The sequence below is a fragment of the Lysobacterales bacterium genome (assembly GCA_016703225.1).
Classification (GTDB): Bacteria; Pseudomonadota; Gammaproteobacteria; order Xanthomonadales; family Ahniellaceae; genus JADKHK01.
The window spans coordinates 1-57,671 of record JADJCM010000008.1; the positions used below are offsets into that span (position 1 = coordinate 1).

Genomic DNA, 57,671 nt, shown 5'->3' on the forward strand with positions numbered 1-57,671 from the left:
CGCAAGTCCTCCTGGACATGCCGCCTGATCTCACGACGGATTTGATCACCTGCTTCGATGACGCCCACGCGCCGTTACTGCGTGCCGCCGAGTTGGCCAATCCGTTTTATGACAAGTCCTGGGGTGGGCGGTGTGATGCCGATGGCGCACCTCGTCCGACCTGACGCAGACGCAACAGGGCCTCCATCGACGGCCGCACCTCCCGTGACGTGGCATGCCTTCGGTTGCGACGTGCCTGCTGGCTTCTGAGCGACCTCATGGGTCCAGCCGCAAACGACCAGTCGGACAGTGGGCGTCCGAGCCGCGACGCCCATCGGAGCGGCGGTGACGCCGATGCCGGACGGGACCGGATCGGCATCGGGCCGCGGGAACACCTGGCCACAAACCGCAAGCGCACGCCACATCCGCACAGTGGTTCTGGAGAACTCGACCTGTCTATTGACCCTATTACACTATGTGTAATAGTATACAAATACACATCTACACATGGACGCGAACGCTGACGCTATGGAGGTCGAATTCTCAGACCCTGCGCTGCAACGGTTGGAATCGGACCCGGCGTTCACGGCCGGATTCGACGCGCAATCGTCAAGGTCTATCGCAAGCGGATGCAGTTGATTCGCGCTGCGGTCGATGAACGCACGTTCTACGCGATGACCTCGTTGCACTACAAGAAATTGCAGGGCGATCGCGACGGACAGCGGTCCATGCGTCTCAATGATCAGTGGCGACTGATTCTGACATTGAAGACAGACGAAACAGGCAAGGTCGTCGTGATCATCGCGATCGAGGATTACCACTGAATGCGCCAGGAGATGAACATGTACAAGGCCGCAGAGACGTTTGCAGGCGACCCTGAGGATGAACTGGAAGCCCGCCATTATGGACCCAGTCCGAGTTGGCCCGAAATCATAGATGTCCGGTTCAGTTGGTGAACGAGATCATCGCTGGCAAGAAGGCGGTGACGCCGGAAACGCCGTGCAGTTGGGTGATGCACTGGGCACCGGCCCCACGCAGCCAAGAAAACGCAGGCGGAAATCCAGCCGACCATGCAGCAGCTCGCGTGGTTGTTTCGGGCACGACAACTCGCGTCGCAATTGGTGGTCAGGCCCTACCAGGCCACGGCAATGCGGCAGGCGTTGCCGCGCCTGTCGGCATTGCGATCGGCCCCCGAGGAGACCCGCCACGTAGCGAGCATCATGGCCGAGTGCGGCATTCGCTTCGTCGTCATTGAGCCGATCCCGGGCAGCAAGATTGACGGTGCGTGCTTCTGGCTGCCCAACGATCAGCCGGTCATCGCGTTGTCGTTGCGACTCGACCGCATCGACAACTTCTGGTTCGTATTGCGGCACGAGATTGAGCACGTCTTGCAGCAGCACGGCCGCGATCGCGCCTTCATCCTGGACCAGGACATGGACGCCGCAGCATCGGAGCAGATGTTGGATGAAGAACTCGTGGCCAACCGCGCGGCGGCCGAATTCTGCGTGCCCGAGAGCGAGATCTCGGATTTCATGGCACGCGTCGGTTGCCGTTCCCGAACACCAGGAAGGGTGTTGTTCGCAAATCGCATCCACGTCCATCCCGGGCTCGCTGCAGGCCAGCTGCAGCGGCGGCTCGGGCGGTATGACCTCTATCGCAAGCACCTGGTGAAAGTGCGTTCCTTCGTCACTGCGTCCGCTCTGGCCGATGGCTGGGGCCATGTTCATTCGAATTAGGAGTCCGCAATGTCTGCCTATTCAGATTCTGTCCGTGACTACGTTGAGCGGTACCAGGCCGAAACCGGCTCGACCGGGCCCATCGATCCGCACGCGATCGCGGCTTGGGCGCTTCATCGCGGACTTCACAAACCCAACGCCAAGACGCTCATCGACCTCATCGCCAAGGACATCGCGCAGGTCTTTCGCGAGGAGTATCGCGTCGATCGATTCGGCCGGCGCTATCGTGCGATGCACGCGGCGACCACCAAAGTGGGCAATCGCACGCTCGCGTTGTGGGGCGACATGGACGATCCGAACACGCCGCATCAGCACTTCGCGACGTCGTTCGCCCAGCGGCGCAACCAGGTCGTCGGAGACTGCGTGCAGTTGAAAACGGATGTGGATGTCTACAACGACCGGCGGCGGCCTGCGCAGCCGATTCAGATGCCGTTGGACTTTACGCTCGACGTCGAAGAGCTCCTCGGGCACCGGGCGAAGGCGGCTTAGCGTTGCGTTTGGACTGCCCTCAGGGCTGTTGATATCAGGACGCGAAAATTCTGGCGCTCCGGACTCAGCACGAAGATTGAGACATTTCGCAGGACGATTTCCGGGAATTGCACGGTCGCAGGAGCTGAGACCACGACCCATCATGCTGTACCGCAGCGGCCGTGCGAATTCTCGCCGGCTGCCAACTCGGTAAATCCCATCTTCCCCAAGGAGTGCCCGTATGGCAGCGAAGTTTGTCTTGAAGCGTTCGGTCGATGGTCAGTTCGTTTTCCGGCTTCAGGCCGCCAACGGCGAGACCATTTTGCGTAGCGAAACCTATGCGCAGAAAGCAGGTGCCCAAGGCGGAATCGATTCGGTGCGCGTCAATGCGCCCCTCGATCATCGCTATGAGCGGAAGTCAGCATCCCACGGGCAATGGATGTTCAATCTGAAGTCCAGCAACGGACAGGTCATCGGAACGAGCGAGACCTATACCTCGCAAGCGGCCCGTGAGGGCGGCATTCAATCGGTCAAGCTCAACGCACCGACCGCGCCGGTGGACGACCAGACTTGATCTAGAGGGACGGCCGGGAATCGTCAGAAAAACAGCCGTTCACCCGTAACCTCCTGACCTGAAGCGTATTTTTGCTCCGAGTTGTCGCGCACCTCTGCACCCTCATGACGGACACCCGTTATGCGGCTGCCTGAAGCGGAATCTTTCGGGCAATCGCCGCCCCATACTCCATTCGCGTGTGCTTTCTCGCCAGGTCCATCGTGTACGTGCCGTGTCTGTTGATATGCATTCGTCGGTACGGTGAGGTCGCCCTGAGCATCTCTGGCGTGATGTGCTCCCCTTCCTCGATCAGTTCAGCCACGATGCGCGTCATCTGGTCGACGTTGTAGAGAATGACCAGGTTCGCTACGAGCTGGCTGTACTTCATGATCTTCTGAAGCTCATGCTGCATGTTCTCGGTGATCGCCGACTCACCGCCGAAAAAGCACCATTTGACGAAGCCGTTGTACTGCTCGCTCTTGTTCGTTTCCGTGTGAATCGTCTTGCGCAGCGCGGGGTCGTCGATCACGTCGAGCAGGAACAGTGTGCGGATCACCTTTCCGAGCTCATAGACGGCTTCGTACAGCTTGTTCTTCTGGCTATAGGTGCCGAGCCGTCGAAGAATCGTTGACGGGCTGATGAGGCCGAGTTTCAGAGAGACGGCCACTCGCAGAATGTCGTTGTAGTGCTTCTTGATGAGGTCCCAATTGATGACGCTTTGTTTGGCCGGGCCCTGCTTCTCGAACAGCTGGCCGATGTTCTTGTACTTCGTCTTCTTGTCCGGTGCGTACAGCACGAGCTTGCCGATGTGACGGATCCGGGGCATCAACTGGACACCGATGATGTAGCTCAGCGCGAACGCGGGCACGGTTTGCGCCTGTGTGTCGCCATGCAGTCGCGTCGGCTGAATATCCGACTCGTTCTCGTACAGCACGTCGAAGATGTAGATTGATTCGTGGCTGCTGCAAGTGATGAATCGCGACAGCAACGCGATGTACTTGTTCGAGACGTGGTAGTACCCGATGCCACCGAACCCGCCATAACGAATGTGGTACTCGGACGTGATGTTCTGTTCGCCCAAGGTCCACTTCGTGCCGTCAGCGGACGCGGCTTTGCCGTCGCCCCAATACGTCGGCAGCGCAAATTTCTCGAAGGCGTTAATGGTCTCTTTGATTGCGCGGTTCAACGCCTGCTCATCCACCCACTTGATGTTCAACCAGGCGATCTGCTTCCTGCTGAAGTTGCGCAACGACCGTGACGTCTGCGTGGGACCGAGGTTGCATCCGTAGCACAGCAGCAGCGCCACCACCCGTTCAAAATGATCCTTGACCTGGCTGTGGGTGCCCGACAGTGGCCTGAACTTGTGGTGCAGCTTCAACCACCGCATGGTGTCGATCAAGACGTCCACGATCGTCACTGGAACCAGTCGTTCGCTGATGAGCTGGTCCAGGCGTTCGACCTCAGCTGGTGTTGGCGGCGCAACATATCTCGTCAACACGAGTCGGTCGTCGACCAGTCTGGCGCTCGCGTTTTCGGGGAACCGTTCATCGACGTCGAGCGAGCGCTTTGTCAGTTTCTCCTTCAAGACGCGGACCGTCTCCTCGCCATCGGCCGAGATGCCTGTCGCTTCCGCGTAGGCGTCTTTCTCGGCCGCAAACGTGACGTCGTCCGCGAGTTCCAGTCGGAAATCGCCATGCCGAGCGCTGTCTGGCACGCACAAGTCACCGCTCTTCAATTCCCGCTTGACCGCGCACAGCACTGCCAGCTCGAGAAATCGGCGATGCACCTGCACGCCGTCGCTCTTTGTCTGCACGACGACGTGTTTGCGCCAGAGTTTGTCGAGCCACACAAGGTCGCGCTCGATCGATAGATCGGATCGCCCCAGATCGATGAATTCGGAGCGCTGGTGGCGTTGCTCGAGCACGAGATCGACGAGCTTGGCCAGCGTCGTGTCCTCGCTGGTCGATTTCAACTGCATAATTTCGAGACAGTTGAGCAGGATCGGTCGCTGTGGCGCGTACAACGGCCGCATGAACGGTACAAAGTTTCTGCCGGCGTAGGCCAGGTGGGCCTGACACCGTTCTTTCCAAGTTTCCGGATCGTTCTCGATGGAGTCGCCCATGGCATCGAGGCGCTGATCGGCGGTGCCATCGATCGTGTATGCGTCCAACATGTCGTAAAAATGCTGCGCGAGTTCGTCGTACTGCTCGCTCTGTTCGATCCGGTGGGCGATCAGTTTTTCATTCGCGCCGTTCTCCAGATTTTGGACTAATTTTCCGAATACGTCCGCCGCATCGTCGAGCGCTTTGGCTCGCTGCGCGACGATGAAAATAGCGGCGAGCGCATATTTCTGCGTATGCGCTCTCAACTCGCTGGCATCGAGCGACTGGGCGTAGCTTCGGAAGAATCGCATTTTCGACTGCGGCATTTTGATCTTGGGCAGCAGATCCGCAATGTCTTTCAGCTCTGCAAGATGATGCAGGTAGGCGCGAACGGCCTTGTTCGTTGGACGGCGCGGATCGCGTTTCAGTCCTTGCCAGGCCGTCGTGTTGCCGTCGACGACGACGAGCAAGCGGTCGATGCGTGTCATGGCTTGCGCACTCATCGCGTTGGCGATCTCGCTCAGATAGCCGTCGTGGACCTCCTCTCGGATCTGGCTCGCGATGTCATCGATCGTCGAGAATCCAGGGAGTTCGTACCGATGCAGGACGAGCGTTTCGCACATGGCATCGATCAGCTCAGGCACAAGGTGCTTCGTCTGACAGAGAGCAATCGCCTGTTCGCGCAGCCATGCCCGAGCGGGCCGCGTTGACAGCTTCACGTTGAGATATCGGCGAATGTCGGCCAAGTGCTCGCGCTTAGAGCCGGACGTGTCGTACTGGTCGATCTGCTTGCGCGGAATCTTGCGCGTGTAGCCTGCGCGCCCCGCGATGTAGGCGAGGATCGTGTCGGGGATGTCCTTGATCGAGATGAAGTGTCCGAGTCGCTGAAACAGCTTCAAATGTAGCAAGACGCCCAACCGCGCAGTCGAGCGTTTGGCGACGTGTTCGACGAACTCGAGTTCTTTGCGGGTCGGCGCATACACCCGCTCCATTTCCTGAGGCGTCAGGTCGGCATTGATGCGCGGGTAGGACGTCTCATGTACGAGGGTCACCGGTCGTCAGTCCCAGGATCGTCCCGTGGTCGAGTCGCAAATCGACGCCTCGAGCGCACAGCGGTGGTTGTCGGCAATTCGATGGAGTTCGTCGAGTATTTCGGCGATACATTCGTCCAGCCATTCATCGTCCTGGCCTGCCGCCTCGAGCCAGAACGCATAACGGCTGCGATCTTCGTCCAGGCAGGTCGCTTGATAGCGCGCCAGACACACCTCTTCGATATGGCGGCGCGCCCCTTTCAGACCGGCGGTGCGTCCACGGTACGGGATGAGCACCATGTGCAGTTCGAAGTGCATTCGAACCGGCGCAGGTTTCGGGATCGGCGCCGATGCGGGTGATGAGATTGGCAACGTCGCAGCGATGCCCGATTCGAGCCGGCGCGCGGAAAATGCGTCATTCGCATCGATGTATCGCATCGCCGAATTCACGTCACGCCAGCCGACGTACGCCATCAGCGTCTTCACGTCCCACCCGTTTGCATTGGCCCAGCCTGCGAGTCCGCGCCGCAACGAGTGGCCGCTGAATCGGGATGCGTCTGGCATGCCACCCTGTTCGAGGATCTGGCGCAGCAGCCTGATCAGACTGTTCGGGTGCAAACCCGATTCGCCCACTTGTCCCCAACGGGTGATGCCACGGAAGACTGGCCCTTCGGTCAGACCCGAGATCTGCAGCCAGTCGCGCATCGCTTCCACCGGGCACAAGCGCGACAAGGCCGGTACCGGAAAGGTCGTCCCCTCGTTTTCCCGGTCGCCCTTCGAACTCGGCAGGTGGACCGTCATGCCGACGCCTGGCTGCTGGGTCACATACTGTACCTCGAGGCGCACTAACTCGTCGCCGCGGAACGCTCGCCAGAATCCGAGCAGCAACAGCGCGAGATCGCGCGTGAGTCGGCGCTCGTCTCCGACGTCTCCTGCCGCTCGCGCCTGGGCGCGCTGCTCGGTCAAGGCGACAACGACACAGGCCAGTTCCTCGATTTGAAGCGGCGCAGCCTGCTGTTCGCGGGCGCCGTGGACGGCACGCACGCCCCGCATCGTCCGACGGACCAGGTCGTGGCGCGTCGGATCCTGAAAGCCGTGTTCGGCATGCCACCGGCCGAGCGCGGCGAGACGCTGCCGAAGCGTATTGTTTGAGAACTTCGCGGCGTGGTCGGCGACATAACGTGCAACGGCGTCGGAACTCGCGGGCAGATGACCGCCCCATTCCTCTTCGAAATGTCGCGTGGCTGACGCGTAAGTGCGACGCGTGTTCTCGCGTGTAGCGGCCTGCAAATATCGTTCGAGATTCGATGAGGTCATCGTGACTCGCGTGGCGACAACGGGATGCCGCCAAGCGCAGGTCTTTGAACGAGCATGCGAATCCTCATGGAGGAAATTCTGCTCGCAAAGTGCGAGACCATCAAGACGAATAATTTCTATTTGAGAGAAATCCGCCTCCGCGTGTCCAGGCTGGGACGGGGAGGTTTTGGGACACATGGCCACGTATGCGCGGCCGTGCAGGCAAAAGTCGTTCACAACGGTGGCCCCTGCCGTCGCGCGGAATGAAGGCTTTCAAGTATTCCTGCGTAGAAACTGGACGCCAGTGTCGCCGCGACGCAGGTCGGCAATGGGCACCAGACGCTCGCTGCCATTTGCGCGCACCAGTGCTACCTGCGGCACGGACCCGATCAGGGACTTGATCGAGGCGCGCGCGCGATCGGTGTTCAGCCCGGCGATGAATTCCGCAAACAGGATGATCACCATCAGTACCGCACCTGCCACCGTCTCACCGCCGAACACCGCGACCAAGGTCGCGATGGTGACGAAGATCTCGGTGCCGATTTTGCGTTCTCGAACGAGGTCGAGCAGCCCCGTCTTGACCAGTGGATAGAGCCCGATCGCTACAGCAGCCCACAACACAGGCAAGGACACCCACTGACGCCAATACAGCAGCGCAATGACCCCAGTCAGCACGATCCGGATCACTTCAATCCAGCGATCGCGCGTCATCAAGAGCAACAGTGCGTCCACGGGGCCCATCCGGGGCGTGGGTGTCGCAGCAGCAGTGTTTGTCACGGTGTGCACTCCGATCAGCTCTCGCGGATTTCCTGCAGCGTTTCACTGTTGCGATGGAGCAAGCGATACAGCGCCGGCAGCACCAGCAACGTCAACAAAGTCGACGACACGATGCCGCCGATGACGACGGTCGCCAGAGGTCGTTGCACCTCGGCACCCGCTCCGACATTGAACGCCATGGGCACGAAGCCGAGCGAGGCCACGAGCGCCGTCATCAGCACCGGGCGCAGGCGGGTCAGTGCGCCGTCACGAATCGCATCGTCGAGCCATTCGCCGTCTTCGCGCAGCTTGCGGATGAACGAGATCATCACGACGCCATTCAATACCGCGACACCGGACAACGCGATGAATCCGACGCCCGCCGAGATCGAGAACGGAATGTCACGCAGCCACAAAGCCAGCACGCCGCCGGTCAGCGCGAGCGGCACGCCACTGAATACCGTGATCGCATCGCGCACCGAGCCGAAGGCCATGAACAGCAATGCGAAGATCAGGATCAGCGCGACCGGTACGACGATCTGGAGACGCTCGCTCGCAGAGATCAACTGCTCGAAGGTACCGCCGTATTCGATCCAGTAGCCCTCGGGCAGTTCGACGTTTGCGCCGAGTTGCTCGCGCAACGCGGCCACAAATCCGCCGAGATCTCGACCGCGCACGTTGGCGGTGACGACGACACGGCGCTTGCCGTTTTCGCGGCTGACCTGATTCGGGCCGGGCGCGATTTCGAGGCTGGCGACTTCACCTAGAGGCACGTATCCCGCAGCGTCGTCACCCGCATTGCCGGGACGCAGGCTGGTGCGCCGCGATTCGACGCCTGAATCAGGCAACGGAATCGGCAATTCATCGAGGCGACCAATGTCGGTACGGATGCTTTCCGGCAGACGCACGACGATGTCGAAGCGGCGATCTCCTTCGAATAGCTGACCACTGGAGGCACCGCCGAGGGCGATCGACACGGTGTCCTGGACGTCGTTGATGGTCAGACCGAACTTGGCCAGCGCCGCACGATCCGGCGTGATCGTCAGCACCGGTAGTCCTGTAACTTGTTCGAGTTTCACATCGGCCGCACCGGGCACCTGTCCGGCGACGCGCTCAACCGCGTCGCCGATTTCCATCAGTTGTTCGAGGTCATCGCCATAGACCTTGATCGCAACGTCGGCACGCACACCCGCGATCAACTCGTTCATGCGCATCTGCACCGGTTGCGTGAACTCGTAGTTGTTACCGGGAATGGTCCAGACTGCGGCCTCGAGTTCCCGGATCAGCTCAGCCTTCGGCTTGCGCGGATTGGGCCACTCGGATCGATCTTTCATCATGATAAAGGTGTCGGCGACCGAGGGCGGCATCGGATCGGTGGCGACCTCGGCGGTACCGATCTTGCCGACGATCTTGTCCACTTCCGGGAACTGTTTGATGCGCGCTTCCAGCACTGACTGCATGCCGATCGCCTGATCGAGTCCAGTGCCCGGAATACGCAGCGCATGCAGGGCAATGTCACCTTCATCGAGGCTCGGGATGAATTCCGAGCCCAGTCGCGTGGCGAGCAACGCGCTGCCGACGACCAACAGCGCCGCCGCACTGACGACCGCGATGCGCCAGGACATGGCCGTTTCGAGGAGTGGCTTGTACCAGTTCTTGGCGATGACGATCACGCGGTTGTCGTGCTCCGCGACGCGGCCGCTGACGAACAACGCGACAGCCGCTGGCACAAAGGTCAGCGACAGCAGCATCGCCGCGCTGAGCGCGATGACCACGGTGAATGCCATCGGATGGAACATCTTTCCTTCGACACCGGTGAGCGCAAAGATCGGCAGATACACCGCGGTGATGATGAACAGGCCAAACAGACTCGGCTTGATCACTTCCGTCGTGGCTTCCGCCGCGAGTTCGAAGCGTTCTTCGCGACTGAGCAGCCGGCCGTGGCGATGCTGTGCTTCGCCAAATCGGCGCAGGCAGTTCTCGACAATGATCACGGCGCCATCGACGATCAGACCGAAGTCGAGCGCCCCGAGACTCATCAGGTTTCCGGAGATCCGGTTCTCGACCATGCCGGTGATTGTCATCAGCATCGTCAACGGAATCACTGCGGCCGTAATCAGCGCCGCTCGCAGGTTACCGAGCAACAGGAACAGGATCGCGATGACCAGCAAGGCGCCTTCGAACAGGTTTTTCTGCACGGTGGCGATGGTGCGATCGACCAGGTTCGTACGGTCGTAGACGGCTTTCGCGTTGACGCCCTCAGGGAGCCCGGCGTTGACTTCCAGGAGCCGTGCAGCGGAGCGACGGGCGACGGCGCGGCTGTTCTCGCCGACGAGCATGAACACGGTGCCGAGTACGACTTCGCGGCCGTTTTCGGTCGCGGCGCCTGTTCGCAACTCTTCGCCTTCACCGACCTGGGCGACCTCGCGCAAGCGCACAGGCACGCCCTCGCGATGCGCGACGACGATGTCGTGCAGTTCCTCGACCGCGCCAATTTGTCCCGGCACGCGAATCAGGTATTGCTCACCGCTACGTTCGATATAGCCGGCGCCCGCGTTGGCATTGCTGCGCGCAACCGCGTCCATCACATCGCGCAGGCCGAGGCCAAAAGCAATCGGTCGGGCTGGATCGGGCGTGATGTGGATCTGACGGACGTGGCCGCCGATCGTGTTCACTTCGGTGACGCCTTCCAGATGCCGCAACTGGGGCCGGATCACCCAGTCCTGCAGCGTGCGCAGATCGGTCGGTGTCCACGGCGTGCCATCGGCTTTCAGCGCGCCCGGTTCGGACTCGACGGTGTACATGAAGATTTCGCCGAGACCCGTTGCGATTGGCCCGAGCGTCGGGTCGACACCCGGTGGCAACTGGCTTTTCGCCTGCTGCAGCCGTTCCGCGACTTGCTGACGTGCAAAATAGATATCGGTGCCGTCGTCGAATACGGCGGTCACTTGCGACAGCCCGTAGCGCGAAATCGAGCGCGTGTAGTCGAGCTTGGCCAGCCCGGCGAGTGCCGTTTCGATCGGATAGGTCAGGCGCTGTTCGGCTTCGAGCGGCGAATAACCTGGTGCCTCTGAGTTGATCTGTACCTGCACGTTGGTGATGTCGGGAACGGCATCGATCGGCAGGCGCGCATAGTTGTGGACGCCAAGCGCAGCCAGTGCGCTGGCAAGGACGAGGACGAGCCAGCGATGGTTGATCGCCGCCCGGATGATTCGTTCGAGCATGGTCTGATCCTCAGTGGTCGTGACTGGCGCCGGACTTTTCAATGTCGGCCTTGATCAGGAAGCTCTGCTCGACGACGTAGTCGGTCCCTGGTGCGATGCCGCCCAACACCTCGACGCGTTCGTCGTCGCGCTCACCGAGTTCGAGCATGCGTACTTCATAGGTCTGCTCGACACGTGCAAACACGACCGTGAAGTCGCGGAACCGTTGCAGCGCCGGCAACCGGACGGCCACCGGCACCTCGCGTGCGCTGACGGTGACCTTGGCGCCTACCGCCATGCCCGGGCGCCATTGGCCGTCGGGATTCGGCAGCAACGCGCGTGCGACCACGCTCTGACTGGCGCTGCTTGCGAGCGGCAGCACACGCTGCACGCTGGTGACCACTGCATCACCACCCTGGGTCGTGTCGATGCGCACTGGCAGACCAGCGCGCAGTCGCGCGGCATCGTCGCCGAACGCGTGCAGTTCAAGCCACAACACCGAGAGATCGGCAATCTCGAACAACGGTTCGTTGCCGGCGACATCGCCGACATTCGTGTGTCGGGCCAACACGACGCCTGCGATCGGTGCGCTCACCGCGTATGTCCCCAGGGTGTCGCTGTTCTCGACGATCGCCAGCGTTTGCCCGACGCGCACGTTGTCGCCGATGTTGACTTGCACCTTTTGCACCGGTCCCGGAAAGCGCGCACGCACTTCCGCGTAGCGATCGCCATTGAGCGCAACGCGACCTTTCAAGGACAGATCGTCGCGGATCACCGCAGGCCCGGCCTGTTCGATGGTCACGCCGGCGGTCTCTGCGATCGCGGCAGGAATGATGGTCCGCCCTTCGTATGATTCGTACGACCATCGGTAGTCACGCCCGCGATGACTGCTGCTGACCGCGACATCGAATGAGTGAGGCTCCACGACTGTGCCGCTGCCCGCAAGGTGATCGCCCTCGGCCACGAAGCTGAAGGCATCGCGGATCCCGCCGAGTCGGCCCAGCACGATCGATGCCTTGAGCTCACTGGGCGGCAGCGGTTTGTCGTCGAGATACGCGTAAAGCCGGAACTGCGGCGGCACCCCGGTCTCGAAGATCGTGACCTCGAGTGCAAAGTTGTCCTTGCGCAGCATGCGGCCACGGTGCGGGCCACGTTCGAATTCAGCCGCGACGGGGCATGCGCGCCCTCAGTTTCTGTGGGTTTCGGCGTCGAGTCGCCGCACGCAGCGAGGACACTGATCAGGCCGAGCGTCATCAACGTCGGCCAGCAAGTAGCGAAGAGGTTCATGGATTCAGTTCTCCGGAGACGGCCGTAGCGCGCTCGATGTCGGCGAGAAGTCGGTGATAGCGGGTGGCAGCGTCGATGACGTCGCGCTGCAGCCCGAGTAGTACGGTTCGGGCCTGTGCGACTTGCAGGAAGGAGAAGCGCGCTTCTTCGTAGCCCGCTTCCGTCGACGCCAGTGCCTTTTCAGCGATCGGGATCATGCGTTCGCGCATGGTCTCGAATTCATGGCGCGCGCGCTGCAGGCTCTGATAGCGACCGAACAGGGACTGATAGGCATCCAACGCAGTCACGCTGCGCTGTGCTTCCACGCGTTCGCCCTCGGCCTGTTGCTTGGCAATGGCGCTGCTGGAACGCGCACTCATTCCCAACGGCAATGAGAACGACAGAACCAACGCCTGGTCGTCGATCGCTTCGAGTCGCCGCACACCAAGGGTCGTTTGCAGATCCGGCCTGCGACTGGCTTCAGCGACGCGCGTCTGGGCCGCAATTTGCTGCGACTCCAGCGCGAACGCCTGCTGGTCGGGACTGTGCGGCAAGCGTTCGACCAGAGTTTCGAACGGTGCGATCGCTGGTGGCGCTTCGAGTTCGCCAGATGCGCGCTCAAAATCCGGTTGTTGTTGGCCCCAGAGCACCGACAGCGTGACGCGTGCACTGGCGAGTTCATTGCCCGCTGCTTCTCGCTCCAACTCGGCGCGGATCACGGCGAGATCCGCAAGATGCAAATCGGCTTGTGGGCTGCGACCGCGCTCGACGCGCTGGGCGACTGCCTTCCTGCTGGCCTGCGCCAGAGTCAGTGCCTGCTCAGCCAGCGCAAGTCGGGCTTGCTTGGACACCACCTCGATGAAGCGATATGCGACGTCGGCAGCGACATCGAGCCGCCGCTGTTCGACGAGATTGAGCTGTCGGGCGACCTGAGCCTCGCCGAGCGCGCGTCTCGCCGATTGTTTGCCGCCCAGTTCAAACACGCGCCCGAGACGCAATGTCGTCTCGGCGCCATGAATACCCGATACATCCCCGGTACCGGCGACGTTTTCAACTTCGGTGCCGATCGTCAACGGTGGCGCGAGCCCATCCGCCGCCGCCTGATGCCTGACGGCCGCCACGGCAGCGCCCTCGGCGCGCAGCGCAGCATTGTCTGCCAACGAGCGACGCACCGCTTCGTCCAGCGTGAGACCTTGTGCCTGAATCGCACTCGCGACAAAGCCCATCGCCCCGGCCAAGGACAGGGTCCAACCTTTCTTGAACTTCATGGATTGCTCCCATCTACCACTGAACACACGCAAGGGCCGGCCGCCGCAGCGGTCCTGGCACATTCAACGAGGTTCAGGCGATCGGAGGTCGGTAAGGCGGTGGCCAGCGCTCGGCAGGCGCGGTCAGAACGACCGTCGCGACTGCTGGTGCGGGATGAATCAGAGCGCGAAGCACAGGCAGCGAGGCGTCGATCAGAGCGATCGACAGCGACGGCATGGCATGCAGGTGGGTCAGCACAGCATCGGTCTTGTCATCGATGTCGTCGATCTGGACCAAGACTTCCGCTGCATCATCGGCGGATGCCAAATGGTGATGGCCATGATCGTGGTCAGCAATCTCGTGCTGATGCATTTCCCAACGTGGCATGCCACCGAGCAGCAGACCCAGCACCGTCAACACCCACAACACACGGAATCCGCGGTGGCGAGAGAGTGCAAGTCGGCAGTGGGCAAGCAACGAGGGCATCCCGGCAGTATGCATGAGTCGCTATGGACGGACAACGGGAAAAAGAATGCTTCGGGGTGGCGGGACGATGTCACACCGTGCATCATGGCGTCGGGATGTGTTCACGTTTCCAACCGGGGTCCAACGTGCGCGAGTTGTAGGAGCCCAGGTTCAGCGCACCAGACCGTCGCCGATTTTCGTCGTCGGCGCGATGCCAATCGCCGGAGAACCGACGATCGAAAGCGCTGGTGACTCACCTTGGCCCCACGAACGAACACCTGAGATCGAGTGTCGCCAAGGTGCCGCCGCCTTCGTCCGCTTGGATCTCGAGGACCCAGCCGAGGTGTTCGCAGATACGTCCCATCAGTTCCAATCCAACGCCTCGCCCGTGTTGTCCATCGCCCTGCCGCGCAAGCGTTGCATACAGCTTGCTGATGTCTTCGGCAGGCATCCCGTGCCCGGGATCAACGACTCGAACGACGCCGGCAGGTTCGATGGAAACAGAGACGACGCCATGATCACTGTGCTGGATCGCATTGCGCACCAGATTGGCGATAGCGATTTGCGCGATCCCGATCGGGGCCTGGATGTTGCACGGGGCGAGCGCGCCCACGCGCAAGGTCAGCGATTTAGCGGCCGTCAGCGGCGCGTGATCACCGACCACTTCATCAACGACTTCGTCCAACGCAAATAGGCCGGCACTCTCCATGATGCGTTCAGGAGACTTCGTCAACACCAGTAGGACGAATGAGTTGATCGATATCGCGCGACGCCCGTTGGATGCGCTGCAGCGGCTTGCGCGCTGCCTCCGACAAATCGGACTGACCCGCCGCGACCTCGGCCGCGCCTATGATCGCAGCGATGGGCGTACGCAGTTCGTGGCTTGCGGTCGTGATGAAGATGCGTTCGCGAGCAACGAGTCCATCGATGCGGCCGAGCAGACCGTTCACCGCGCGACCGATCGAGGCAATTTCGTCTTGTGCGAGCGCGTCGAAGGACACGCGCTTACCACCCGTGGTCGGTCGAAGTTGATCGATTTCGGCGGTGAAATTCGACAGCGGACGAAGCAGTCGCCCTGATATCCACCACCCGAGTGCCGCAAGCAGGACGGTCACGACGCCCGTCACCACCAGTAGCCACGCCGTCAACGCGCGTTCGTCGGCCTCGAGTGCCGTGATGTCGATGACCATGTAGAACCGTTGCGCGCCTGCGTCCCTGACCATGACGGCGGCCTCACGGTCCCCAAGCTCGACTTCATCGTGCAATCCGGGGGTCAATGCGGCCAGCGCGACCGGCAGTCCGGATGCGTCCACCTGAGCGCGCTCCACCGCATACGCATGCAAGTTGCTGCTGCTTGGCAGCGGCGCATTGGGATCTAGCGCGCGGTGCTTGATCAGATCGTCGATCTCGCTGTTCAGCAGTGACTGCCAGACGACGATCTCGACGCTCTCATTGGTGATGTAACCCAATCCGAGAACGCCCGTCGCGATCATCATCGCGTACGTAAACATCCCCACGGCGATTCGAGTACGTAGAGTTCGTCGCATCTCAAGTTACCTCAGTCGCAATGCGGTAGCCCATACGCGGGACCGTCTGAATCAATTTGTTCGCGAAGGGGCCGTCGACAGCCCGCCGGAGTTCGTACATGTGTGAACGCAACAAGTCCGCGTCAGGCAAAGCTTCGCCCCAGAGGGCCTGTTCGAGCCGCTCCCGCGTCACGATAGCCGGTGCCGCGCGCATCAAGACCTCCAGGAGCTTGCGGCACGCGGGGAAGAGTTTGATCGCCGACCCCGCCCGAGTTGCCTCCAGCGGGGACAGATCGAGCCGAAGATCCTGCGTCGTCAGAACCCGCTGCGGCACCACGCGACCGGTCGCACGCGCGACCAGCGCCTCCAAGCGCACTTCGAGCTCCTGGAGATCGAACGGTTTCGTCAGATAGTCGTCGACGCCGGCACGAAATCCGACGATCACGTCGGGGACCTCGTCACGCGCGGTGAGCATGATGATCGGCGTGCTCTTGCCGGCATCGATGCGCAGACGTCTTGCGACGGTCGGGCCATCGAGTCGTGGCAGCATCCAGTCGAGCACGATGGCGTCGTAGTCATGTTTGATGGCGAGTTGCAATCCGGTCAATCCGTCGGGTGCGGCGTCCAAGGTATGGCCGCGCGACTCGAAGTGGTCGAACAGATTGGCCACCAGATTGTGGTTGTCTTCAACGATCAGCAGTTTCATGGGGACGTGACGCTCCTGGCGCGCAGAACACGCCGCGCCACATGTTGCCATCGGCGATGTCGTAATTCAGTCGGTGGCGTTGACCGCGTTCAGCCTCGGCCTCACGGAAGCAGCCGCACGCCGCGAAATAACCCGCAACTCACGTGATTCCGACCCCGTTCTGACAAGCGATGCGCGATACAGGGCGCCTACAATTGAAGACATTCATTCGATGACGAGGGCAAATCGTCCTGAGGGCGATTCAGATCGACGGTCAGGATCGGCGACGGTCAAGCTGCGACGGCGGTGCGCACAGGCATTCTGGGCGGGTTGTTGTGTACTCGCATTGTCCGGGTGCGCGTCAGTCCCATCGGTGACCATCGACCTTCAAGCCAACGTCGATCGAATCGAGAACAACACGCTCGATGACGCCTCGGTCCACGCCGCGCTGGTGGCGGCCGGACTTCCTGCAATGAGCCCGAATGATGAGTGGTCTCTGGATGCGCTGGTCGTTGCCGCTTGGCAGTTCCGACCCGAACTGGCCGAAGCGCGGGCATTGCGATCGGCTGCGGCCGCGGACGTGGATGCGACGAAGTCTCGCCCATCGCCGCTCGTATCGTTGATCCCGGAGTTGGTCCTCATGCGTCGGGCAGCAGTCCCTGACGATTGCGGCGGCGATGTCGTTCATCGTCGCGAACCCGTCTCGGCGCGAAGCACAGGTCGATCGGGCATTCGCCGCAGCGCAACGTACGATCTGGCAACAGGCCAGAGTGGCTTGGCAGATCGCGAGTGAGATCCGTACCGCGTCCGGGCGGCTCACGCTCGCTGAGCACGCGTTGTCACTGGATGCGACCGAGCGTGCGCTGCGCGCCGAAAAATGGGCGATCGCCCGTCAACGCGTCGCGGTGGGCACTGCTGCGCGTACGACCTTGGCCCGACTCGAGGTCGCCGAGGCCAGCGCGTCGCAGTTGCACGACCAGCGTCTCACCCGTCGGGCGGCGGCGCTCACGCAGCTCGCCACGGCCATCGGACTTCCGACCGATGGCCTCGCAGCCATCCATCTCGCGCCGTCCGCTGACAGTCCGGCGTTCGCCCCGGATTGGCCGAGCTTGCATCGCACCGTGCTGTTTGATCGTCTCGATCTCGCCGAAGCGCTCAGCACCTACGCCGAGGCCGACGCGATCTGGCGCGAACAGGTTGCGTCGCGTTGGCCAGACCTGACCCTTGGCCCCGGGTTTGCCTTTGATCGGGGCGAACACAAATGGACACTCGCAGTATCAGGCGAGCTGCCCATCGGCGGACGCCTTGATGCGACGACGACGGCGGCGCAAGCGCGACGATCTGCCGCAGCCCAACACGTCATCGCCGTCCAAGCTCAGGCGCTGGGCCGTCTCGCCCAGATCCGCACGGATTGGGAAGGCGCGCAGATGTCGATTGCGACCACGGACACGGCAGTGGCGGCTCAGGCGCGTCTGGTTGCCGCGGTGGAAAGACGGTGGCGTGCCGGATTGACGCCGCGTGAAGACTGGATCGACGCGCAGCTCGAACTGATCGTGCAGCAGCAGTCACGGCAGGACGCAACCGCGCAACGGTTCGCCATCGTCGACGCGTTGGAAACGACGGTTCAGCGGCCGCTGTGGCCGCCGAGCAGCTCCGCGACATCGATCAAACACACAATGATTCTGAGGATTCGGATGCCACTCCAGCGCGTTAAACCACAGTGGCTGATGCTGGCGCTTCTGCTCTCGGCCTGCGGCCGTGCTCCGGCGCCCGAGCCGGCATCGCCAGCACCCAAACCCGGCGCCGAGGACGACATGACGTTGATGCTCAGCGCGGGTGACGCAGCACGCATCGGTGTCACAACTGCGGCCATGACAGTCGCCGAGTATCGATCGTCGGTCGCAGCGGTCGCGATCGTCGTCGACCCGCAGGCATTGTTTCCGCTGCTCGCCGAGCAGACCAGTGCAGCATCGGCGCGCAGCGCGAGTGCCGCGAACCTCAGTCGGGTCGAGGCATTGTTCGCAGAGGACGGCAACGCTTCCGAGCAGGAATTGGACGCAGCACGTGTGCAACGGCTGCAAGATGATGCGCGCTATACCGCTGTTCGGCGCCAGTTGCAGTCGCATTGGGGTGAGCGGTTTGTGGGCGGCGACGTGGCCGCACTCGCTGATCGACTCGCCGAGGGTCGGCTCGCGCTGATCCGGATCGAGTTTCTCGACACGGTGGCCGGTCCGGTGCACTGGCAAGGACACCCACTGCGTCTGGCGTCATCGCCGACCCCTGACGATCCAGTCGGCCTGGATCGCGCCTGACCGCGAATCCGAACCGCTCCGGTGCGGCCTGGTTAGCGCTCGTGGCCACCACCACCCGGCTTCCGGTCGATCTGCGCGGTGCGGTCGATATCCCCCAATCCGCGCAAGCGCAGAGCGGCGTCGAGTTGCCACGGTCGGCAATTGTCTACGCGGACTCGGGCTCCTGGGTCTACGTCGCGATCGACGACACGCACTATCAGCGCCGTGCGATCGCCCTCGACCGACCGACCGCGGATGGGTATTTCGTCGATCAAGGATTCCGTGTCGGCGAACGCGTGGTGACGGCCGGGGCCGGGCTGCTGCTTGCCGAACAGCTCGGTCAAGACGCCGACGACGAGGACTGACCGTGCGCTTGCTGATCGCCCCATCGATCCAGCATCGCTGGATTGTCGCGTTGCTCGCCATCATCACGATGGCCTACGGCATCGAGAACTTGATACGCACACCGCTTGACGTGTTCCCGGAGTTCGTGCCGCCGCAGGTCAGCGCAGACTGAGGCAGTCGGATGGTCGCCAGAGCAGGTGGAGCAGCGTGTCACGACGCCGATCGAGACCAGCCTGTCCGGCGCCGTCGGCATCGTGTCGATGCGCTCGGAGTCGATCGCCGGGCTCTCGGTGGTGAATCTGTTCGCGGACGATGCCGACCTGTACACCGTTCGCCAGGGGATCGCGGAGCGCTGGGAGAGGTTGTGGCGCGGGCTGCCCGCCGGTGTCGCGGCACCCAAGATGTCGCCGCTGACGTCGAGCACCATGGACGTACTGAAGTTCGGACTGCAGTCGCAGCGTCTGGACTCGTTCGCGCTGCGCGATCTCGCCGAATGGACGCTCAAGCCACGGCTGCTGGCCGTGCCTGGTGTCGCGCGGGTGACGGTCTTTGGCGGCAAGGTCCGGCAGTGGCAGGTCCAGATCGATCCAGCACGCCTGGACGCCGCCGGCATGACCCTCAATGAGATCGTCAGCGCGGTCGGCCGCGTCCTCGATGTCCGAGGCGGCGGATCCATTGAACTCGACGCCCAGCGTATTCCGATTCTTTTGGCCGAAAGCGATACACCGCAGACGACGATCGCCGCCACAGTGCTTCGGGTCGACGGCGGCGTGCCGCTGCGCCTCAGCGATGTCGCCGACGTCGTGTCGGCGGCCGCAGTGCCGATTGGCGACACGCTGATTCAAGGTGAGCCCGGCGTGCTGTTGACGGTATCCGGTCAGTACGCCAGCAACACATTGGAAGTGACGCGCGCGATTGAGGCCGTCCTCGATACGTTACGGCCGCAGCTTGCCGCGCAAGACGTGACGCTGATTGCGCCCCTGCATCGGCCGGCGAACTTCATCGAGCGCGCTCTGAGGGACCTCGGGCAGGCCTTGGCGATCGGTTCGTTGCTGATCCTGATCACGCTGTTTCTGTTCCTGCGCAACTGGCGCACTGTTGCCATTTCGTTCGTGACGATTCCGCTGTCGCTGCTGGCGGCGATCATGGTCCTCGACTACCGCGGCGAGACCTTGAACACCTTGACGCTCGGCGGCTTTGCCGTCGCGCTCGGCGTGCTCGTCGACGACGCGATCATCGGTATCGAGAATGTCGTGCGCCGTCTGCATCTGAACTCGCGCAGCAGCGCACCGCGTCCGCGGCTCCAGATCGTGCTCGATGCCACGCTCGAAATCCGTGCTCCGGTGTTCTACGCCACCCTGGTCGTGGTGCTGGTGTTTCTGCCCGTGCTGGCGTTGAGCGGCGTGCAAGGACGATTGTTGACGCCGATGGCCGCGGCCTTCGTCTGGTCGGTCCTGGCTTCTCTGGTGGTCGCGCTGACGGTGACACCGGCGCTGTGCGCCTTCCTGCTGCGAGACCCCGAAGCGGATCACGAGCCGCGCTGGTGGCAACGAATCCGCGACGGACATCATCGCGGCATGCGCTGGGTCGATGCGCATTTGCGCCTGGTCATGAGCGCACTCGTCGTCGCGTTGGGAATCGCCATCGCCCTCCTGCCGCAACTGCGTGGGGAGTTTTTCCCGATGTTTCGCGAGGGTCATTTTGTCCTTCAGGTGTCCGCGCGCCAGCCCGGCACCTCGATCTCCGAGATGCTGCGCGTTGGAAAATCCATTAGTGCGGAGGTCCTGCGTCTGCCCTATGTCGCCAGTATCGAACAGCAGATCGGTCGCGCCGAGCAGGGCGAAGACACGTGGGGCACGCATCGCTCAGAGTTTCATGTCGCGTTGAAAGCGGATGCTGATATCGATCAGGCCGATGCCCAACGTGCGCTGCGCCAGATCCTCACGCGCTATCCGGCCGTGCAGTCGGAGGTGATGACCTTTCTCGGTGATCGCATCAGCGAAACGATGACTGGCGAGACGAGCGCGGTCGTGATCAACATCATCGGCCCGGATCTCGATGCACTCGATCACATCGCAGCACAAGTCGCTAGCCAGGCCCGATCAATTCCCGGCGTCGCCGACTTGAAATCCGGGGCGTCGGCAGCGGCGGCCCAACTCGAGGTGCGAACCCTGCCGGACGCGCTGGCGTTGCACGGTGTTCAAGCCACCGATGTTGCCGAAGCCATCGCCACGGCCTTTGCCGGCATCACCGTCGGTCAGATCCATGAACTCGATCATGCGACCGACGTGGTCGTCACACTGCCGGACGCCATCCGCCATCAACCCGAGCGCATCGGTGACTTGCCGTTGACCGCACTCGATGGTCGACGGCTTCAGGTTCGGGACGTGGCATCGATCGAGGCTGGAAGCGGCCGCGCCGTCGGGCAACATGACGCCGGTCGGCGCCGTGCCGTCGTTGCGTTCAACGTCGTGGGTCAGAGGGCCGATGACGTGATCGCCCAGCTGCGGGCTCGCTTGTCCGCGCGCGTGACCTTGCCCGTTGGGGTCTTCATCGAGTTCAGCGGCGTCGCCGAGGCCGAGCGCACGGTGCACCGGGAACTCGCCGTCTACGGGTTGCTGGCGCTGGCATTGATTCTGCTCTGCCTTGGGCTGACCTTCCGACGCGCGTCGGATGTCGCGATGGTGATGCTCAATTTGCCCTTCGCACTGATTGGCGGCGTTGCGGCGATCGCCGTGACCGGCGTCGGACTGTCGATCGGCGCACTCGTCGGCCTGATCACCGTGTTCGGCATCAGCGCCCGCAACGCGATCTTGCTGTTGGCGCACTACGACCATCTGCGCACGGTCGAAGGTGAGGACTGGTCGCCTGCGGTTGTGTGGCGGGGTGCGAGCGAACGCTTGCGTCCGGTGCTCATGACCGCACTGGTCACGGCACTCGGACTCGTGCCTTTGGCGCTAGGCGCCGGCAAACCCGGACACGAGATCGAAGCACCGATGGCCATCGCCGTGCTCGGCGGTCTGCTGACATCCACCTTGCTGACGTTGCTCGTCTTGCCCGCCATCGCAAGGCGGCGTAACTATCCGATCGCGGCCAGCACTGAGTGATTCGAGCGTTCCGGTTCGTGCCTGCCGAGCCTCGCGTAGATCAGACTGACCCAACGGCAGGCGCGCTCGATTCCGCCGCCAGTCAATCAATCGCGATTGCGAGGAACACCGTGCTCAGGCTCAGCACGGTCAGACCGACGAGGAACGTCCCATCGGCCAGCCGTTCCATCCGCGCATTGCCGCGGTTGCGCATCGCGGCATAGGAAAACAGGCTGCTGACCAAAAAAACGACGCTGCACAGTGCCAGGGAGTGGGACACCCAGACCGCCAGACCGGTGAACTTTGCGAGCTTTACGATCGAGAGCGACGTGATGCAGACCCCCACCATCGTGGCGGACGAAGGAAGGATGTGCTCAGACAGCGCAGTCAGATGGGTGGTCGCGTTCTCGGCCATGGGGTCTCTCGCTGTTGGAAAGTGGTTGTCGGGGCAGCAGTCACATCCGTCGTCTTACTCCCAGCGCGCGAACAGCGCCACGGTGCACCTGACATAGGGTGACGGGGCGCCGCCGCTCCCCCATGCAACCCAAAGGTCACATGCGACGAAAGTGTTTGGCCGCGATAACAGCTTACTAACCTGGTTCCGACAGGGCTACGACGCCCTTCGCTTGACACTGATCCAAGAGACATCGCGGGGGCGCTCCCGCTTCCGCGACATCGGAACGACGTCGTCACGCGATAGGCATGCAGTCTGGGGAGGACCGCCATGAAATTTGATTCAGTGTTTTGCATTGCGCGCCGATGGTCGATTGTCGCGTGGCTGGCGGTACCGACGAGTGTGCTGGCTGATACGGCTTCCTTGCCCGCGCTGGGTCTGCCGACCACGCCGTTGCCGAGCGACTCAGAATTGGAGCAAGCGGGTGCACGAATCGGCGAGATCGAAATCGACAACCAGGACGTGTTCGATGCCCGCGATCCGAAAGAAAATCGCGGGTTGTACCGATTGTCGAACCGGCTGCACATCGAGACCAAGCCGGAGCTGATCAAGCGCCAGCTGCTGTTCAAGTCAGACGACGAGTACTCGCGACGACTGCTCGACGAGTCCGCACGGATCCTGCGCTCGCAGCGATTCTTCTACAACGCGGAAGTCGTTCCCGTTCGCTATGTCAACGGTCGTGTCGATGTGCGTGTGACGACGCGCGATGTCTGGTCTCTGAACCCCGGCGTCTCGTTCAGTCGACGCGGCGGGAAAAGCACCTACGGCGTGGAGTTGGAGGAACTGAATCTGCTGGGCCGCGGTGTGTCGGTAGGCATCCACCACAAGTCCGGCATCGATCGCGATGTCCGCCGCATCGATTTCGCCGATCGGCACCTGCTCGGCCAGCGTCTCGAACTGTTGGCAAGCTACGGAAACAACAGCGACGGCGACGAAATGCATCTTGGCCTCGAGCGCCCGTTCTACGCCCTCGATACCCGGCATGCCATGGGTGCGAGTGTTGAGTCGGTCGACCGAGTGAATTCGTTGTATGCGCTGGGCCAGGTCGATTCGCAGTTTCGCGAGCAGGCGAATTCATTTGATGCCTACGCGGGTTGGTCGAGCGGCCTGCGTGACGGCTGGGCGCGTCGCTGGCTCGTCGGCTACACACGGGATCGTCGTGAGTTCGAAGCCCTGCCGGGGAGTGTCGATGGCGACGTGTTGCCGGAGAACCGCGATCTATCCTACCCGTGGGTCGGATTTGAACTGGTCCAGGACGAATTCGCGACCCTCGAGAATCACGATCAGATCGGCCGCACTGAAGATTTCCTGCTGGGCACGCGTCTTGAAGCGCGACTTGGCTACAGCACGACTGGATTTGGTTCGGACCGCAACGCGCTCATCTATCACGCGACGTTCGATCGCGGCATCGCGCTTTCGCCACGATCCACGGTGACACTCGGCTCAGCGCTCGAAGGTCGTTGGCAGGACGGTCGTGCGCAGGGACTCTTGTTCCGAATCCAACGCCCGCTACTACTTCCAGCAAAGCGAGCGTTGGCTTCTATTCGCGAATCTCGACGCCACCTACAGTCACGCGCTCGATCTCGATCAGCAGTTGCTCCTCGGGGGCGACAACGGACTACGCGGCTATCCGTTGCGCTATCAGGGCGGAGACAAGAGCGCACGCTTCACGATCGAGCAACGCTTCTTTTCGGATTGGTATCCGTTCCGACTCTTTCGAGTGGGAGGCGCCGTATTTTTTGATGCGGGGCGCACCTTCGGCGATGACCCATTGGGCACGCCGAACTATGGACTGCTGAAAGACATCGGCATCGGCCTGCGTCTGGGCAACACGCGCTCCGGGCTCGGCAATGTTGTTCACGTCGATTTGGCGTTTCCACTCGATGGGCCGAGCGACCTGAAGGCGATGCAATTCCAGATCGAGACCCGCAAAGAATTTTGACTCACGGCCGCGTAACGGCAATCCGACATTGCGCCGACGTGCCGGTCAGTACGGTGTTTGCGCCAACCCACTTCGTCATGGACGCCGCAGCGTGCACCGATCGATCACCCTTCGAGCGCAACCATGAGCGTTACCGATGCCAAACGTCTCGCGTCTATCGACGCGCTCATTCTCCCGGCACCCGCCGCAGACCGATCTCGAGTCCGCGCTCCGTACGTAATTTTGCAGATCCTGATCGCCAGCGCCGCGCTGCTCTGGCTCGAAATGGATGGGGGCAACCGGCTTATCGCCGATCATTTGTACGCGTGGCAAGGCGGTCAATGGTGGTTGAAGGACCACTTCATCACTCGCACACTGATCCATCGCGGCGGAAAGTACCTGAGCCTGACGCTGTGGTTCGCGACCTTCGCGAGTTGGTTGTACGTGCGGAGTCGTGCGGATCTCATCGCATGGCGACGACCGCTGCTTTATTTGTTACTCGCGCCCCTGATCGCCACATTTCTCGTTTCGACCCTGAAATCGCTCACGGCGATTGATTGTCCTTGGGACATGCAGGGTTACGGCGGAACTCGCCCATACTTCGGGCTGTTCGATGCGAGGCCATTCGGTTTGCGCGACTCCGGCTGTTTTCCGTCCGGACACGCCAGCGCCGGTTATTGCTGGTTGGCATTGTACTTTTTCTTCGGCAGCGTAGCCCCGCGATGGCGACCGATCGGACTGATCATCGGTCTGGGGCTCGGCCTCACCTTCGGTATCGCGCAGCAATTGCGCGGGGCACATTTCGCATCGCACGACATCGTGACGTTGCTCGTGTGCTGGTTGACCGCAATGGCGCTGCACATCGTCTTGCGACCACGAACGAGTACGGGCCATTGATCGGCCGCGCGGCCGTGCCGAAGCGGTTTCATCGCTGGCAACCTGAGGTCAGCGTTGAATGGCTGACCTTGCTGATCTGCCTGTACCTGGCGGTGATCTTCAACGATGCGTTCTGGGAGGCCGCTCTTTCAGGGCGGTCAATGGGTGAGATCAGTACCTGGCGCCTCTTGCTGGGAACGTCTATCGCACTCTGTGCGTTGCATTTCACCGCGTTCGTTTGCTTTGCCAACCGTTGGACAGTCAAGCCTTTGCTGGGTGCCGTTGTCGTTACCAGTGCGATGGCCGCGTATTACATGGACCAGTACACCGTGTTCATGGATCCCGACATGCTGCGCAACGTGCTGCACACCGAATACAAGGAAGCGCGCGAGTTGGTGACCTTCGGTTTTGCGTCGAACGTGCTGTTGTGGTCGCTCGGCCCGCTGCTGGTGTTGTGGCGCGTGCGCATCCTGCATCGTCCTTGGCTACGCGCTGCCACGGTCAGAGTCCTCAGTGTGATCACAGCCATCGCGATAGCCGTGGGCGGGCTGGCACTTGGCTATCGCGACCTGTCCGCGCTGATGCGCAACCAGAAGGAAGTGCGCTACCTGGTTACGCCGGGCAATGTTCTGTATGGCGCAGGACGCGTGTTTTTAACCGATGCCCGCAAATCCCAGCAAGTGGTGACTCCAATCGGCGTCGATGCCCACGTGCGGGCGCGTCCTGCTTCGGCCAAACCACGATTGCTGGTGATCATTGTTGGTGAGACGGTGCGAGCCCAGAACTGGGGCCTGAACGGTTACAAACGTGAGACCACACCCCGGTTGCGGGCACTGAATGTCGTCAACTTTCGCAATGTCCAGTCCTGCGGGACGGCGACGGAAGTGTCCTTGCCGTGCATGTTCTCCGCGGTGGGCCGTCGCGACTATGACGAAGCACGAATCCACGGCGAAGAGTCGTTGCTGCACGTGCTGAACCACGCGGGTATCCGGACGCTGTGGCGCGACAATCAAACCGGTTGCAAAGGCGTTTGTTCCGGGCTGCCGTTCCAGCAATGGAACGCGGCCGAAGATCCGACGCTGTGTCCAGGACGGCCTGTGCTTCGACGAGATTTTGTTGCGGGACTTGCAGAAAGACATCGATGCGGCAGCGGGCGATCTGGCTGTTGTGCTGAATCCACTGGGCAATCACGGTCCGAGCTATTTCCTTCGCTATCCGAAAGCCTTCAGGAAGTTCACGCCCACTTGCGACACCCCAGACCTGGGTGCGTGTACCAATACACAGATCGTCAACAGTTACGACAACGCGGTGCTGTACGGGGACCACTTTGTCGCTGAGACGATTCAATTGTTGAATCGTCAGACAGCTCGCGAGAGCGCGTTGATCTACGTTTCGGATCATGGAGAGTCGCTCGGCGAACAGGGCATCTTTTTGCACGGAATCCCTTACACGATCGCCCCAGACGTGCAGACTGCGGTGCCTATGATCACGTGGCTGAGTAACGGATTCCTCAAGAGCGCAGCGCTCGACCTCAACTGCCTGCGACGGCAAAGTACTGCGCCGTTGACGCACGATCATCTGTTTCACAGCGTGCTCGGATTGCTCGACGTGGGGACAAGGACGTACGAGCCTTCGCTCGATGTGTTTGGTCGCTGCCGCGCCATCGCGAGCGATGGAGAACGCCCCGACATATCGAGCGACGTGGCGCGCTAGGCCGCACGCAATGCCGATCAAGCGCAGCAAGCGCACGGCCTGGAGAACATTTGATGCCACCTGCTGATTTCATGAATAGCGCGATCGGCTGGCTCGCCTGGACCGGGCTGCACATGTCGCCGTGGAAGGTCATCGGATTGACCGGCGCGCTGATGTTCGGTGGGCGCTGGCTGGTGCAGCTACTTGCCTCGCGCAAGCACAAGAAGCCGGTGATCCCACGGACGTTCTGGTACATGAGCCTGGTCGGTAGCGTGATGACACTGAGCTACTTCGTGTTCTCGCAAAAGCAGGATGCGGTCGGCATCATCCAAAACCTTTTCCCGGCGTTCACTGCTGCCTACAGCTTGTACCTGGACATCCAGCACCGCGGTTGGCGCAGTGATCGCGCCAGCCACTAGCTAGCGCGGTTACTCCATTCGGTCGCAGCAGTCGCACTGGACAGCCCGTGAGCGACAAGAACGCGGCTCCTAACTTCCAGCACGCTGCTGACGCGCGCTCTTCTCCATCACGGCACCAGACAGCCCATTCCACATCAGTGCCGCAACGCCAACGACCCAGCCGAGCGCGCCGGTCCAACCGGCAAGCACGTCTGAGGGATAGTGCACGCCGAGATAGACACGGGACAATCCCACAGCCACTACGAATGCCGCCCCAATGATCAACGCAAAGTAGCGCCACCGCGTCGGCCACAGCAACACGACGAGTGCGGCCACCGCGGCCATTGATCCCATGGCGTGGCCGCTCGGAAAGCTAAACGTTTTCTCGGAAGCGACCGATACCCACAGGTCTGGGCGTGCACGATGGAAAAGCAGTTTCGCCGCGACCGTCAGTACGGCCGCGCCTCCCACTGCGGCTGCCCAAAAGCCAGCGAGGCTCCAACGCCGACGTGCGAGCAGTATGACCAGCACGGCGATGTCTAGCGGCACGACACCCCAGTTCTGACCCAACTTCGAGATCAATCGCATGAGCCCGTCGAGGCGGGCTGAAGCAACGCGGTGGACGCCATTCATAATCGGGGCGTCATACGCAAATCGTTGGTACTCAATCAGGTCTTCCGCAATCGCGCCGAACCAGAGCAGTGGCAACAGTGACGCAAATGCCAGCACCAGAAGTCGACGCCAATGTTCCCGGCACCATGTCGTCCAGGAGAAGGGGATTGGCATGCGCCGACAAACCGTTGTGGCCGAGGTTGCACGCTAACCATTGAGATGTCGGATTGCGGTCGGAATCCGGGCTCCCAATCTCAGCGTCTTTTAACTGCCCGTAGTCGCAGGGACGATGACCAGGACCGTCCACAGCAGGCACGCATTGACGACCAGCAAGAACACCGCCGCCGAGCCCATGTCCTTGGCGCGGCCGGCCAGCGGATGCTGCTCCGCGCCGTAGCGCTCGATCACCGCTTCGATCGACGAATTCATCAATTCCATCGCGAGCACCAGCAGGCCGCTGCCTAACAACAGAGCCCGCTCCAACGGACTGCCACCCAGCAGCCAAGCCAGTGGAGCGGTCCCGACAAACAGGACGACTTCGAGACGGAACGATGATTCGTGCAGCCAAGCAGACTGCAACCCCTGCAACGACCAGCGCGCGGCCGCCAGCAGTCTGCGCGGTCCGCGCGGGAGATGCCCGTACTCATCTGCCATGGCAGCCACCAGCGTGCGCCCGCAGCGTGTCGACGATATGCCGTGGCGCCGGAAAGTCGCTGCATGCGCGTTGCCCGGACACGCGCAAGTCATGCGCGACCATTCTGGCCGGCGAGCGGCGCGCGTCAGTCAGCGGCATTCTCCACGGCTGCGCTGCGACCGTCCGGCGACGGCGCATCCGCGTGCAGGGAAATTGAAAGGTGTTGTTGGTGGCGTCGGTGTGCATGACTGTCTCGGGAGGACGATGCGAATTGGTTGGCGCACTCGCGCGCCAGGTTCGAACGGGCAGTGTCGGATCGCGGCTGTCGAAGGCACGTCGGAACGGTGTTGCCGACGCGTTAAAAAGGACATCCGGTTTCGGATGAGCATCAAAAGGCCGTGGAGTGCTCCTGACGCAATCGCATCGCTCTGACTGACCAGCGCAATGCCCACCGGGTGACTCGCGGGCCCGGGCAGAAACTGGCAGAGCGCGACCAGGTCCGAGTGGCTGCGTTCGCTCAGCCAGCGACGTTGGGTCACGATCTCGTCGCGGAAGTACGCCAGGTGCGCGATGGGGCCACCGAACGACGTCATGCCGAGGCGCAAGAAAGTCAAGAACACCGCCCAAAGCGTATTCCGCTGAATGAACTGCGGGGTGAATGCGGAAGGCGGCACAGGAGACGTTTGTTCGCGCTACGGACGGAAATGATAGTGCGTAGGCTAGAGACACAGGTTCGACCACGGACATGGGTTGAAATGGATAGGGACAAGGCGACGCATGGGAGCTTGGCAATGAGTTGGTCGCAACGACTTCGCCGGCCCGGCGTTTTCGCAGCGCTCGGCGCTGCGCTGCTCTTCGGCGCCGGGACGCCGCTGGCCAAAGGCCTGTTGCAGAGCGTCAACCCGTGGTTATTGGCCGCATTGTTCTACCTGGGCTCAGGGCTCGGCCTCTCGGTCTATAGGAGCATCCGGCGACTGCCCGCCGTGAAACTGGCGCGAGCGGAATGGCCGTGGCTGGCCGGGGCGATTCTCAGCGGGGGTGTGATCGGACCGGTGTTGCTGATGTTCGGCTTGACGGGCATGCCGGCGTCGGGCGCATCGCTGCTGCTGAATGCCGAAGGCGTGTTCACCGCGTTGCTCGCGTGGTTTGTTTTCCGTGAGAATTTCGATCGACGCATTTTCCTCGGCATGATCGCGATCGTCGCTGGCGCGGTCGTGCTCAGTTGGCCGGGAGAGGCCCGCTTCTCAAGCGCCTGGCCGGCGCTCGCGGTACTCGGTGCCTGCCTGGCCTGGGGCATCGACAACAATCTGACGCGCAAAGTGTCGCTGACCGATGCCACCTGGATTGCCGCGATCAAGGGAACCGTCGCAGGCAGTGTCAATCTGGTGATCGCGGTTGTGTTGGGTGCAACTTGGCCGCCGTGGGCGTCTTTCACCGGCGCACTCGTCGTCGGTTGCCTGGCCTATGGCGTGAGTCTGGCGTTGTTTGTCGTCGGTCTGCGTCATCTCGGCACGGCGCGCACCGGCGCCTACTTCTCGGTCGCGCCGTTCTTCGGCGCGTTGCTCGCGATTCCGTTGCTTGGCGAGTCAGTCAACGAGCGACTGCTGGTCGCTGGCGCCCTCATGGCCGTGGGCGTCTGGCTGCATCTGACCGAACAGCACGGCCACGTGCACACGCACGAAGTGCTGGAACACGATCACGAACACGTCCACGACGCGCATCACCAACATGAACACGATGACTCAGTGAAGCCCGGAGAGCCGCATCGCCACGGGCATCGGCACGAGCCACTGACGCACAGCCACGCACATTTTCCGGACGCGCATCACCGTCACGATCACTGAGCCCCTTTAGCGGGCGCGATAGGCCAGCAGCCGTAGCGCATTGCCAACGACCAGCAAGGTTGATCCTCGTGGAACAGCACCGCGACGCCCATGCGCATGCCGAAGATGGTCGCGGGGACGAGCAACGCGACCATGCCAAGACTGGCCCACAAGTTCTGGCGGATGATGCGTCGCGTCTGTCGGCTCAATCCGACGACGAAGGGCAAATGGTCGAGGTTGTCGGCCATCAACGCGACATCGGCGGTTTCAAGGGCCACATCCGAGCCGGCGGCTCCCATCGCAATGCCGACCGATGCGCTGGCCAGCGCCGGGGCATCGTTGACGCCGTCACCCACCATCGCGACCTCACCGGCCGCACGCAGTTTCTGAATCGCCTTGACCTTGTCTTCGGGCATCAGGTCGCCGTAGGCACGGTCGATGCCGACGCTCTTCGCGACCGAGTCTGCGACACGCTGGTTGTCGCCGGAAAGCATCACGAGTTCCGTCATACCCAGTTCGCGCAGCCGCGCGATGACCGCTCGCGCGGCAGCCCGCGGTGTGTCCATCAATCCGACCGCACCGAGATAGCGGACGCCGTGTCGCACCACAAAGACCGTGCGGCCGTCGTTTTCGAGCACACTGATGCCTTGCCCCAGCGCCTCCGGAATCGGAGGCCCACCAATCTCGGTAAACAGACTCTTCTTGCCGAGATGGACGAATGCTCCTTCGACCTGGGCGCGTAGTCCCTTGCCGGTGAGACTTTCCAGATTCGTGGCAACGGGCACGGCGACGGATGTCAGTCGCGCCGACCCATCGCGCACGACGGCCGCGGCCAGTGGGTGATCACTCAGGCGCTCGACCGCGATCGCGATGCGGAGCAATTCGTCTTCGCTCGCCCCATCCGCGGCCAGCACATCGGTCACGCGCGGCTGACCTTCCGTCAGCGTGCCGGTCTTGTCGAACGCGAGTGCATGCAAACGACCCAACAACTCCAGCGGCGCGCCACCTTTGATCAGCACACCGCCCCGCGCAGCGCGGGCAACACCGCTCAACACTGCGCTCGGCGTCGAGATCGCGAGCGCGCACGGGCTCGCCGCGACGAGCACCGCCATGGCGCGATAGAAGGTCGCGCTGAACGGCTCGTCGACGACGAAACCAGCGAAAAGCAGCAAACCGACGAGCCCGAGTACTGAAGGAACGAACACTCGTTGGAACCGATCCGTGAACAGCTGGGTCGGTGACTTTTGCGCCTCCGCCGATCGCACCAGTTCGACCACGCGAGCGAGCGTGCTCTGATCGGCGCGACGACTGACCTCAATCTCGAGCACGCGGCCACGGTTGATCGTGCCAGCGAACACACGATGCTCCGCCGTCACCGCATCCGGCCGTTGTCGTGCCGCTGCGCGATCCGGAACCGCGCGTTTGTCCACTGGAACGCTCTCGCCGGTGATCGCCGATTGGTCGATGCTGCTCTCGCCAAGGATTACAAAACCATCGACGGCCAAGCGCTCATCCGGCTTGACCACGACCACATCGCCTACCTGCAAGGTATTGGCGCCGACCTCGACCAACTCGTCGCCGCGCCGGACCAGTGCCGTTTCCGGACGCAGTTCGGACAGCGCTTCGATCGCTCGTTTGGCGCGTCCCATCGCATAGTTTTCGAGGGCGTGGCCGAGGCTGAACAGAAACAGCAGCAACGCGCCTTCGGCCCATTCGCCGAGACAAGCCGCACCGATCGCGGCGACCAACATCAGGCTGTCGATCTTCAGTTGGCGCGCGCGAAGATTTTCGATCGCTTCCCGCGTGGTGTAGTAACCGCCGGCGAGATAAGCGCCAACGAACAACGCCCAGGGCCAACGTGCGCCTTCATCGAGAGAGCGGTCGAGCAGCCAGCCCGCCAAGAGCAATCCGCCACAGAGCAGCGACAGGATGATTTCGGCGCGCCCCCCGAGCGCGCCGCCGACCCCATGGTCATGGCCGTGCGCGTGATCCTCTGAGGTGGCGGCGTGCGGGTCTTGTGTCTTTTGGGTCATGTCCGTTCTCAGTCAGGGTGAGGAGGCGCGTCCTGCGGAGGCAGAACTCGAGACGGCGGTTTAGGGACGACCGTCCGATCGGTGGGTGTAGCCGTGTGGCCGCTTCGATCCACACGCAGAGAGGCGACCGTGATCAGGTTGGCGGGCGTGACCAAGTAGTGCAGCGCCCTGTGGTCTCGCATCAGGCGCCGCATCTCGTGTTGCAGGAGGGCCATCGCCAATGTCGCGAAGGCGCAAGCCATGACCACCGCCATGACGCGTCGTGCGAAAGCTATGGGGAACGAAAAGCGTTCGACCTGTACCCGCCAGAGCAGCAACGCCGGCAAGCCGGCCTGCGTCGCCAACGTCCAAGCGAATGACCATGAGCCGAGCGCAGACGGTGTGACCAGATTGGATTGCAACGCGATGCGCATGCTCTCCGGATCAAGGTAGGCCCCGTTCGCCGAAGCGGCGTGGCTGATCACCGCCCCGGCCACCAGCAACAACGTCAACACGACCTTCGCGGTCACCCGAAGCAGCACCACGTAGAGCAAGACGACGTGCACGCAGATCAGCAGGATGAACACGGCGACGGCAACGGCTGCTCCGTTGAATCCCTCGAACGCACCGGCGTCCCGCGCCGCATGCCAGAACGCGCGGTTGCTCACGAGGGCAAAGAAGAGGCTTGCCAGGAGCGCGAGCAGCTCGACACTGACGTTCGGCCGCGCCCACAGCAGTCCAACGAGTCGCTGTTGCCGGGAAAGCGGCGGACCGCTCTTGCCCGCATCGCGCAAAAGCGAGATCCGCGGATCGCGTGCGCGCTTGCGTTTAGCCATGACGACGTGGATCGATCTTGCGGATTCTGAGCATCGAATTTCCTGAGAGCCATCGCGCGAGCGACCGTGCCGACGGTCGGTTCGGAAAAGCACGGAAGCGGCGCACCCCAGCAGAGCCGCCGCCCCGTCGTCCTCAACTCGAAACGGCAGCATCCTCGATGGCAATTCCCTGTTCGACCGCAGCGACGAAGATCCAACCCGAATTCTCGCGGCCCGTCCGACCATGGCGCCGGATCAGCGTCACCACGGCGTCGAGTTGGTCGTCTTCGCAAAACACATCGAGCTGGATCTCCTGCGTGACCCGTTCGCCCAGTTCGACCGAGTACTGCTGCTCGCGCGCGCTTGACGCGCGCAACAGACCGGCGGCATGGACGACGCTGATCCGACGTTCGCCGGCGGCTTCGAGGGCGTGGACGATGTCGCTCATGCGATGGGCATGCAGTAGCGCAGTGATGCGTTTCATGGCGATTTCTCCTGGGTACGTCGTTCAGCGCGGGTTTCCAGCCACTCATAGAGCACAGGCAACAGGATCAGCGTCAGGAAAGTCGAACTGATCAGGCCACCGACGACGACCGTCGCAAGAGGGCGCTGTGTCTCGGCGCCAACCCCGCTTGAGACCAGCATCGGCACCAGACCGAGGATCGCGACGCTTGCGGTCATCAGCACCGGTCGCAGGCGCAGCGCGGTGCCTTGCACGACCGCTTCACGCACCGACAGACCGCGTTCGCGCTGTTCGTTGAGGAACGTCACCAGCACGATGCCGTTCAACATCGCCACACCGAACACGGCGATGAAGCCGATCGCTGAGGGCACCGACAAGTACTGCCCAGTCAGAAACAGCGCGAGCAGCCCGCCGATCGTCGCGAATGGCACATTGGCCAGGATCAGTGCGGCGAACTTGATCGAGTTGAACGCGGTGTACAGCAGGACAAAGATGAAGAAGATCGTGATCGGCACGATCAGGCTCAACTTGGCCAACGCGCGTTGCTGGTTGGCAAATGCGCCACCCCATTCGACCCAGTATCCGGGCGGCAACTTCACCTGAGCCGCGATCGCGGCACCGGCTTCCTTGACGAAGCCGTCGACATCGCGGCCACGAACGTCCATCTGGATCACGGCATAGCGTTGCAGCTGTTCGCGGCGTACGAACGAATAGCCCTCCGCCACGGTCACATTGGCCACTTCCGACAACGGCACCAGTGCACCGGACGCCGCCTTCAGCGGGATGCGGCGCAGCGATTCAACCGAGGTGCGCACGTCGTCGTCGAGCCGCACGGCGATGTCGAAACGTTTGACGCCATCGAGCAACACACTGACCGGTTCCCCACCAAGTCCGTTGCGCACGATCGTCAGCACGTCCTCAGCGTTCATGCCGTGGCGCGCCAGTTCCTCACGATCGACCTCGATGCGGATCTGCGGCTTGCCGACATTGGCTTCGAGTGACAGGTCCGCCACGCCGGCGATGCCTGCCAGGATCGGCTTGATCTCCGCGCTGATCCGGTCGAGCTCGTTCAGATCCTCGCCGTAGAGTTTCAACGCCAGCGTTGCGCGCACGCCAGAGATCAACTCCTCGACGCGCATCTGGATTGGCTGGGTGTAGCCCGGCACCACGTTCGGCACCACTTTCTCCAGCGTCTCCTGCATGTCGACTTCGAGTTGCTTGATCGTGCGCCCAGACTTCCATTGCTTCTCGGGTGTCAGCGCGGTGTAGATCTCCATGTAGTTCACGTCGGCGGTCTCGCCTTTCTCGGCGCGGCCGATCATCGCGAGCGTGGTCTCGACCTCGGGAAACTTCTTGAAGGCATCGGCAATGGTCTTGCTGGTCTGGATCGATTCGTCGAGCGACGTCGACGGAATGCCAGTGACGCGCCACATGATCGAGCCTTCCTGCAACTGCGGCATGAACTCCTTGCCCAGGAACGGGAACAGCGCGAGGCTGCCGATCAAGGCGATGACGGCAGTGACCACAACGACGCCCTTGCGCGCGAGTGCTTTGGCGAGCATCGGCTGGTAGCCGCGTTTGAGCTGCGCGACCAGCCACGTGTCTTTCTCCTCCTTCGGCTTGAGGATCATCGACGCCAGCACCGGGATCAGCGTCAGACTGAGCAGCAATGATCCGCCCATTGCGAACGCGATGTTGAACGCCATCGGCTTGAACAATTTGCCTTCCAGCCCTTCGAGGCTGAACAGCGGCAGGAACACGACGATGATGATCAGGATGGCGAATGAGACCGGATTGGCGACTTCCCTCGCCGCAGCAAGCACGGCCGAGGTTCGATCCACGGTCTCCCCGTGCGCCTTGCGCTCGGCCATGATTCGGAACGCGTTCTCGACCATCACGACTGAACCATCGACCATCATGCCGATGCCGATCGCGAGGCCGGCGAGCGACATCAGGTTGGCCGACAATCCGAACTGGCCCATGCCGATGAACGCGATCAGCATCGCGAGTGGCAGCGTGACGATCACGACCAGCGCCGAGCGCAGTTCGCCCAAAAACAGGAACAGGACCACCGCGACCAGGATCGAACCTTCGATCAGGGCTTTGGTGGCGGTGCCGACGGCCTTGTTGACGAGGTCGGTGCGCTCATAGACCGGCTTGACGATCATGCCCTCAGGCAACGCACCGCTGACCGCGGCCAACTTCGTTTTCACTGCCTCGACGACATTCTTCGCGTTCTCGCCGATGCGGGACAGCGCCATGCCGAGCACGACTTCCTCTCCATCACGCGTCACCGCGCCAAAGCGAGGCGCCGGCGACTCGATCACCCGACCGATGTCGCGGATGTAGACGGGCACGCCGTCCTCGGCCTTGAGCACGATGCCACCGATGTCTTCGGCCGAGGTCAGCAAGCCGAGGCCGCGCACCAGATACTGCTCGCGGCCGACGTCCATCACATTGCCACCGACCTGGCCGTTGTTCGCTGGCAACGCGTTGATCACGTCGGCGAAGCTGAGGCCGCGCGCATACAACCGCTGTGGATCGATGCGCACCTGATACTCGCGCTCACCACCGCCCCAGGAGGTGACGTCGTCGACACCGGGTGCAGTGCGCAGGATCAGCCGCAACGTTCAGTCCTGCCAGGTGCGCAGATCCATGTCGGTGATTTCGTCTTTCGAAACACCGGGTGCACGCTCGACCGTGTACCAGAACACCTGACCAAGACCCGAGCTGTTCGGACCCATGCTCGGCTTGCCATAACCTTCCGGCAATCGATCACCAACTTCCTGCAACCGCTCGTTGACGAGCTGACGCGCGAAGTAGGTATCCATGTCGTCTTCGAAATACACCGAGACGTAGGACAACCCGAACAGGCTGACCGAACGGATCTCCTGCACTTTCGGCAGACCCGCCATCGCCGACTCGACCGGGAATGTCAGGAGTTGCTCGACGTCTTCGGCCGCGAGCCCGGGTGACTCGGTGTAGATGTTGACCTGGGCCGGCGTGACGTCGGGGAACGCATCGATCGGAACGTTGCGCACGGCTTGCGCGCCGAGAAACGCGATGACTCCGAATACGATCAGGACCAGAAACTTGTAGCGCAGCGAGAGTTCAACCAGACGATTCAGCATGGCGACCCTCCGGCGCGCGGCAGGCGGGTGTCAATGCGCATGACCTTCTCCCAACTGCGACTTCAGCATCTGCGCCTTGAGTGCGTAGGCACCCTCGACGACGATGACGTCGCCGGCACTGACGCCATCACTGATCACCGTCTGAGCGCCGACCACGGCACCGATGCGCACCGCGACCGGTGTCAGGGTGCCGTCGGCATCCTGACGAAACACGATCGATTCGCCTTCCAATTGCAACAGGGCTTCGGTCGGCACCGCCAATTGCGGTTCGGAGTCGCTGCCGGCATCGAGATAAGCCTCGACGTAGTCGCCACCATGCAGTTGGTCACCGGTGTTCACGACTTCGATGCGCACCAGCGCGTTGCGCGTGTTCTCGGACGTGCGATGCGCGCGTTGCACGACCTTGCCGGGCAACGTCACATCGCCGAGTACCAGTCGCGCGGCACTGCCGACGGCGACACGACGCGCGACATCGGCCGGCAATTTCGCGTCGACCCAGACCGTGGATTCGTCGACGAGCCGGAACAGGGTGCGGCCGGGTTCGATGCGTTCTCCGACGACGAAGTCGTCCTCGGTCAGTCGACCGGCGTGTGACGCATGCAGCGTGAACTCGCCATTGGACCGACCCGAACCCGCGGCTAAACCGTACGCGCGAGCCGTCGCCCTGGCTTGCTCGACGGCAACTTGCGCTTCGCTGTAGCGGCGGCCGGACACGGCTTCACGACCGAGCGCCTGGACGCGCTTCCAGTCCTGCTCTGCAATCGACAGCGTGCCTTGCGCGGTCGCAACTTCGACTGACGACAAGGTCACCAGTGGCGCACCGGCCTTCACTTCGTCACCCAGCTTGGCGTGCCGTCGAACGACCAAGGCCTCGACGCGTGGCGTGATCAGCGTCGTGCCATAGGCGTTGTCGACGACCTCGCCTGGCGTGCGCAATTCTTCGCGCAAAGACGCTTTGGCCAGTGTCGCGACGCGAATGCCGGCCGCCTTCATCGCCGCGGCGTCCATGCGGATCGGGGCCATGCCTTCTTCGCCTTCCTCGCCATGCTCGTCGCCGTGTTCATCCGCGCCTTCGTCGGCGTGTTCGTCGCCGTGTGCGTCCTCGGCGTCGTCAGCATGTTCCGCGCCTTTGGCTTGCGCGCTGGCGGGCTTGGCGGCAGTGCCAGCGGGCGGTTTCGCGTCCTTGCCGCACGCGGACAAGACAAACATCGCGGCGATCAGCCATACGGCGGTCGCAGTGGAGAAACGGTTCATGGGTTCACCTCGGAAACGGATGGTTCGAAGCCGATCCAGGCATTCAAATGCCCGGTGGCGTAGAGCGCGTCGACATAGGCGCGCCAGACGCGGCCTTGCAGGTCGGCGCCCGCGAGTGATGTGTCCAGTGTCTGCTGGAGTTGGATCAGGAAGTCGGCCGTGCTGATCTCGCCAGCACGCCACAGGCGTTCGAGCAGCGACGCTCGAGTGTCGACGTCGGTCCCGGGACTCTTCGACCACAGTGCCCACGCCTCGCGTACCGCGGTGTAGGTCTTGCGTGCGCGTTCGGCACGAGCTTCAACCTGCAGCGTTACGAGCTGTTGCTCGGCCGAGGTCGCGCTGTGTTCCGCGCGCGCGGCAGTCGCTTCGGCGCGGTAACCATTGCGTACGAACAGCGGCACGCTGACCGTCAAACCAATGACGTTGTCACTCATCGGACCCAGGTCGACTTGGCCACCGCGCAGACTCACGGTCGGATCGGGTCGCCGATCGCGCTCTGCCACCGTGATGCGACGTTCTGCCTGCAGAGATTGTGCAAGCGCGATCTGTTGCTCCGGCACGTTGCCGAGTCGGTCGTTGTCGGGCGCCAGTGCGGGCGGGACGTCGCCGCTGTTCGACGCGTCGTCGCGTTCCGGAGCGCCGCCGACGACCCGAAAGGCTTCGTCAGCGGTCGCAGCGTCTGCGAGCAATGTCGCTTGCTCGGCGAGGGTTTCATCGCGCGCGAGGAGCGCGAGATCGCGTTCGAGCGACGAGATGTCGCCCACCTGCTGTTGCTTCCCGGCGAGATCCGCAAAGCGTTGCACCAGGTTCACGCGTTGCGCGCCGAGTTGCACGCGATGTTGTGCGGCGCGCCGATCAGCCCACGCCTTCAGCCAGGCTTGGGCAAAGGTCGCGCGACGCAGTTCGGCCTCGGCGATCGCCAAGCTCAGGCTGGCATCGCCCGCAGCGGCCCGAGCCCGACGCTTGCCAAACAGATCGAGCGTCAGGCCAACGCCCGCCGTCGTCGTGCGGTCATCGCCTTCGTCGTCGACTGCGAACTCCAACTCGGGGTTGTACAGCGGTCGTCCGGCCGCTTCGGCACGTGCACGGGCGGCGATCAGCGTTTGCTCGGTCGCGGTCGCACCGGGATGAGCAAGCCAGGCGGCGCGTACGGCATCCGCCAAATCGTTGGGCGCGGCGAGCGCCAACGGGGAACAAACAGCACAAACACTCGCGAGTAGCGCAGCGCGCCAACGTCGCGTTCGCACGGTCGACAGACCGCGCGGCAACAGGAAAGACAGCATGAAGGTGATCCTCTGAACATTGAAATGCAGCCCGTCGTGCGCAGGCACGACGGATCCGGGCAATCAGGGTTCAGACGATTGGTGGGCGCAGGTGCCGCTCATGCGGCGACACGACGTGCGGCATGACGATGCGTACATCCACGGCTGCGTCGGCCTGCGTGGGCGATATGGACGCAAACGAGGGCAGCGCGACGCTGTGGTGGCAATTGCACTGACGACAATGGTCGGCACCATGATCCGCAAGCGGATCCAGGCCATCGCCGTCATCGACGCCGACGATCAGCGCCATCGGTGACGGATCACCAAACAATTCTGCGAGGTCGTGCGGTTCACACGCCATCCCAATGCCGATCCGCATCAGGAACACGACCAGCATGAAGCCCGCGAACGCGGAAACGCGTCGCAAGGAGGCCAGTCGGAAGGAATGAGAGCGCGACATGGTCATCAGCTTAGGGTCACCCGGAGCGTTATACAAACTCGGTCCGTTCAGGTTCGAGGATGGCGCGCAGGTCTTCTGGCACCGGCATCGGCCGGAGCGGGCTGACATTGGCGCCGCCCGTGTTGCCAATCGGCACCCAGATTCGCGAAAACAACAACGCCGCGACAATGCGCGTACTCTGGCCGATGAGTTCACGCCAGTCGCTGCGTAACCAACCGATCTGCCACATGCCAAGGTGACTCTTCACATGCAGCCACGTCAGGCGCTGGCTCAAGATGTGCGCGCGTTCAAGATGATGAAAGGCACCGTCCAGGTCGCCCGCCAGCCGGGCCGCTCGGGCGGATGCCCACTCATTCGCAAATGCGGTTCGAAGCGGCGTACTCATGGTCGACTCTCTTCTTGAATGCATTCGGGCAATCCGGGCGTGTTGAACAACCGCCAAGCGTCGCGCAGTACGCTGAACGAAGTGTGCAGGAACAACGCAGCGATCAGAGCGCCAATCAGCGCATCGGGTAAGGGGCTTTGGGTCCAGGCCACGAGGCCAGCCGCCATGATCACGCCGGCGTTGTTGACGAGGTCGTTGCGCGAGCACAGCCATGCCGAGCGCAGATTGATATCGCGATCGCGATGACGTGAAAGCAGCACAAAGCAACTCAGATTGGCGACCAGTGCGACGGCGGCAGCCGCCGCCATGATCGGTGCGACCGGCGTTACATCGCCGAGCCAGCGGCGCACGACTTCGACCAGTACGAGCACACCAAATGCCGCTTGGATCGCACCCTTGAACAAGGCCGCCCCGGCGCGCCAACGCAGCGAACGGCCAACCACGAACAAGCTCAGCGCGTACACCGATGCGTCGCCGAGGCTATCCAGCGCAGCGGCTTGTAGGCCGCTGGAGGGGATCCATGCCCCAACGGAGGACTCCCCCGTGAACAACAATAGGTTGATGATCAGCACGACGACCAGCACGCGGCGCAGCGATCGGTCTGCAGGAGCGCTCAGGCGCTCGGCGCCGGCGTGGCAGCCGCAGGTGGTAGTGGATGTTTCGCTCATGGTTCGGCATCCTAAACCCCGTAGTAACTACAGAGTCAAGCGATGAAGATCGGAGAAGCCGCCGCGGTCAGCGGGTGTCATTTGGAAACCGTGCGCTACTACGAACGCATCGGCTTGCTGCCGAAACCTCGACGCACCGGCAGCGGCTATCGGAGTTACACAGACGATGACGTTCGACGATTGCGCTTCATCACCCGCGGTCGCGAATTGGGTTTTAGTCTGGAGGAGATCCGAAGCCTGCTCCGATTGAGCGACGAACCTGATTTGTCGTGCGCCGAAGTCGATCAGATCGCGCGCCATCACCTGACCGAGATCGAGCAACGCGTGGTCGAGTTGAAGCGGATGGCCAATGAGCTGAAGCAGACGATAACGACCTGTCGCGGCGGGGAACGCGCCGCCTGCGCCATCCTCGACGCGTTGCACGCGCCGCAGCCGAAGACGACGCGACGTCGACGAACCCCCGCGGTCCATTGACGGAACTTTTCCGTGCCTTGTCAGTCCAGTTTTGACAGGAACGTGCGATCGCGCCGGTCTTGCTAGGCTAGAGCCCACGTTTGAGGGAGCACTGGATCGTGCGGCACCGTTGTCGACATCGCTGGATCGCGCTGCTTGCGCTGTTCGGCCTGCTGTTTCAGCAGGTCGCAATGGCGACATACGTGTGTCCGATCGAGCAATCCGGCCGCACGCACGCCGTGATCGAAAAAGACCTCGCTCAGCCGCCTTGCCATCGCGAGGCGCAGACTGATGCGGTGGACGACACGGACCCCGTGCGCTGCCAACAGCACTGCCATCCGACGGTACCTGCAGCCGATCACGTCTCGTCACTGACCGTTCCGCCCGGCCTGCCGGCAGCGAACCTGTGGTTGGAGCCGGCGCACGTCAGTGGTTGCTCGACGAGTCAGGCGCCAGAGTCAGTGGTCGATCCGCGTGCCGGTGCACCGCCACTGTCGATACAGTTCTGCTCGTTCCAGATTTGAGCCCCTGCGATTGAGTTCGTTGCGCCGCGCTTGCGCGGTCGTTTCGTCTTCGTCCCGGAGTTCACATGTTTGTCTCGTCTTCGTACTGCCAGTCGGCGCTCGCGCGCCGTTTCTGGTCGAAATTCGTCCTCTTTTCGAGCCTTGCGCTGGCCCACGTCGCCACTGCGTCGTCGACAGGTCAACCGCTCGATTTCCGCGAAGCCATCGCCCGCGCAGAACTCGACGCCCCCGGTGTCACGGCCCGTGCCGCTGCGGTCAGTGCGGCGTCCGCGCGGGTCGGTCCCGCCGGCGAATTGCCAGACCCCGAATTGTTGGTCGGCATCGACAACTTGCCGGTCACGGGCAGCGACGCGTTCGAGTGGAATCGCGACTTCATGACGATGCGCAAGATCGGCGTCATGCAGGCGTTGCCACGCCGCGAGAAGCGCGCGTTGCGGCGTGAGCGTGCCGAAGCGGATTCGGCCAAGGAACGCGCATTGCTGTTGACCACACAACTGAGCACCCGGGAATCGGTGGCCCGCGCCTGGACGACCGTCGCCAATGCCGAGCGGCGCCTCGTGCTGGGCTTGTCGATGCGCGCGCAAGCCGACGCGATGGTTTGCGCCGCCACGGCCGCGATCAGCGCGGGCCGGGGCAGCACTGCAGATGCGATCGCCGCACAGCAGGCGCGCGTGGCGCTTGAGGATCGGATTGCCGCGATACAACTGGCTCGCGATCGGGCGCGCATTGCTTTGGCCCGCTGGTTGCCAAACGATGCCGAACGCCCGATCGGCAAATCTCCGAACTGGCGCGAGGTTCCCGTCGGCGGGTTGAGCGATCCGGACCGGATCGCCGCGCATCGTGAGCTGCATGCCTACGAGGCGATCGCACGCGCGGCGCGCACAGATATCGCGTTGGCGCGGGCCGAAAAGCGTTCGGACTGGTCGGTCGAACTGGCGTACGCCGATCGCGGCCCACATTTGTCGAGCATGCTGTCAGTGCAGTTTCGGGTGGGGCTGCCGTTGTTTGCCGCCAGCCGACAAGACCCGTTGATTGCCGCGAATGAAGCAGTGTTGCTCCAGATCGAGTCTGAGCGCGAGGCCGCTGCGCGCGAACATCGCGCCGAGCTCGTGCAAATGGAGGCGATCTGGCGGGCTTCCGTCGATCGCGCTGATCGCTACGAACAACAGCTGCTGCCTCTGGGCGATGAACGCATCGAGGCCGCACTCGCGAGCTATCGCGGCGGCTCCGGCGCCTTGCAGGACGTACTGACCGCTTTCGATGCCGCGATCGAGCAGCGACTCGCCTACATCGATGTCATGGATTCGCTCGGCGAGTCGTGGGCCGCATTGCGCTTCGCGTTTCCCGAGGGGAACTAGACCATGAACAACTTCTCTCGTTGGACCACCCTCGGCGCCGCGTTCGTCGCCGGCATCCTCGTCACTGTGGTGGTCGTTCGCGTGATGCCGAAGAGCCGCATTGACGGCGAGTCCGTCGCGTCCGCAACAGCCGCCCCCAAGGTGCTGTACTGGTACGACCCGATGTATCCGGACAAACACTTCGACCAACCGGGCAAGTCGCCGTTCATGGACATGCAGTTGGTGCCGAAGCATGCCGATGCAGGCGCCACGTCCGAGGGAACGGTACGAATCGATCCGCGTCTCGCACAGAACCTCGGCGTGCGTACGGGCGTCGCGCGTCTTGGGCAGCTCGATGAACCTGTGCGCGCCACAGTGACTCTGGCCTTCGACGAGAGCGCGTCCAGTGTGTTGCAGGCGCGAGTCGCGGGCGTTGTCGAGCGGCTGCTGGCGCGGACGCCACTCACAGTCGTGAAACGCGGCGAACCGATGCTGGTGTTGATCGCGCCGGAATGGACCGCCGCCCAGGAGGAGTATCTGGCCCTGCGTCGAAGCACTGTATCGGCGCTCGCCGATGTTCGTGACGCGGCACGACAGCGGTTGAATCTGTTGGGCATGGACGAACCTCAGATCCGCGCGATCGAACGCAGCGGCAAAGCGCAGACCCGCATTACGGTGCACGCCTCTCGCGACGGCGTGGTGACGGAACTGCTTGTGCGCGATGGCGAATCCGTCATGCCGGGTACACCGCTGGCGCGACTGAACGGCATCGATGAGGTGTGGGCGCACGCGGCGATCGCGGAAGCTCAGATCGCGCAGGTACGCAATGGCGCATCCGCCGAAATCACCCTCAGCGCATTTCCCGGCATGTCGTTCGCGGGCACAGTTGCAGCGATTCTGCCCAGCCTTGATCCGGTCTCGCGCACGCAAACGGCGCGCATCGTGCTCGCCAATCCCGAGCATCGCCTCGCGGCCGGCATGATCGGCGAAGCTCGAATCGTCACCAGCGATGCTGTGGAATCGGTGTTGATTCCGAGCGAGGCGGTGATCGCGACCGGTACCCGTAAGGTCGTCATCGTCGAAGAAGGCGAAGGCATCTACCGGGCACAAGAGGTGCGCGTCGGCGCCGAAGCGGCGGGACACAGCGCCATCCTCGCGGGCATCGACGACGGCGAGCGCGTCGTGCTGTCGGGGCAATTCCTGATCGACTCCGAAGCGAGTCTCACCGGCACTTTGGCGCGCCTCGGCAGCGACGCGACGTCGACGCCTGCGCCGAAAACCGCCAAGGCTCCGCCACTGCACGCGACCTTCGGCACCTTGCTGGCGATCTCTGACGGCGACTGGGACGTCGATACCGGCCCTGTACCGTCGATGGACATGGGTGCCATGCGCATGACGTTTCGCCCGCCGCCGTCGGAGACGAAGATCAAGATCGGCGACACGTTCGACTTCGCCTTCTTCCGCAATGACGAAGGCGACTTCGAGATCGACGCCGCATCGATCAAGATGCGCACAGAGACTTCGCGATGATCGCCCGACTGATCCATTGGTCGATCGCCAACCGCTTCCTGGTGCTGTTGGCCTCCTTACTACTGAGCGTCTGGGGCGCGCTGTCGCTGCAGCGCACACCGGTCGATGCGCTGCCGGACTTGTCGGATGTTCAGGTCATCATCCGCACGAATTGGCCCGGCCAGTCACCTCAGGTCATAGAAAACCAGGTGACCTATCCACTGACGACGACGATGCTGTCCGTGCCTGGTGCGAAGACAGTGCGCGGCTACTCGTTCTTCGGTGACTCTTTCGTATACGTGTTGTTCGATGACGGCACCGACCTGTACTGGGCCCGCTCGCGCGTGCTCGAGTATTTAAGTCAGGTGCAGTCTCGTCTGCCGGAAAACGCGCGCCCGGCGCTCGGCCCGGACGCGACCGGCGTCGGTTGGGTCTACGAATACGCGCTGGTCGATCGCAGCGGTGGGCATGACTTGTCCGAGTTGCGCGCGATACAGGATTGGTTTCTGCGCTATGAATTGAAGAGCCTGCCGGGTGTCGCGGAGGTCGCGACGATCGGCGGCATGGTGCGCCAGTACCAGGTCGTGCTCGATCCAGATCGCATGCGCGCGCACGGTCTGAGCCATGAGGACGTGACCACGGCGATTCGCAACGCCAATGGTGAGGTCGGCGGTTCGGTGCTGGAACTCGGTGAAGCGGAATACATGGTGCGTGCCAGCGGCTATCTGCAGTCGTTGGCGGACTTCCAGGCGATTCCGGTGAAGACGGTCGGAGCCGTACCGATCCTGTTGACCGACGTCGCACGGATCCAATGGGGTCCGGAAATGCGTCGCGGCATCTCCGAACTCGATGGTGAGGGCGAAGTCGTCGGCGGCGTCATCGTCATGCGCTCCGGCAAGAATGCGCAAGCGACGATCGATGCGGTGAAGACGCGCCTGGCGGAACTCAAGCGCGGTTTGCCGGAGGGCGTGGAAATCGTCGAGACGTACGACCGCTCCGAACTGATCACTGGCGCGATCGACAACCTGCGCAACAAGTTGATCGAAGAGTTCATCGTCGTGGCGCTGGTCTGCGCGCTGTTCCTGTTTCACATCCGCTCGGCACTGGTCGCCGTCGTCGCGCTGCCGCTCGGCATCCTTGCCGCGTTTGTCGTCATGCATGCCCAAGGCATCAACGCCAACATCATGTCGCTGGGTGGCATTGCGATCGCCATCGGGGCGATGGTCGATGCGGCCATTGTGATGATCGAGAACGCGCATAAGCACATCGAGTCGTGGCGTCATGCGCACCCGAAAGCGAGCTTGGACGCGAGCGTGCGCTGGCGCCTCGTCGCTGACGCGTCCGCGGAAGTGGGGCCCGCGCTGTTCTTCAGCCTGTTGATCATCACGATCTCCTTCGTTCCGGTGTTCACGCTCGAAGCGCAGGAAGGTCGGTTGTTCGCACCACTGGCCTACACCAAGACCTATGCGATGGCAGCATCGGCGGCGTTGTCCGTGACATAGATTCCGGTGCTGATGGGCTATTGGATCCGCGGCCACATCCGCGACGAATCGGAAAACCCGGTGTCGCGTGTCTTGATCGCACTCTACCGCCCATTACTGGCGACGGCACTGGACTGACCAAAGGCCACACTCAGCATCACCGCCGCGCTTCTGGTCGCGACGGCGTGGCCGATGACGCGCCTCGGAGCTGAGTTCATGCCGATGATGGACGAAGGTGACCTGCTGTACATGCCTTCGGCCTTGCCCGGTGTCTCCGCCGGCAAAGCAGCGCAACTGCTGCAGCAGACCGACCGGCTGATTCGCTCCGTGCCGGAGGTCGAGCGTGTGTTCGGCAAGATCGGGCGCGCCGAAACCGCCACCGATCCGGCGCCGATGGAGATGGTCGAGACGACGATTCACTTCAAGCCGCGTGCGCAGTGGCGCGCCGGCATGACCAAGGAGAAGCTGATCGAAGAACTCGATCGCGTGGTGCAGGTCCCGGGCCTATCGAATCTCTGGGTGCCGCCGATTCGCAATCGCCTCGATATGCTTGCGACGGGCATCAAGAGCCCGATCGGCATCAAGGTCGGCGGCACCGATCTGGCGGTGATCGATCGTGTCGCGGCGGACATCGAGCGCGTCGCAAAGACCGTTCCCGGCGTCACGTCGGTTCTCGCGGAGCGGCTCACTGGCGGTCGCTACATCGATGTCGATATCGATCGTCTGGCTGCTGCTCGACAAGGCTTGAGCATGGTCGCGGTGCAACAGGTCGTTGCGGCCGCGATCGGCGGCGACACGATCGGCGAGACGATCGAAGGACGCAGACGCTTTCCGATCAGTGTGCGATATCCGCGCGAGCTGCGCGACAGTCTGAGCAAGCTGCGCGAGCTGTCGCTGGTCACGCCGACGGGCGCACAAATCACCCTCGGCAGCGTGGCAAAAATCGGGATCAGCGATGGCCCGCCGATGTTGCGCAGTGAAAATGCGCGGCTGACCGGATGGATTTATGTCGACCTGCGCGGCCGCGACCTCGCTTCGGTCGTGCGGGATCTGCAGACTGCTGTCGCCGCACAGGTGGAGCTGCCGGTCGGCGTGTCGGTGCATTGGTCCGGCCAGTTCGAATACCTCGAGCGCGCCGCAGCAAAATTGCGCGTGGTCGTGCCGGCGACGCTACTCATCATCTTCGTGCTGCTGTTCATGACCTTTGGTCGCTTCGACGAAGCAGCGTTGATTCTGCTCAGCGTGCCGTTTGCACTGGTCGGCGGGTTCTGGCTGCTCTACGCACTCGGACACGCGCTTTCCATCGCCAGCGCGGTCGGCTTCATTGCACTCGCTGGTGTCGCTGCGGAGTTCGGCGTGATCATGCTGCTGTACTTGAAGCAAGCCTGGGAGCGACGGCTCGCAGCCGGAGAACCGGACACCGCCGAAACTCTACTGGCCGCAATTCAGGAAGGCGCGGTACAGCGCGTGCGACCGAAAGCGATGACTGTCGCCGTGATCATCGCCGGACTGCTACCGATCATGATCGGATCGGGCGTCGGTTCCGAAGTGATGCAGCGCATTGCGGCGCCGATGGTTGGCGGCATGATCACCGCGCCGTTGCTGTCGTTGTTTGTCATTCCGGTGGCGTATGAGGTAATGCGTCGTCGTCGAACGACGCCGAATCGCTCCGGTCACGAATTGGCGAAGGACGATCATTGATCTCGAAATTGACAGCCCGGTTTGCCCAACGTGAGTCTCCGCCTTTGGCAAAAAGCAGACTTATCGCCTGCCACGGGTGCTGTGCGATGACGCCGAATCCGGCTATTTCCGAGCCATCGCCAGCGCGAGCTTTTCCGCCTGGCGAAAAGCACCCACTGGGGTGATCCCGAGCGCTTTGGCCATCCAAATGAACTCCAGTACATCCATCCGACGAGCGCCCGTCTCGACGTAGGACACCTTCTGCTGCGTCCAACCGAGTTCACGGGCAAGTTCGCCCTGGGACAGCCCCTTCGATTCTCTGCGTTTCCGCAGCACATCAACCAGTTGCCGGTATTCGTTCCGATGGATTGTCTTGGCCAAGATAGTCGCCGTTTCTCAGGGCGACCCGGACACTAGACCCGGATATCGGGTTACACGAAAACTATGTAGCCAGCCAGAACGGCGGCTGTTAGGCTGTCGTCACCTGAGGTCACCTGCCGAATCGGTTGTCCAATGACACGACTCAACCGACCCTCTCATCCCGGCACCAAGGTTCCCTCGCTGATCGCATCGATGCGCTTGAGCTAGTCGATCTGCTGGCTTTGGCATCGTTCGAGTCGTCTCGCGACGATCACGCGCCAATTTCTTCAACCCTGAGATTCACGTTCGAATTGGCCGGACGCCTGCGCCAGGCGCAGGTCCTGAAATTGCTTGAGGACGCGCCTCAAGGGCTGGTCTGGGGACAGGCCAGGGCCATCTATGACCCAATCACCTGGGCTTACCTCGCCGATCCGCTCGAGCGGGGCGTGATGCGACACCACCTCGCTATGCGTATCCGGCAGCGGGTTGCTGACGGCGCGACCGAGGGTGCGCTGTGGCTGTGGCAACGCCTAGCCGATGCAGAATTCGAAAGCTACGGCGCGCACCTTCTGCGACGGCACCAAATGGAGCCAACCTGGGCACGTGCCTTGGTCGATCGAACTGAGTCAGAGCTTGAGGAACTGTGTCTCGCGCAGCGCCGAGCCGTACTTTGGCTCGGACTGAAAGAAGGCGCAGCCACATTCCTGCGCACGAAAGGCGACGCAAAGCAGTGCATCGATGCCATCGTGTGCGAGATCCGACGTCAGGCGCGCTGGCTGCGTCGGCATCAGCCGCTGGCGTCTGAATGGGTTCCCAGTACTGCATGGCGCCAGCCGCTGCTTCTGCGCAGCTTCCTGGCCGCCATTCCCCTAGGACACCGCTATTGGACTGAAGTACCGTCGGTGGCCGCAATCGAGGCCAGTCGCTGATGGCTGTTTTCCTGCACGCCATCGATGCCGAGACGGGATACACCGTCGAGCTCGTGCTCCCGGACGCCGAACACGAACTTCTCGAACTGCAGATGGCGCGGTGCGTATCCAACGGTGGATTTGATGCGTTCGCGCAATGGTTGAGCCAGGCGCTGGGTGCTCTGTTGCCGACGGTCGTCGACTACGCGCTCCGACCACCGTCTGAGGCACAAACCAAATTCGCCATGGCGATCGCTCGCACGCTGGGTCTTGCGCTTTCACCGGATGCGCTGCGGTATCGCGGCGTGATGCACGAGTTTATTTCGTCGCATGCGCCTGCGTTTCTCGCGAGCCGCAAAGGCAGGACTGAATCTGCTGCTGAATCCGGACAGCGATTCGGAAAACCAGATGAGGCTGCGCTGTGAGTGCGCGGTCATCTCAAAGCAGTCGTTGCAATGGAGGCTTGCATTGATCAAGTGGAGTGAATTCGAGAAGGCGACGTGCTTTACGAGGCATTTCATCCCGAGCACGAACAAGAGCGGTGTGCATGGTTGCTGCGGGCGAGCTGCCGTGGACACATCTTGAGTGAGCAACACCTCCGCATGACATGGCCCCCCAGATTCGGTCCCGATATGGGCGACGTCGCGGCGGTGGAAGCGCTGGCCGAAAAGTTGATCGAAACGCTTTCGACAATCGAGATTCCTCAAGGTGTAGGTGCTTATGTTCCAAGTACCCCGACGTTGCCGCCTGCGGAGCCACACGTTCATGCGGTCTTGTACGCGCTCGTCGACCAGTACGCTCAATCGGCGGATTCGATTGGACTGAACGCGGCGCAGTCCGCGGCTTACCTGGACCTGTCCGGTCGCGCGCGCGCAACAGGGCTGTTTCCGGCGGCCGTCACGCCAGAGCGCGACGCTCGAATGCGGCGACTCATCGCACTCGACCACGCGATCAGAAATCGACCCGAAGTGCTGCCCATCAAGGACCATCTGATGAATGCCGTACTCGCCAGCGACATTCCTCGGATACGCGAGTTGCTGAGACCGGTAGGCCTGGATCCTGGCAGCGACTGAGGGGTTGCAGCGCAGCGGCTCCTTAACTCCGTCATGCAAAGGCCTTCAATTCCGTAACTTTACATTCTTGGGCGTTGGGCAAAATTGGCCAAGATCCGGCAACGAGGATCAGGCGGGAGTTGTGTGCCTGGCTTTCTGATGCGAACGAGTAAAAGCCGATCTGATGGGTCGAAAGTTAGAAAACCTCTATGAAACGCCAGCTTACGTAGAAACGGCTGTGCTTTTTTCAATTAAGGGCCAAGGCTTGTTCAATTCATTCAACACGAGTGTGAGTGCTCAAGCCTCCCGTTGGTCATCGTCGCGACAGGACAGATCGAGGCATTTCCTTGCGTCGACTGCAGATCCGACACCGAGCCAGTCTTCAGTGCGGTCACCCAGAATCATGAAGACCATAAGATCGACACGGGCTGCACATATCTTTCGCCATTCGCTCCGATCCAGAGGCGACGGCATTGGGGTTGATTCCGGATGTGAATGCCACTCCCCGATGTGGTCGAGCGCTCCGTGCGCCTCGCGCCATCGGTCCAAAGCATACGCTTGATGGAAGGCATCACGTCGTTCGAATTGGAATCGGCTGCGTTTGTCGTGGGGTTGCGGTCGAGTGGCGTCAGTGACATGTAGGTGCGCGCCTCTCCTGTAACCGAGCAAGATGCCGCCTGCTTCTGAATCGTGAGCGCGGTGCTGGCGAAATGCGTCGATCCGCTGCAGTACAACGCCTTCCACGAGCACCATGCCCAACGGGTCAAATGGATTTAGCCGGAGCGCGTAGTCGAGCATGCCGGACATCCTGATAGCGGGGATAAGTTCTGGTTCTTGATCTCTCGGACCGCCTGCGCCTCAACGAAGCGAGTTCGAAAACGTGGTCCAGGATCGCCTTGCAGCCAACCCGCCGTCATGTCGATGGCCAATGCGGCCGCCGACATCGGGGCCGAGACTGCGTACGGCGTAAAGGCATTGCAGCCGAGCACTCTGGTTTGGGTCGGCTCTCGAAGCGGTTCGAATCGGGGCTTTCGTTCCAGATCAGGCAGACGCAAGCAGCGATAGCAAGCGAACTTCTTCCGGTCGACCCATAGGGCCTGAACACACTGGCCGTTTCCTAGAATCCATACATGCAACATCGGCGGTCTGGATCTCGAAGGCAACAGCGTGTGGTAGTGGTTCAGCGCTTCGGACAGTGCTTCTTCGCCGGTCGCATTGATCACCAGGTCGCCGCTGAGATCTTTTGCGAAGTCTACCGATCGCGGCTCGGCAATGAGCGTCAGCGCCGGAAACTGTTGCAGCAAGGCAGCCTTGAGCGCTTCGGGTTTCTTAGCGTAGAGGTGGTCGATTCCGAGATAGTGACGCCCTAGATTTCCGGGAGCGAGCACGTCCGGATCGATCAGCGTGAGTCGGCCTTTCGTGCCAGAGCCGGCTCCGAGCTTCGCCAATGCCTGTGCCAGGTAGCCGCCGATGGCGCCGCATCCAATCAACGTGATTCTGCGATCCTTCAAGCTGGGAAAACTCAGGTTTCGGCTGTGCACAAAATCAGATCCGACCTCGGTGACAGCGAGCCGACTCACCGCCACTTCATGACCGTGGTTGTGCAGGAATTGCCGATATCGCGTCGGCCGACGCTTGTATGCGGTGCGTTTTACCTGGTCCAGTTTGATGGTGAATCCGAACCAACCTGCCGGCGAATGGATCAGAAACATCGCCGTGGATGACGCTAGGTATTCGGGCTTACCGAGAATGGTCTGAAGACGCTGATATGCATCGCGTCCCAATAATCGGAACCAAGCGAACATCTGAGCCACGGTTTTTGGCAGCTCTGCGGCGGGCAGCGTCGGAGGAGAGGCTGCCCTCAACAGCCAACAAGTCATGCGGGATGTCTGCTTCGACCAGCCTCGAGCCTTGCAGAAGCCGTCCACTTCTCGCGGTTGGGTGGACACGAACGCGTGGTTCTGGCCATCCAGGAAGTAGCAACTCGCTTCCTCGTCGTGCGCGCCCACACTACCCAATAACAGAGAGACGGGTATCGGCAATTGCCCAAGCATCCAGGTCGCGCCGAATTCCGTTTCGAATTCACGCTGGCGATAGTCTGCATCGCTGCACAAACGGTCCAGAACGTCACGCGCCTGTTCGAGGCATTGTGACAACGCAACCTCGGGTCGGTAGCGATCCAAAATCACCGATCGGGCCGCGAAGTAACACAGCCCGTTGGTGCCGAACAGATGGGGTGAGACCGATGACAGGAAGACCGGTCGCTCCCGGAGATGGATGGCGGGATACGAAACAAAGTCCCAATCCGTGATCTGAAGGCGAACTGGCACGGTTCCCGCCCGACACTTGAGCTCGCCATCGAAGTAGCGTCGTCCTCGCGGCGCAGCGGTCGATCGAAACCCTGCGTTCCGCAAGAAGGTCAGCGCGACGCCGATGCGCGAATTCAAGTTAGCCCGCCTTGGTTGCCTGCACGGTCGGTGCGAACACGGCCGCTGCCGGCGTGTAGCGAACGATATCGGCGCCATCGTCGGTATCGATGAGGCTTACATCGTTCGGGATGCGTTGCCCAAACAGCTGACGGACCGTATCGACGGCGCCTTGTCGCATCGCGTACGAATGGCTGCGTGCCCCGTTCAAACGTGTAACCAGATTTCTTGCCAAGACGGAAGCGGCGCTGCGTTGCGATGCATCGAGCCGATTGAAGTCCTCAGCGCCAGCATCAATGCCGGGCTCATGCAGGTTCGAAGCGAGCGCGTGGACGAGCGTGGAGGCCGCGTGCTCCAAGGCCAGGTCATCGCGACGCGGCTTGAATTGAAATGTCTGCGTGACCGCGATCATCAACGCGACAGAACTAGGTCCATCACCGTTCGGCCATTGGTGATCTCGCCATGCCTTCACATATCGACAAACGCGGCGAAGTTGCTCGCCGTGGTCCGCGACGCGATCGGTGAACCAGAGGGCAACCGCTTCGGGATCGGATGCACGCCATTCGCCACTTCGACAAGCGAGGTAGATTCCTTCCATCTGCTCCCAGAAAGCTTCCGGCATTTCGCCGGCCTCGGCACTCTCGCTCAGCACAGCAGCCTCGCGGAAACTCGTGCTGTTCTGAGCGCTGGCCAGCGCTTTCTCGGCGACCTGCAGAAACTGGTCTTCGGATGCAGCGTAAAGCGGTACGTCGATGTGCGCCCACGTCGCAATCTTCACGCGCACGCAGGTCGCCTTGTCGCCGATCAGGCTCCAGCCGCGTTCTGTGCAGAGCTGCTGCAGTGCCTTCTCGACCAACTGGAAGTACAACCTTGCCATGGGTGCCGGCGGGCCATTGTCCGCCCAGACTGCGACGGGCAAGTAGACGCCGAAGTCCCAGTCCATTTCTTGCTGGTGCGACGGTTGTATGCATGTTCGGTACGCCCATGAGCCTTGCGTGCGAAAGCGAGGACTAACCATGTGCGCCATGCCCAACACCGTCGTCGAAGCCGCGCGAATTCGCTCACGGAGTCGGTCACGAATGGCATTCTTTGCTTCAACCAACACGCGACGCTGTTCGGCGCTTGGCGGCAGCTTTTCGTCGAAGCTTTCGCTGTGACCGTCGTTCAAAAACAACTTATTCAACTTGAGCATGGCTGACTCCCTGGACCGCATATGGGCCGTGATAGAAGGTCGGCGTCGGGGCAATGTGATTCAGGACGGCGCGAACGCCAGCGTCGCCCAGACAGATTTTTGATCGTTCGGCAGCGGAGCCGAGCAGGACTTCCCTCGCTGCCGCATCAGTCTTGTCGAGTGCTACTGCGCGCGCTCGTTCGTCGGTCAAGTCCTCGTCGACGTGGTGGTAGTGACCGGCTGGGAGTTGATGGCGCAGAAGATTGTCGACCAGCGATTCTTGAGCGGAAATCGCGACGCCGAAGAGTCGTTTGGCGGTGTTGGGCGGCCACCATCCACCCCAATCGCGGGTGCCGCCTTCGCGGTTGCGGCGGGGGTCCACCGTGTACTTCGCGGACATCGTGCCAATGGCGACGACATGAATATCGCCACGCTGCTGCTTCATGAAATGACGCGCTTCATGCACGCCGAGTAGCCCCGGCGCGTTCGCAAACAGCCCACCGTCGATGTACTGACAGTTATTGAACACGTGTCTCGGGAAAAATCCGGGAGCAGCGCTGGTCGCGAGTGCGACATCCGCCATACGATGTTTGTGATCCGTGACGAAGTTCGGATGGTGGGGTGTCTTGAAGACCACGGGACGGCCCGTGGTGTAGTTGATCGCCGGTACGAGCACCGGGTGTCTGCAGGCACCGACGGTGTTTTCCCCAAAGAGTTCTGGGCCGCACAGCAGCTGATACAGCGATGATTGGGCATAAGGCGCGCGCCACAGTCCGCCGAGCGAGCGGCGACGCTGAAAAATTTGTTCGCCCTTCGTTTCGAACAACCTGACCATGCGGTCCGCTGTAATTTCGAGCGCGAGAGCCAAGGCCAGAATTCCGCCGATCGAAGTTCCGGCCAGCAGGTCAAATCGAGTGGCGATGGGTGCGCCGATGGACTGTTCCATGTCGGCCAAGACGCGAGCTGTGAAAAGTCCGCGATAGCCGCCGCCCGAGAGGGCGAGGATCTGAAATCGTTCTTGCGGGTCAGGTTCGGACATAGGTTTCCCCTCGGTGATCGCCGGCGGGCCGGCCGCACTTGGCCGCTCTGATCGCCGGGGTACCCGCACCTCGGTGGTCGCAGACCCTAATGCTGGTCTGTCTCAATTCCCGCGACGTGTCAGTTTTTCCCCATCATGTTGTGTTCTTTTCGTCGCGCGGCACAAAATGTGGACGGCGTCACGCTTTTCAAGTAGGGCGTGAGCGGGTCCATCTTCGTCGCGGCCGGTGCCGGCGATCGTCCTTTCTGCGTGGCATGGATTCCGCGTCGCTCAGCGCTGGCGATTTCGTACCGCAACGGGCCGGAAAAGCGTCGTTGGGACAGCTAAGGCGGGATAATTCAGGATTATCCCGCCTTAGAAATGTCCTTTGTGTTCCATATTTCACCGTATCGTAGTACATACCATCACAGTACATACCACAGTACGCAATAAGCGGAGGGCGATATGGCACGTGGCGGCGTATACCGGACCGACGTCGAGAAGGCGCGGCGTGCCTTGCTCGACCAAGGCAAGAACCCAACGATCGATGGCGTGCGCGCCGAGCTGGGTAACACCGGCTCACGTACGACGATCCACCGGTACCTCCGAGAACTGGAGGCGGAAGAGCCGCCGCAAACCGGCACCAAGGTTGCCGTCAGCGACGCGCTCCAGCAGCTCGTTCAACGTCTTTCAGAACAACTGCATGCGGAAACCGATGTCGTTTTGGCGGAGCAAACGGCCACCAATGCGCTCAAGCTGAAGGAAGCTGAGGCACGGACCGAGCTGGCGGCCAAGGAATCGGGGGAGCTTCGAATCGCATTGCAGCGAACTGAGCAACACCTGGTCGACGAGAGCACCAAGCACGCAGGAACAGCCGCCGAACTGCAGCAGGCCCGCATCCAGCTGGCTCAATTGGAAGAGCGCGTGGCAGGGCACGAGAAGCGCGCACAGGAACATGACACCCAATTGCAGTCGCTGGAAGAGAAACACCGGCATGCGCGCGACAGCCTGGAACACTTCCGAACGTCCTCCAAGGAACAGCGCGATCGCGAACATCGCCAGCACGAACAAGCACTCGAGGCGCTCCAGGGAGAACTGCGCAACGCTGGCGATCAGTTGGCTGCAAAGAATGCCGATCTGCTGCAGTTGAATCGGGACAACGGCCGCCTGACCGAGCAACTTACCCAGGCGCAGCAAACGCTCAAGGGATTAGAGCGTGATCAATATCAGCTGCAGCAAGAGCTGTCGGAACTACGCCCGCTGTCATCACGAATGACGGCATTGGAGGAGCAGGCGGCCAAATCGATCGCTGAGGCCACCGCGTTGCGCGAACAACTCGACAGCGAGCGGAAGCGCTCCCGTCAATTGACGCAAGAGTTGAGCACAGCCGAGATCGAGAAGACGCGCGTCGCAGCCAAACTCGAAGGTATGGAAGCAGCACTGGCACATCAAGCAAACCCGCCGGCACGAAAGGGGAAACAAGTGACTGCCAAGCACGACGAAAACACCGGTCAGCTGCAGCTTGAAGGCTCAGGTTCGGACGTGACGACATGACCGATCGGCATTTCGTCATGAAAGGTCGTCAAGTCAAAGAGTTAGACCCGAACGGCTGGATTTCTTCCGATTCCCGGCCGTCCCTCATCTAGCGGGATTACAGTCAGCACCGGGCCCGGTGGCTGAGTGATGCGGGGTCTGGGATGAGATCCGTTTGCGAGGAGAAGCGACTGGCAAACTGTCCGAGAAGATTGGTGGGCGCGATAAACAGTTGGAGGCGGTCTGATCGCGGCGATTGGTAGGTCGGGTTCGAAATGCTGTCCACGAGTGCTTAGATCTTTCCGCTTGGCGTTCACGCCAGCTCAGACTTTTCCGCCTGCGTTCATCGTTGTGCAGAGTTGTTCGCGTCAGTCGCCCAGACTATCCGCCGGCATTGCCCAGAATTGTCCGCAGTGAACACTCGAAGATCCTGCGGCACTGATCGCCGATCTGGACCAGTCGCTGGCAGCGATCTGAACGGCCGCAATCAGCGCACAATGTATATTATGTCTAGTACAGAGTAACCCACGGTCACTCGACCTTGGTTCCTCACGCTGCACGTGCTGGCATCCCCTCCACCCGCACCGCGGTGACCTTGTATTCCGGCGCTGAGGTGATGTTGTCGCGGGCTGGTCCGGTGAGCTGGTTCACGGCGCGGGCCGGGTCGTGAAAGGTGGTGAACAGTTGGCCGGGCACGATGCCGTCGCTAAGGCGCAGTGGCAGCACCACGCTACCGTGGCGGCTGGTCACGCGCAGGTCCTGGCCGTCGTGCAGGCCGAGTGCGGTGGCGTCTTGCGGGTGCATGTCGAGGGTGTCGGTCGGGCGAAGTCGATTCTGCGCGGTGCGGCCGCTCATGGTGCCGACGTTGAACTGGTGCAGGTCGCGGCCGGTGCTGAGCAGGAACGGGTACTCGTCGTCGATCGATTCGACCGTCGGGTGGTAGTCGATGCGACGCAGACTGGCGCGTGGTCCGTGGGCGAAGCGCTCGGTGTGCAGGATGGTCGTGCCGGCATGGGCCTCGTCGCGGCACGGCCACTGGATTCCGCCCTGCTCCATGCGCGCATAGCTGATGCCCGCGCCGGCCGGCCAGAGTTCGCGTACCTCGTCCCACACCTGCTGCGCATCGGCGCTCGGGAATTGCGTGCCGTGGCCGAAGGCTGCAGCGAGACGCACCAGGATGGTGGCGTCATCCAGCGCGTGACCACGCGGTGTGATGGCGCGACGAATGCGCTGGATGCGCCGCTCCGAGTTCATGAAGGTGTCGTCCTTCTCGAAACTGGTGACCGCTGGCAGAAAGATGTGCCCGAACTCGCGCGCGGTGTC

45 protein-coding genes and 8 pseudogenes (1 of these 53 running past the window's edge) are annotated in these 57,671 nt (G+C 62.2%); 23 read left to right on the plus strand and 30 right to left on the minus strand.

From position 1 onward, the window contains the following. Positions 1-507 precede the first annotated feature (507 nt). The 4 genes and pseudogenes from IPG63_18070 to IPG63_18085 all read left to right on the plus strand — a co-directional run bounded on the left by IPG63_18070 (position 508) and on the right by IPG63_18085 (position 2,757). Positions 508-803: pseudogene (locus tag IPG63_18070) on the plus strand (type II toxin-antitoxin system RelE/ParE family toxin). Between the two features lie 246 nt (positions 804-1,049). Next, positions 1,050-1,715 carry an ImmA/IrrE family metallo-endopeptidase gene (locus IPG63_18075; GenBank protein ID MBK6729079.1) on the plus strand — a complete coding sequence of 222 codons (666 nt, stop codon included), beginning with the start codon at positions 1,050-1,052 and terminating at the stop codon, positions 1,713-1,715. Between the two features lie 9 nt (positions 1,716-1,724). Further along, positions 1,725-2,204 (plus strand): hypothetical protein, encoded by a 480-nt coding sequence (locus tag IPG63_18080; protein ID MBK6729080.1) that lies wholly within the window; start codon positions 1,725-1,727, stop codon positions 2,202-2,204. A 220-nt stretch (positions 2,205-2,424) separates the two neighbouring features. After that, entirely contained in the window at positions 2,425-2,757 is a 333-nt protein-coding gene (locus tag IPG63_18085) for a YegP family protein (protein MBK6729081.1), read from the plus strand. 118 nt (positions 2,758-2,875) lie between these two features. Here the strand turns inward: IPG63_18085 and IPG63_18090 are convergent, their stop codons facing one another. From IPG63_18090 to IPG63_18135, 10 genes and pseudogenes are all read right to left on the minus strand, one after another. Continuing rightward, the gene (locus IPG63_18090) at positions 2,876-5,890 is read right to left on the minus strand and encodes a Tn3 family transposase (GenBank protein ID MBK6729082.1); all 3,015 of its coding nucleotides are present in this window, start codon (positions 5,888-5,890) and stop codon (positions 2,876-2,878) included. 6 nt (positions 5,891-5,896) lie between these two features. Next, complete coding sequence (locus tag IPG63_18095; protein ID MBK6729083.1) at positions 5,897-7,186, minus strand: tyrosine-type recombinase/integrase; 1,290 nt, start codon at positions 7,184-7,186, stop codon at positions 5,897-5,899. 252 nt (positions 7,187-7,438) lie between these two features. Beyond that, positions 7,439-7,897, minus strand: coding sequence for a hypothetical protein (locus IPG63_18100; GenBank protein ID MBK6729084.1), 459 nt, complete (start codon positions 7,895-7,897; stop codon positions 7,439-7,441). 59 nt (positions 7,898-7,956) lie between these two features. Then, entirely contained in the window at positions 7,957-11,145 is a 3,189-nt protein-coding gene (locus tag IPG63_18105; GenBank protein MBK6729085.1) for a CusA/CzcA family heavy metal efflux RND transporter, read from the minus strand. 10 nt (positions 11,146-11,155) lie between these two features. Then, positions 11,156-12,378, minus strand: a pseudogene (locus IPG63_18110) (efflux RND transporter periplasmic adaptor subunit). Between the two features lie 29 nt (positions 12,379-12,407). Then, on the minus strand, positions 12,408-13,658 hold the full coding sequence (locus IPG63_18115; protein MBK6729086.1) for a TolC family protein: 1,251 nt from the start codon (positions 13,656-13,658) through the stop codon (positions 12,408-12,410). Positions 13,659-13,731: 73 nt separating this feature from the next. Next, the gene (locus IPG63_18120; protein ID MBK6729087.1) at positions 13,732-14,067 is read right to left on the minus strand and encodes a hypothetical protein; all 336 of its coding nucleotides are present in this window, start codon (positions 14,065-14,067) and stop codon (positions 13,732-13,734) included. A gap of 289 nt (positions 14,068-14,356) precedes the next feature. Next, a complete protein-coding gene (locus IPG63_18125) occupies positions 14,357-14,812 on the minus strand; it encodes a sensor histidine kinase (protein ID MBK6729088.1) in 456 nt (151 codons plus the stop codon). A 7-nt stretch (positions 14,813-14,819) separates the two neighbouring features. Continuing rightward, entirely contained in the window at positions 14,820-15,599 is a 780-nt protein-coding gene (locus IPG63_18130) for a HAMP domain-containing protein (GenBank protein MBK6729089.1), read from the minus strand. A gap of 52 nt (positions 15,600-15,651) precedes the next feature. After that, complete coding sequence (locus IPG63_18135; protein MBK6729090.1) at positions 15,652-16,335, minus strand: response regulator transcription factor; 684 nt, start codon at positions 16,333-16,335, stop codon at positions 15,652-15,654. Positions 16,336-16,687: 352 nt separating this feature from the next. Between IPG63_18135 and IPG63_18140 the strand changes: the two genes are divergently transcribed. From IPG63_18140 to IPG63_18160, 5 genes are read left to right on the plus strand one after another with little or no spacing between them, the layout of a single operon-like run. Beyond that, positions 16,688-17,107, plus strand: a complete 420-nt coding sequence (locus IPG63_18140; GenBank protein MBK6729091.1) for a hypothetical protein — start codon at positions 16,688-16,690, stop codon at positions 17,105-17,107. A 43-nt stretch (positions 17,108-17,150) separates the two neighbouring features. Further along, a complete protein-coding gene (locus tag IPG63_18145) occupies positions 17,151-18,626 on the plus strand; it encodes a TolC family protein (GenBank protein ID MBK6729092.1) in 1,476 nt (491 codons plus the stop codon). A 41-nt stretch (positions 18,627-18,667) separates the two neighbouring features. After that, positions 18,668-18,970 carry a hypothetical protein gene (locus IPG63_18150; protein MBK6729093.1) on the plus strand — a complete coding sequence of 101 codons (303 nt, stop codon included), beginning with the start codon at positions 18,668-18,670 and terminating at the stop codon, positions 18,968-18,970. 2 nt (positions 18,971-18,972) lie between these two features. Then, entirely contained in the window at positions 18,973-19,122 is a 150-nt protein-coding gene (locus IPG63_18155; protein MBK6729094.1) for an efflux RND transporter permease subunit, read from the plus strand. A 25-nt stretch (positions 19,123-19,147) separates the two neighbouring features. Then, positions 19,148-22,057, plus strand: coding sequence for an efflux RND transporter permease subunit (locus IPG63_18160; protein MBK6729095.1), 2,910 nt, complete (start codon positions 19,148-19,150; stop codon positions 22,055-22,057). An 82-nt stretch (positions 22,058-22,139) separates the two neighbouring features. Here the strand turns inward: IPG63_18160 and IPG63_18165 are convergent, their stop codons facing one another. After that, positions 22,140-22,451 carry a hypothetical protein gene (locus IPG63_18165; protein MBK6729096.1) on the minus strand — a complete coding sequence of 104 codons (312 nt, stop codon included), beginning with the start codon at positions 22,449-22,451 and terminating at the stop codon, positions 22,140-22,142. Positions 22,452-22,760: 309 nt separating this feature from the next. Here IPG63_18165 and IPG63_18170 point away from each other — a divergent pair, with 309 nt between their 5' ends. The 5 genes and pseudogenes from IPG63_18170 (at position 22,761) to IPG63_18190 (ending at position 27,398) form a co-directional block, all read left to right on the plus strand. Next, entirely contained in the window at positions 22,761-24,233 is a 1,473-nt protein-coding gene (locus IPG63_18170; protein ID MBK6729097.1) for a hypothetical protein, read from the plus strand. A 28-nt stretch (positions 24,234-24,261) separates the two neighbouring features. Further along, a complete protein-coding gene (locus tag IPG63_18175) occupies positions 24,262-24,432 on the plus strand; it encodes a hypothetical protein (GenBank protein ID MBK6729098.1) in 171 nt (56 codons plus the stop codon). 123 nt (positions 24,433-24,555) lie between these two features. Then, positions 24,556-25,308: a phosphatase PAP2 family protein gene (locus IPG63_18180; GenBank protein ID MBK6729099.1), complete on the plus strand. Its 753-nt coding sequence runs from the start codon at positions 24,556-24,558 to the stop codon at positions 25,306-25,308. Beyond that, positions 25,305-27,000, plus strand: a pseudogene (locus IPG63_18185) (phosphoethanolamine transferase). The gene IPG63_18180 and the pseudogene IPG63_18185 overlap by 4 nt, the downstream one beginning before the upstream one ends. A 53-nt stretch (positions 27,001-27,053) precedes the next feature. Continuing rightward, on the plus strand, positions 27,054-27,398 hold the full coding sequence (locus IPG63_18190; protein ID MBK6729100.1) for a lipid-A-disaccharide synthase N-terminal domain-containing protein: 345 nt from the start codon (positions 27,054-27,056) through the stop codon (positions 27,396-27,398). 69 nt (positions 27,399-27,467) lie between these two features. On the opposite strand, the gene IPG63_18195 is transcribed toward IPG63_18190, so the two are convergent. From IPG63_18195 to IPG63_18205, 3 genes and pseudogenes are all read right to left on the minus strand, one after another. Continuing rightward, a complete protein-coding gene (locus tag IPG63_18195) occupies positions 27,468-28,163 on the minus strand; it encodes a phosphatase PAP2 family protein (GenBank protein ID MBK6729101.1) in 696 nt (231 codons plus the stop codon). A 90-nt stretch (positions 28,164-28,253) separates the two neighbouring features. Then, positions 28,254-28,643, minus strand: a complete 390-nt coding sequence (locus IPG63_18200) for a diacylglycerol kinase (GenBank protein ID MBK6729102.1) — start codon at positions 28,641-28,643, stop codon at positions 28,254-28,256. Between the two features lie 381 nt (positions 28,644-29,024). After that, a pseudogene (locus IPG63_18205) lies at positions 29,025-29,216 on the minus strand (chromate transporter). Positions 29,217-29,414: 198 nt separating this feature from the next. On the opposite strand from IPG63_18205, the gene IPG63_18210 reads away from it, so the two are divergent. Next, a complete protein-coding gene (locus IPG63_18210; protein ID MBK6729103.1) occupies positions 29,415-30,467 on the plus strand; it encodes an EamA family transporter in 1,053 nt (350 codons plus the stop codon). Between the two features lie 6 nt (positions 30,468-30,473). Here the strand turns inward: IPG63_18210 and IPG63_18215 are convergent. The 9 genes and pseudogenes from IPG63_18215 to IPG63_18255 all read right to left on the minus strand — a co-directional run bounded on the left by IPG63_18215 (position 30,474) and on the right by IPG63_18255 (position 40,896). Continuing rightward, a pseudogene (locus IPG63_18215) lies at positions 30,474-32,479 on the minus strand (heavy metal translocating P-type ATPase). 8 nt (positions 32,480-32,487) lie between these two features. Continuing rightward, complete coding sequence (locus IPG63_18220) at positions 32,488-33,294, minus strand: DUF1705 domain-containing protein (GenBank protein ID MBK6729104.1); 807 nt, start codon at positions 33,292-33,294, stop codon at positions 32,488-32,490. Positions 33,295-33,427: 133 nt separating this feature from the next. Next, complete coding sequence (locus IPG63_18225; protein MBK6729105.1) at positions 33,428-33,757, minus strand: P-II family nitrogen regulator; 330 nt, start codon at positions 33,755-33,757, stop codon at positions 33,428-33,430. Further along, positions 33,754-36,867 (minus strand): annotated as a pseudogene (locus IPG63_18230) (efflux RND transporter permease subunit). The gene IPG63_18225 and the pseudogene IPG63_18230 overlap by 4 nt, the downstream one beginning before the upstream one ends. 30 nt (positions 36,868-36,897) lie before the next feature. Continuing rightward, a complete protein-coding gene (locus IPG63_18235) occupies positions 36,898-37,890 on the minus strand; it encodes an efflux RND transporter periplasmic adaptor subunit (protein MBK6729106.1) in 993 nt (330 codons plus the stop codon). Between the two features lie 227 nt (positions 37,891-38,117). Further along, complete coding sequence (locus IPG63_18240) at positions 38,118-39,404, minus strand: TolC family protein (protein ID MBK6729107.1); 1,287 nt, start codon at positions 39,402-39,404, stop codon at positions 38,118-38,120. Positions 39,405-39,474: 70 nt separating this feature from the next. After that, positions 39,475-39,780, minus strand: a complete 306-nt coding sequence (locus IPG63_18245; GenBank protein MBK6729108.1) for a hypothetical protein — start codon at positions 39,778-39,780, stop codon at positions 39,475-39,477. 91 nt (positions 39,781-39,871) lie between these two features. Beyond that, positions 39,872-40,228, minus strand: a complete 357-nt coding sequence (locus tag IPG63_18250; GenBank protein MBK6729109.1) for a DUF3703 domain-containing protein — start codon at positions 40,226-40,228, stop codon at positions 39,872-39,874. Then, positions 40,225-40,896 carry a cation transporter gene (locus IPG63_18255; GenBank protein ID MBK6729110.1) on the minus strand — a complete coding sequence of 224 codons (672 nt, stop codon included), beginning with the start codon at positions 40,894-40,896 and terminating at the stop codon, positions 40,225-40,227. Before IPG63_18255 ends, IPG63_18250 begins: the two co-directional genes overlap by 4 nt. A 42-nt stretch (positions 40,897-40,938) precedes the next feature. Between IPG63_18255 and IPG63_18260 the strand changes: the two genes are divergently transcribed. Then, a complete protein-coding gene (locus tag IPG63_18260; GenBank protein MBK6729111.1) occupies positions 40,939-41,370 on the plus strand; it encodes a helix-turn-helix domain-containing protein in 432 nt (143 codons plus the stop codon). A gap of 62 nt (positions 41,371-41,432) precedes the next feature. Here the strand turns inward: IPG63_18260 and IPG63_18265 are convergent, their stop codons facing one another. After that, entirely contained in the window at positions 41,433-41,687 is a 255-nt protein-coding gene (locus tag IPG63_18265) for a hypothetical protein (GenBank protein MBK6729112.1), read from the minus strand. A 251-nt stretch (positions 41,688-41,938) separates the two neighbouring features. On the opposite strand from IPG63_18265, the gene IPG63_18270 reads away from it, so the two are divergent. From IPG63_18270 to IPG63_18280, 3 genes and pseudogenes are all read left to right on the plus strand, one after another. Further along, positions 41,939-43,231 carry a TolC family protein gene (locus tag IPG63_18270; GenBank protein MBK6729113.1) on the plus strand — a complete coding sequence of 431 codons (1,293 nt, stop codon included), beginning with the start codon at positions 41,939-41,941 and terminating at the stop codon, positions 43,229-43,231. A 3-nt stretch (positions 43,232-43,234) separates the two neighbouring features. After that, positions 43,235-44,740, plus strand: a complete 1,506-nt coding sequence (locus IPG63_18275; GenBank protein MBK6729114.1) for an efflux RND transporter periplasmic adaptor subunit — start codon at positions 43,235-43,237, stop codon at positions 44,738-44,740. Then, positions 44,737-47,901: pseudogene (locus IPG63_18280) on the plus strand (efflux RND transporter permease subunit). The gene IPG63_18275 and the pseudogene IPG63_18280 overlap by 4 nt, the downstream one beginning before the upstream one ends. 102 nt (positions 47,902-48,003) lie before the next feature. Here the strand turns inward: IPG63_18280 and IPG63_18285 are convergent. Then, positions 48,004-48,264, minus strand: a complete 261-nt coding sequence (locus tag IPG63_18285) for a helix-turn-helix transcriptional regulator (protein MBK6729115.1) — start codon at positions 48,262-48,264, stop codon at positions 48,004-48,006. A gap of 122 nt (positions 48,265-48,386) precedes the next feature. On the opposite strand from IPG63_18285, the gene IPG63_18290 reads away from it, so the two are divergent. The 3 genes from IPG63_18290 to IPG63_18300 all read left to right on the plus strand — a co-directional run bounded on the left by IPG63_18290 (position 48,387) and on the right by IPG63_18300 (position 50,221). Beyond that, positions 48,387-49,169, plus strand: coding sequence for a hypothetical protein (locus IPG63_18290; GenBank protein MBK6729116.1), 783 nt, complete (start codon positions 48,387-48,389; stop codon positions 49,167-49,169). After that, on the plus strand, positions 49,169-49,573 hold the full coding sequence (locus IPG63_18295; protein ID MBK6729117.1) for a hypothetical protein: 405 nt from the start codon (positions 49,169-49,171) through the stop codon (positions 49,571-49,573). Before IPG63_18290 ends, IPG63_18295 begins: the two co-directional genes overlap by 1 nt. A gap of 207 nt (positions 49,574-49,780) precedes the next feature. Beyond that, positions 49,781-50,221 carry a hypothetical protein gene (locus tag IPG63_18300; GenBank protein ID MBK6729118.1) on the plus strand — a complete coding sequence of 147 codons (441 nt, stop codon included), beginning with the start codon at positions 49,781-49,783 and terminating at the stop codon, positions 50,219-50,221. Positions 50,222-50,497: 276 nt separating this feature from the next. Here the strand turns inward: IPG63_18300 and IPG63_18305 are convergent, their stop codons facing one another. The 4 genes from IPG63_18305 to IPG63_18320 are packed head-to-tail and all read right to left on the minus strand — an operon-like array spanning position 50,498 to position 54,836. Then, complete coding sequence (locus IPG63_18305) at positions 50,498-50,998, minus strand: Mov34/MPN/PAD-1 family protein (GenBank protein ID MBK6729119.1); 501 nt, start codon at positions 50,996-50,998, stop codon at positions 50,498-50,500. Then, positions 50,974-52,647, minus strand: coding sequence for a ThiF family adenylyltransferase (locus tag IPG63_18310; protein ID MBK6729120.1), 1,674 nt, complete (start codon positions 52,645-52,647; stop codon positions 50,974-50,976). The genes IPG63_18305 and IPG63_18310 overlap by 25 nt, the downstream gene beginning before the upstream one ends. A 1-nt stretch (position 52,648) precedes the next feature. Continuing rightward, on the minus strand, positions 52,649-53,818 hold the full coding sequence (locus IPG63_18315; GenBank protein MBK6729121.1) for a hypothetical protein: 1,170 nt from the start codon (positions 53,816-53,818) through the stop codon (positions 52,649-52,651). Further along, positions 53,802-54,836, minus strand: a complete 1,035-nt coding sequence (locus IPG63_18320) for a patatin-like phospholipase family protein (protein MBK6729122.1) — start codon at positions 54,834-54,836, stop codon at positions 53,802-53,804. The genes IPG63_18315 and IPG63_18320 overlap by 17 nt, the downstream gene beginning before the upstream one ends. A 444-nt stretch (positions 54,837-55,280) precedes the next feature. Here IPG63_18320 and IPG63_18325 point away from each other — a divergent pair, with 444 nt between their 5' ends. Next, positions 55,281-56,369, plus strand: coding sequence for a DNA-binding protein (locus tag IPG63_18325; protein ID MBK6729123.1), 1,089 nt, complete (start codon positions 55,281-55,283; stop codon positions 56,367-56,369). A gap of 528 nt (positions 56,370-56,897) precedes the next feature. Here the strand turns inward: IPG63_18325 and fdhF are convergent. Continuing rightward, positions 56,898-57,671: pseudogene (gene fdhF / locus IPG63_18330) on the minus strand (formate dehydrogenase subunit alpha) (it continues 1,913 nt past the right edge of the window).

What these genes read in the sequence shown, in the direction of transcription:
- IPG63_18075 (MBK6729079.1), top strand. Translation starts at nt 1,050, where the DNA reads ATGCAGCAGCTCGCGTGGTTGTTTCGGGCACGACAACTCGCGTCGCAA.
- IPG63_18080 (MBK6729080.1), top strand. Translation starts at nt 1,725, where the DNA reads ATGTCTGCCTATTCAGATTCTGTCCGTGACTACGTTGAGCGGTACCAG.
- IPG63_18085 (MBK6729081.1), top strand. Translation starts at nt 2,425, where the DNA reads ATGGCAGCGAAGTTTGTCTTGAAGCGTTCGGTCGATGGTCAGTTCGTT.
- IPG63_18095 (MBK6729083.1), bottom strand. Translation starts at nt 7,186, where the DNA reads ATGACCTCATCGAATCTCGAACGATATTTGCAGGCCGCTACACGCGAG.
- IPG63_18105 (MBK6729085.1), bottom strand. Translation starts at nt 11,145, where the DNA reads ATGCTCGAACGAATCATCCGGGCGGCGATCAACCATCGCTGGCTCGTC.
- IPG63_18115 (MBK6729086.1), bottom strand. Translation starts at nt 13,658, where the DNA reads ATGAAGTTCAAGAAAGGTTGGACCCTGTCCTTGGCCGGGGCGATGGGC.
- IPG63_18125 (MBK6729088.1), bottom strand. Translation starts at nt 14,812, where the DNA reads ATGGAGAGTGCCGGCCTATTTGCGTTGGACGAAGTCGTTGATGAAGTG.
- IPG63_18130 (MBK6729089.1), bottom strand. Translation starts at nt 15,599, where the DNA reads ATGATGATCGCGACGGGCGTTCTCGGATTGGGTTACATCACCAATGAG.
- IPG63_18135 (MBK6729090.1), bottom strand. Translation starts at nt 16,335, where the DNA reads ATGAAACTGCTGATCGTTGAAGACAACCACAATCTGGTGGCCAATCTG.
- IPG63_18165 (MBK6729096.1), bottom strand. Translation starts at nt 22,451, where the DNA reads ATGGCCGAGAACGCGACCACCCATCTGACTGCGCTGTCTGAGCACATC.
- IPG63_18170 (MBK6729097.1), top strand. Translation starts at nt 22,761, where the DNA reads ATGAAATTTGATTCAGTGTTTTGCATTGCGCGCCGATGGTCGATTGTC.
- IPG63_18180 (MBK6729099.1), top strand. Translation starts at nt 24,556, where the DNA reads ATGAGCGTTACCGATGCCAAACGTCTCGCGTCTATCGACGCGCTCATT.
- IPG63_18190 (MBK6729100.1), top strand. Translation starts at nt 27,054, where the DNA reads ATGCCACCTGCTGATTTCATGAATAGCGCGATCGGCTGGCTCGCCTGG.
- IPG63_18195 (MBK6729101.1), bottom strand. Translation starts at nt 28,163, where the DNA reads ATGCCAATCCCCTTCTCCTGGACGACATGGTGCCGGGAACATTGGCGT.
- IPG63_18200 (MBK6729102.1), bottom strand. Translation starts at nt 28,643, where the DNA reads ATGGCAGATGAGTACGGGCATCTCCCGCGCGGACCGCGCAGACTGCTG.
- IPG63_18210 (MBK6729103.1), top strand. Translation starts at nt 29,415, where the DNA reads ATGAGTTGGTCGCAACGACTTCGCCGGCCCGGCGTTTTCGCAGCGCTC.
- IPG63_18220 (MBK6729104.1), bottom strand. Translation starts at nt 33,294, where the DNA reads ATGGCTAAACGCAAGCGCGCACGCGATCCGCGGATCTCGCTTTTGCGC.
- IPG63_18225 (MBK6729105.1), bottom strand. Translation starts at nt 33,757, where the DNA reads ATGAAACGCATCACTGCGCTACTGCATGCCCATCGCATGAGCGACATC.
- IPG63_18235 (MBK6729106.1), bottom strand. Translation starts at nt 37,890, where the DNA reads ATGGCCCCGATCCGCATGGACGCCGCGGCGATGAAGGCGGCCGGCATT.
- IPG63_18240 (MBK6729107.1), bottom strand. Translation starts at nt 39,404, where the DNA reads ATGCTGTCTTTCCTGTTGCCGCGCGGTCTGTCGACCGTGCGAACGCGA.
- IPG63_18245 (MBK6729108.1), bottom strand. Translation starts at nt 39,780, where the DNA reads ATGCTGGTCGTGTTCCTGATGCGGATCGGCATTGGGATGGCGTGTGAA.
- IPG63_18250 (MBK6729109.1), bottom strand. Translation starts at nt 40,228, where the DNA reads ATGAGTACGCCGCTTCGAACCGCATTTGCGAATGAGTGGGCATCCGCC.
- IPG63_18255 (MBK6729110.1), bottom strand. Translation starts at nt 40,896, where the DNA reads ATGAGCGAAACATCCACTACCACCTGCGGCTGCCACGCCGGCGCCGAG.
- IPG63_18260 (MBK6729111.1), top strand. Translation starts at nt 40,939, where the DNA reads ATGAAGATCGGAGAAGCCGCCGCGGTCAGCGGGTGTCATTTGGAAACC.
- IPG63_18265 (MBK6729112.1), bottom strand. Translation starts at nt 41,687, where the DNA reads ATGGCAGTGCTGTTGGCAGCGCACGGGGTCCGTGTCGTCCACCGCATC.
- IPG63_18270 (MBK6729113.1), top strand. Translation starts at nt 41,939, where the DNA reads ATGTTTGTCTCGTCTTCGTACTGCCAGTCGGCGCTCGCGCGCCGTTTC.
- IPG63_18275 (MBK6729114.1), top strand. Translation starts at nt 43,235, where the DNA reads ATGAACAACTTCTCTCGTTGGACCACCCTCGGCGCCGCGTTCGTCGCC.
- IPG63_18295 (MBK6729117.1), top strand. Translation starts at nt 49,169, where the DNA reads ATGGCTGTTTTCCTGCACGCCATCGATGCCGAGACGGGATACACCGTC.
- IPG63_18300 (MBK6729118.1), top strand. Translation starts at nt 49,781, where the DNA reads ATGGGCGACGTCGCGGCGGTGGAAGCGCTGGCCGAAAAGTTGATCGAA.
- IPG63_18305 (MBK6729119.1), bottom strand. Translation starts at nt 50,998, where the DNA reads ATGCTCGACTACGCGCTCCGGCTAAATCCATTTGACCCGTTGGGCATG.
- IPG63_18315 (MBK6729121.1), bottom strand. Translation starts at nt 53,818, where the DNA reads ATGCTCAAGTTGAATAAGTTGTTTTTGAACGACGGTCACAGCGAAAGC.
- IPG63_18320 (MBK6729122.1), bottom strand. Translation starts at nt 54,836, where the DNA reads ATGTCCGAACCTGACCCGCAAGAACGATTTCAGATCCTCGCCCTCTCG.
- IPG63_18325 (MBK6729123.1), top strand. Translation starts at nt 55,281, where the DNA reads ATGGCACGTGGCGGCGTATACCGGACCGACGTCGAGAAGGCGCGGCGT.